General features: G+C 70.8%; 60 protein-coding genes (2 of these 60 running past the window's edge). 26 read left to right on the top strand and 34 right to left on the bottom strand.

What is annotated here, in order from left to right; all coding sequences use genetic code 11:
• The 5 genes in view from pcaG to WJM96_RS12240 are tightly spaced (at most 9 nt apart) and all read right to left on the bottom strand, a layout consistent with a single transcriptional unit that may run on beyond the window.
• A protein-coding gene (pcaG, locus tag WJM96_RS12260; protein WP_424812775.1) for a protocatechuate 3,4-dioxygenase subunit alpha crosses the window boundary here: on the bottom strand, positions 1–64 show its 5' portion. The gene continues 470 nt to the left of window position 1, outside the view; 64 of the gene's 534 nt are visible here — the first part of the coding sequence; its start codon is at positions 62–64; its stop codon lies beyond the left edge, outside the window.
• The gene (pcaH, locus tag WJM96_RS12255; protein WP_424812774.1) at positions 61–774 is read right to left on the bottom strand and encodes a protocatechuate 3,4-dioxygenase subunit beta; all 714 of its coding nucleotides are present in this window, start codon (positions 772–774) and stop codon (positions 61–63) included. Before pcaH ends, pcaG begins: the two co-directional genes overlap by 4 nt.
• Before the next feature lie 9 nt (positions 775–783).
• Positions 784–2,106: a TRAP transporter large permease gene (locus tag WJM96_RS12250; RefSeq protein WP_424812773.1), complete on the bottom strand. Its 1,323-nt coding sequence runs from the start codon at positions 2,104–2,106 to the stop codon at positions 784–786.
• Positions 2,106–2,588: a TRAP transporter small permease gene (locus tag WJM96_RS12245; RefSeq protein ID WP_424812772.1), complete on the bottom strand. Its 483-nt coding sequence runs from the start codon at positions 2,586–2,588 to the stop codon at positions 2,106–2,108. Before WJM96_RS12245 ends, WJM96_RS12250 begins: the two co-directional genes overlap by 1 nt.
• 2 nt (positions 2,589–2,590) lie before the next feature.
• Positions 2,591–3,646 carry a TRAP transporter substrate-binding protein gene (locus WJM96_RS12240; RefSeq protein ID WP_424812771.1) on the bottom strand — a complete coding sequence of 352 codons (1,056 nt, stop codon included), beginning with the start codon at positions 3,644–3,646 and terminating at the stop codon, positions 2,591–2,593.
• A gap of 110 nt (positions 3,647–3,756) precedes the next feature.
• Between WJM96_RS12240 and WJM96_RS12235 the strand changes: the two genes are divergently transcribed.
• The 5 genes from WJM96_RS12235 (at position 3,757) to WJM96_RS12215 (ending at position 8,055) form a co-directional block, all read left to right on the top strand.
• Positions 3,757–4,071 carry a hypothetical protein gene (locus tag WJM96_RS12235; protein ID WP_424812770.1) on the top strand — a complete coding sequence of 105 codons (315 nt, stop codon included), beginning with the start codon at positions 3,757–3,759 and terminating at the stop codon, positions 4,069–4,071.
• 47 nt (positions 4,072–4,118) lie between these two features.
• Positions 4,119–4,619, top strand: coding sequence for a hypothetical protein (locus WJM96_RS12230; RefSeq protein WP_424812769.1), 501 nt, complete (start codon positions 4,119–4,121; stop codon positions 4,617–4,619).
• A 163-nt stretch (positions 4,620–4,782) separates the two neighbouring features.
• The gene (locus WJM96_RS12225) at positions 4,783–5,928 is read left to right on the top strand and encodes a lactonase family protein (RefSeq protein WP_424812768.1); all 1,146 of its coding nucleotides are present in this window, start codon (positions 4,783–4,785) and stop codon (positions 5,926–5,928) included.
• Positions 5,925–6,803, top strand: coding sequence for a DMT family transporter (locus tag WJM96_RS12220; protein ID WP_424812767.1), 879 nt, complete (start codon positions 5,925–5,927; stop codon positions 6,801–6,803). Before WJM96_RS12225 ends, WJM96_RS12220 begins: the two co-directional genes overlap by 4 nt.
• A 55-nt stretch (positions 6,804–6,858) precedes the next feature.
• Positions 6,859–8,055 (top strand): LLM class flavin-dependent oxidoreductase, encoded by a 1,197-nt coding sequence (locus WJM96_RS12215; RefSeq protein ID WP_424812766.1) that lies wholly within the window; start codon positions 6,859–6,861, stop codon positions 8,053–8,055.
• Between the two features lie 32 nt (positions 8,056–8,087).
• On the opposite strand, the gene hisD is transcribed toward WJM96_RS12215, so the two are convergent.
• From hisD to WJM96_RS12185, 6 genes are all read right to left on the bottom strand, one after another.
• Entirely contained in the window at positions 8,088–9,395 is a 1,308-nt protein-coding gene (gene hisD / locus WJM96_RS12210) for a histidinol dehydrogenase (RefSeq protein ID WP_424812765.1), read from the bottom strand.
• Positions 9,396–9,397: 2 nt separating this feature from the next.
• Entirely contained in the window at positions 9,398–10,084 is a 687-nt protein-coding gene (gene hisG, locus WJM96_RS12205) for an ATP phosphoribosyltransferase (RefSeq protein ID WP_424812764.1), read from the bottom strand.
• Positions 10,084–11,346, bottom strand: a complete 1,263-nt coding sequence (gene murA, locus WJM96_RS12200; protein ID WP_424812763.1) for a UDP-N-acetylglucosamine 1-carboxyvinyltransferase — start codon at positions 11,344–11,346, stop codon at positions 10,084–10,086. Before murA ends, hisG begins: the two co-directional genes overlap by 1 nt.
• A gap of 135 nt (positions 11,347–11,481) precedes the next feature.
• Positions 11,482–11,901: a hypothetical protein gene (locus tag WJM96_RS12195; protein WP_424812762.1), complete on the bottom strand. Its 420-nt coding sequence runs from the start codon at positions 11,899–11,901 to the stop codon at positions 11,482–11,484.
• 59 nt (positions 11,902–11,960) lie between these two features.
• Positions 11,961–12,515 (bottom strand): dCTP deaminase, encoded by a 555-nt coding sequence (gene dcd, locus WJM96_RS12190; RefSeq protein WP_424812761.1) that lies wholly within the window; start codon positions 12,513–12,515, stop codon positions 11,961–11,963.
• Positions 12,516–12,842, bottom strand: a complete 327-nt coding sequence (locus WJM96_RS12185) for a hypothetical protein (protein WP_424812760.1) — start codon at positions 12,840–12,842, stop codon at positions 12,516–12,518.
• Between the two features lie 59 nt (positions 12,843–12,901).
• On the opposite strand from WJM96_RS12185, the gene WJM96_RS12180 reads away from it, so the two are divergent.
• Positions 12,902–13,867, top strand: a complete 966-nt coding sequence (locus tag WJM96_RS12180) for a Bug family tripartite tricarboxylate transporter substrate binding protein (RefSeq protein WP_424812759.1) — start codon at positions 12,902–12,904, stop codon at positions 13,865–13,867.
• A 53-nt stretch (positions 13,868–13,920) separates the two neighbouring features.
• Positions 13,921–14,889: a Dyp-type peroxidase gene (locus tag WJM96_RS12175; protein WP_424812758.1), complete on the top strand. Its 969-nt coding sequence runs from the start codon at positions 13,921–13,923 to the stop codon at positions 14,887–14,889.
• 22 nt (positions 14,890–14,911) lie between these two features.
• Here WJM96_RS12175 and WJM96_RS12170 read toward each other — a convergent pair whose 3' ends face one another.
• Positions 14,912–15,685: a class II aldolase/adducin family protein gene (locus WJM96_RS12170; protein WP_424812757.1), complete on the bottom strand. Its 774-nt coding sequence runs from the start codon at positions 15,683–15,685 to the stop codon at positions 14,912–14,914.
• A gap of 217 nt (positions 15,686–15,902) precedes the next feature.
• Between WJM96_RS12170 and WJM96_RS12165 the strand changes: the two genes are divergently transcribed.
• Positions 15,903–16,895, top strand: a complete 993-nt coding sequence (locus WJM96_RS12165) for an MBL fold metallo-hydrolase (RefSeq protein WP_424812756.1) — start codon at positions 15,903–15,905, stop codon at positions 16,893–16,895.
• Between the two features lie 60 nt (positions 16,896–16,955).
• On the opposite strand, the gene WJM96_RS12160 is transcribed toward WJM96_RS12165, so the two are convergent.
• From WJM96_RS12160 to WJM96_RS12125, 8 genes are read right to left on the bottom strand one after another with little or no spacing between them, the layout of a single operon-like run.
• Complete coding sequence (locus tag WJM96_RS12160; RefSeq protein ID WP_424812755.1) at positions 16,956–17,828, bottom strand: class I SAM-dependent methyltransferase; 873 nt, start codon at positions 17,826–17,828, stop codon at positions 16,956–16,958.
• Positions 17,821–18,855 carry a glycosyltransferase family 4 protein gene (locus WJM96_RS12155; protein WP_424812754.1) on the bottom strand — a complete coding sequence of 345 codons (1,035 nt, stop codon included), beginning with the start codon at positions 18,853–18,855 and terminating at the stop codon, positions 17,821–17,823. The genes WJM96_RS12160 and WJM96_RS12155 overlap by 8 nt, the downstream gene beginning before the upstream one ends.
• Positions 18,852–19,253, bottom strand: a complete 402-nt coding sequence (locus WJM96_RS12150; RefSeq protein ID WP_424812753.1) for a 6-pyruvoyl trahydropterin synthase family protein — start codon at positions 19,251–19,253, stop codon at positions 18,852–18,854. The genes WJM96_RS12155 and WJM96_RS12150 overlap by 4 nt, the downstream gene beginning before the upstream one ends.
• A gap of 21 nt (positions 19,254–19,274) precedes the next feature.
• A complete protein-coding gene (locus tag WJM96_RS12145; RefSeq protein WP_424812752.1) occupies positions 19,275–20,261 on the bottom strand; it encodes a zinc-dependent alcohol dehydrogenase in 987 nt (328 codons plus the stop codon).
• Positions 20,258–21,010, bottom strand: coding sequence for a RibD family protein (locus WJM96_RS12140; protein WP_424812751.1), 753 nt, complete (start codon positions 21,008–21,010; stop codon positions 20,258–20,260). The genes WJM96_RS12145 and WJM96_RS12140 overlap by 4 nt, the downstream gene beginning before the upstream one ends.
• Positions 21,011–21,031: 21 nt before the next feature.
• Positions 21,032–21,433 (bottom strand): hypothetical protein, encoded by a 402-nt coding sequence (locus WJM96_RS12135; protein ID WP_424812750.1) that lies wholly within the window; start codon positions 21,431–21,433, stop codon positions 21,032–21,034.
• Positions 21,430–21,720: a rod-binding protein gene (locus tag WJM96_RS12130; RefSeq protein ID WP_424812749.1), complete on the bottom strand. Its 291-nt coding sequence runs from the start codon at positions 21,718–21,720 to the stop codon at positions 21,430–21,432. The genes WJM96_RS12135 and WJM96_RS12130 overlap by 4 nt, the downstream gene beginning before the upstream one ends.
• Positions 21,720–22,814, bottom strand: coding sequence for a flagellar basal body P-ring protein FlgI (locus WJM96_RS12125; RefSeq protein ID WP_424812748.1), 1,095 nt, complete (start codon positions 22,812–22,814; stop codon positions 21,720–21,722). The genes WJM96_RS12130 and WJM96_RS12125 overlap by 1 nt, the downstream gene beginning before the upstream one ends.
• 168 nt (positions 22,815–22,982) lie before the next feature.
• Here WJM96_RS12125 and WJM96_RS12120 point away from each other — a divergent pair, with 168 nt between their 5' ends.
• A complete protein-coding gene (locus tag WJM96_RS12120; RefSeq protein WP_424812747.1) occupies positions 22,983–23,384 on the top strand; it encodes a flagellar assembly protein FliX in 402 nt (133 codons plus the stop codon).
• A gap of 153 nt (positions 23,385–23,537) precedes the next feature.
• Positions 23,538–23,954 carry an RNA polymerase-binding protein DksA gene (gene dksA, locus WJM96_RS12115; RefSeq protein ID WP_424813098.1) on the top strand — a complete coding sequence of 139 codons (417 nt, stop codon included), beginning with the start codon at positions 23,538–23,540 and terminating at the stop codon, positions 23,952–23,954.
• Between the two features lie 83 nt (positions 23,955–24,037).
• Here the strand turns inward: dksA and WJM96_RS12110 are convergent, their stop codons facing one another.
• Entirely contained in the window at positions 24,038–24,343 is a 306-nt protein-coding gene (locus WJM96_RS12110) for a hypothetical protein (protein ID WP_424812746.1), read from the bottom strand.
• Positions 24,344–24,548: 205 nt separating this feature from the next.
• Positions 24,549–24,797, bottom strand: coding sequence for a hypothetical protein (locus tag WJM96_RS12105; RefSeq protein WP_424812745.1), 249 nt, complete (start codon positions 24,795–24,797; stop codon positions 24,549–24,551).
• 133 nt (positions 24,798–24,930) lie between these two features.
• On the opposite strand from WJM96_RS12105, the gene WJM96_RS12100 reads away from it, so the two are divergent.
• Positions 24,931–26,253: a hemolysin family protein gene (locus WJM96_RS12100; protein WP_424812744.1), complete on the top strand. Its 1,323-nt coding sequence runs from the start codon at positions 24,931–24,933 to the stop codon at positions 26,251–26,253.
• An 18-nt stretch (positions 26,254–26,271) separates the two neighbouring features.
• On the opposite strand, the gene WJM96_RS12095 is transcribed toward WJM96_RS12100, so the two are convergent.
• From WJM96_RS12095 to WJM96_RS12085, 3 genes are all read right to left on the bottom strand, one after another.
• Entirely contained in the window at positions 26,272–26,712 is a 441-nt protein-coding gene (locus WJM96_RS12095) for a DoxX family protein (protein WP_424812743.1), read from the bottom strand.
• A 156-nt stretch (positions 26,713–26,868) separates the two neighbouring features.
• A complete protein-coding gene (gene gpt, locus WJM96_RS12090) occupies positions 26,869–27,354 on the bottom strand; it encodes a xanthine phosphoribosyltransferase (RefSeq protein WP_424812742.1) in 486 nt (161 codons plus the stop codon).
• Positions 27,354–27,695, bottom strand: a complete 342-nt coding sequence (locus tag WJM96_RS12085) for a tRNA-binding protein (protein ID WP_424812741.1) — start codon at positions 27,693–27,695, stop codon at positions 27,354–27,356. The genes gpt and WJM96_RS12085 overlap by 1 nt, the downstream gene beginning before the upstream one ends.
• Positions 27,696–27,833: 138 nt before the next feature.
• Between WJM96_RS12085 and WJM96_RS12080 the strand changes: the two genes are divergently transcribed.
• Both WJM96_RS12080 and WJM96_RS12075 read left to right on the top strand, forming a co-directional pair.
• Positions 27,834–29,486 carry a gamma-glutamyltransferase family protein gene (locus WJM96_RS12080; RefSeq protein ID WP_424812740.1) on the top strand — a complete coding sequence of 551 codons (1,653 nt, stop codon included), beginning with the start codon at positions 27,834–27,836 and terminating at the stop codon, positions 29,484–29,486.
• A 54-nt stretch (positions 29,487–29,540) separates the two neighbouring features.
• Entirely contained in the window at positions 29,541–30,512 is a 972-nt protein-coding gene (locus tag WJM96_RS12075) for a Bug family tripartite tricarboxylate transporter substrate binding protein (protein WP_424812739.1), read from the top strand.
• Positions 30,513–30,522: 10 nt separating this feature from the next.
• Here the strand turns inward: WJM96_RS12075 and WJM96_RS12070 are convergent, their stop codons facing one another.
• From WJM96_RS12070 to WJM96_RS12055, 4 genes are read right to left on the bottom strand one after another with little or no spacing between them, the layout of a single operon-like run.
• Complete coding sequence (locus WJM96_RS12070) at positions 30,523–31,578, bottom strand: LLM class flavin-dependent oxidoreductase (RefSeq protein ID WP_424812738.1); 1,056 nt, start codon at positions 31,576–31,578, stop codon at positions 30,523–30,525.
• Between the two features lie 13 nt (positions 31,579–31,591).
• Positions 31,592–32,065 (bottom strand): DUF3237 domain-containing protein, encoded by a 474-nt coding sequence (locus WJM96_RS12065; RefSeq protein ID WP_424812737.1) that lies wholly within the window; start codon positions 32,063–32,065, stop codon positions 31,592–31,594.
• Positions 32,066–32,116: 51 nt separating this feature from the next.
• Positions 32,117–32,932 (bottom strand): RMD1 family protein, encoded by an 816-nt coding sequence (locus WJM96_RS12060; RefSeq protein ID WP_424812736.1) that lies wholly within the window; start codon positions 32,930–32,932, stop codon positions 32,117–32,119.
• Complete coding sequence (locus WJM96_RS12055; RefSeq protein ID WP_424812735.1) at positions 32,896–33,309, bottom strand: rhodanese-like domain-containing protein; 414 nt, start codon at positions 33,307–33,309, stop codon at positions 32,896–32,898. Before WJM96_RS12055 ends, WJM96_RS12060 begins: the two co-directional genes overlap by 37 nt.
• Before the next feature lie 75 nt (positions 33,310–33,384).
• Between WJM96_RS12055 and WJM96_RS12050 the strand changes: the two genes are divergently transcribed.
• The 3 genes from WJM96_RS12050 (at position 33,385) to WJM96_RS12040 (ending at position 37,225) form a co-directional block, all read left to right on the top strand.
• A complete protein-coding gene (locus WJM96_RS12050) occupies positions 33,385–34,128 on the top strand; it encodes a maleate cis-trans isomerase family protein (protein ID WP_424812734.1) in 744 nt (247 codons plus the stop codon).
• A 31-nt stretch (positions 34,129–34,159) separates the two neighbouring features.
• Entirely contained in the window at positions 34,160–35,077 is a 918-nt protein-coding gene (locus WJM96_RS12045; RefSeq protein WP_424812733.1) for a hypothetical protein, read from the top strand.
• 66 nt (positions 35,078–35,143) lie between these two features.
• Entirely contained in the window at positions 35,144–37,225 is a 2,082-nt protein-coding gene (locus WJM96_RS12040) for a TonB-dependent receptor (RefSeq protein ID WP_424812732.1), read from the top strand.
• Between the two features lie 3 nt (positions 37,226–37,228).
• Here WJM96_RS12040 and WJM96_RS12035 read toward each other — a convergent pair whose 3' ends face one another.
• Positions 37,229–38,467 carry a Zn-dependent hydrolase gene (locus WJM96_RS12035; protein ID WP_424812731.1) on the bottom strand — a complete coding sequence of 413 codons (1,239 nt, stop codon included), beginning with the start codon at positions 38,465–38,467 and terminating at the stop codon, positions 37,229–37,231.
• Positions 38,468–38,622: 155 nt separating this feature from the next.
• On the opposite strand from WJM96_RS12035, the gene ggt reads away from it, so the two are divergent.
• The 6 genes from ggt to ppdK are packed head-to-tail and all read left to right on the top strand — an operon-like array spanning position 38,623 to position 46,677.
• A complete protein-coding gene (gene ggt, locus WJM96_RS12030; protein WP_424812730.1) occupies positions 38,623–40,278 on the top strand; it encodes a gamma-glutamyltransferase in 1,656 nt (551 codons plus the stop codon).
• A 55-nt stretch (positions 40,279–40,333) separates the two neighbouring features.
• Positions 40,334–41,194 (top strand): glycine--tRNA ligase subunit alpha, encoded by an 861-nt coding sequence (locus WJM96_RS12025; RefSeq protein ID WP_424812729.1) that lies wholly within the window; start codon positions 40,334–40,336, stop codon positions 41,192–41,194.
• A gap of 26 nt (positions 41,195–41,220) precedes the next feature.
• Positions 41,221–41,469, top strand: a complete 249-nt coding sequence (locus WJM96_RS12020) for a type II toxin-antitoxin system VapB family antitoxin (RefSeq protein WP_424812728.1) — start codon at positions 41,221–41,223, stop codon at positions 41,467–41,469.
• Positions 41,466–41,855, top strand: a complete 390-nt coding sequence (locus WJM96_RS12015; protein ID WP_424812727.1) for a type II toxin-antitoxin system VapC family toxin — start codon at positions 41,466–41,468, stop codon at positions 41,853–41,855. Before WJM96_RS12020 ends, WJM96_RS12015 begins: the two co-directional genes overlap by 4 nt.
• The gene (gene glyS / locus WJM96_RS12010; protein WP_424812726.1) at positions 41,855–43,993 is read left to right on the top strand and encodes a glycine--tRNA ligase subunit beta; all 2,139 of its coding nucleotides are present in this window, start codon (positions 41,855–41,857) and stop codon (positions 43,991–43,993) included. Before WJM96_RS12015 ends, glyS begins: the two co-directional genes overlap by 1 nt.
• A gap of 11 nt (positions 43,994–44,004) precedes the next feature.
• Entirely contained in the window at positions 44,005–46,677 is a 2,673-nt protein-coding gene (gene ppdK / locus WJM96_RS12005; RefSeq protein WP_424812725.1) for a pyruvate, phosphate dikinase, read from the top strand.
• A gap of 85 nt (positions 46,678–46,762) precedes the next feature.
• Here the strand turns inward: ppdK and WJM96_RS12000 are convergent, their stop codons facing one another.
• The 3 genes from WJM96_RS12000 to WJM96_RS11990 all read right to left on the bottom strand — a co-directional run bounded on the left by WJM96_RS12000 (position 46,763) and on the right by WJM96_RS11990 (position 49,338).
• A complete protein-coding gene (locus WJM96_RS12000; protein ID WP_424812724.1) occupies positions 46,763–47,917 on the bottom strand; it encodes a cupin domain-containing protein in 1,155 nt (384 codons plus the stop codon).
• A 52-nt stretch (positions 47,918–47,969) separates the two neighbouring features.
• Positions 47,970–48,752, bottom strand: a complete 783-nt coding sequence (locus tag WJM96_RS11995) for a hypothetical protein (RefSeq protein ID WP_424812723.1) — start codon at positions 48,750–48,752, stop codon at positions 47,970–47,972.
• Between the two features lie 94 nt (positions 48,753–48,846).
• Entirely contained in the window at positions 48,847–49,338 is a 492-nt protein-coding gene (locus WJM96_RS11990) for a hypothetical protein (protein WP_424812722.1), read from the bottom strand.
• Between the two features lie 184 nt (positions 49,339–49,522).
• Between WJM96_RS11990 and WJM96_RS11985 the strand changes: the two genes are divergently transcribed.
• Complete coding sequence (locus tag WJM96_RS11985; protein WP_424812721.1) at positions 49,523–50,485, top strand: Bug family tripartite tricarboxylate transporter substrate binding protein; 963 nt, start codon at positions 49,523–49,525, stop codon at positions 50,483–50,485.
• On the opposite strand, the gene WJM96_RS11980 is transcribed toward WJM96_RS11985, so the two are convergent.
• Positions 50,482–51,087 (bottom strand): class I SAM-dependent DNA methyltransferase, encoded by a 606-nt coding sequence (locus WJM96_RS11980; RefSeq protein WP_424812720.1) that lies wholly within the window; start codon positions 51,085–51,087, stop codon positions 50,482–50,484. The two genes, WJM96_RS11985 and WJM96_RS11980, sit on opposite strands and share 4 nt — an antisense overlap.
• A 77-nt stretch (positions 51,088–51,164) precedes the next feature.
• Here WJM96_RS11980 and WJM96_RS11975 point away from each other — a divergent pair, with 77 nt between their 5' ends.
• The 3 genes in view from WJM96_RS11975 to WJM96_RS11965 are tightly spaced (at most 30 nt apart) and all read left to right on the top strand, a layout consistent with a single transcriptional unit that may run on beyond the window.
• Positions 51,165–51,674, top strand: coding sequence for a tripartite tricarboxylate transporter TctB family protein (locus WJM96_RS11975; RefSeq protein ID WP_424812719.1), 510 nt, complete (start codon positions 51,165–51,167; stop codon positions 51,672–51,674).
• Positions 51,674–53,176 carry a tripartite tricarboxylate transporter permease gene (locus WJM96_RS11970; protein WP_424812718.1) on the top strand — a complete coding sequence of 501 codons (1,503 nt, stop codon included), beginning with the start codon at positions 51,674–51,676 and terminating at the stop codon, positions 53,174–53,176. The genes WJM96_RS11975 and WJM96_RS11970 overlap by 1 nt, the downstream gene beginning before the upstream one ends.
• Positions 53,177–53,206: 30 nt before the next feature.
• Positions 53,207–53,668, top strand: the 5' end (the start) of a protein-coding gene (locus WJM96_RS11965) for a stimulus-sensing domain-containing protein (protein ID WP_424812717.1). Its footprint extends 1,206 nt past the window's final position; only the first 462 of its 1,668 coding nucleotides appear in the window; the start codon lies at positions 53,207–53,209; the stop codon falls past the right edge of the window.

Raw genomic sequence — 53,668 nt, 5'->3', positions numbered from 1 at the left:
CAGCCCATTCGGGGAAGTCGATGAGGTGCCAGTACGGGCCGGCTGTCTGATGGGCCGTGCTCATGCGTGGTGATCGTCCTCGAAGGGCGTGGCGGCATGGCCGCGCAGCGTGATGTCGAAGCGGTAGCCGAGGGCGAATTCGGGCTTCGTGATGTCCAGGTCGAACTTGGAGACCAGGCGCTCGCGCGCCTTCTCGTCGGCCGTGGAGAGGAAGATGGGGTCGAGCGCCAGCAGCGGGTCGCCGGGGAAGTACATCTGCGTGATCAGCCGCTGCGCGAAGCCCTGGCCGAAGAGGCTGAAATGGATATGCACCGGCCGCCACGCATTGTGGTGGTTGCGCCAGGGATAGGCGCCGGGGCGGATGGTGGTGAAGCGGTACCAGCCGTCCTCGTCCGTGAAGAGGCGCGCCTGGCCCGAGAAATGCGGATCGAGCGGCGCGTCATGCTGGTCGCGCTCATGGTGGTAGCGGCCGGCGGCATTGGCCTGCCAGACCTCGACCATGCTGCCGCGCAGCGGGCGACCGTCCTCGTCCAGCACGCGGCCGGCGACGATGATGCGCTCCCCCATCGCCGCATGCCCGTCCACCACCGACATGTCGGCATGCACGGGCATGAAGCTGGGCGAGAGGCGAGGGGAGCTTGCCTCCGTCAGCGTGAAGGGCGCGCGGACCGCCTCCTGCCTCGGGGCCCGCTTGTGGGTGCTCCCATAGGCCGGGCTGTCGAGGGGCGGCTGGGTGCCTGGGAGCGCCCGCGCGTAAGGGGTGGGGTCGGACATGGGGCGATCCTACGTCAACAGTCGCACGAGCCAAAGGCTCAGCGCGGGGAAGGTCACGCAGAGGGCGAGGCGGATGAGGTCCGTGGCCAGGAAGGGCAGCACGCCCCGGTAGGTCTGGGCGATGGGAATGTTCCGCGCGATGGCGGAGATCACGAAGACATTCAGCCCGATGGGCGGCGCGGTGAGCCCGATGCCGACGACGATCAGCACCAGCATGCCGAACCAGATGGCCGTCTCCTCGCCCGTCATGCCGAAGTCGAGCGCGGTGACGACGGGGAAGAAGACGGGCAGCGTCAGCAGGATCATCGCCAGCTCGTCCATCACGGCGCCGAGGATGATGTAGGTGACCAGCAGCGCGACCAGCACGCCATAGGGCGGGAAGTCCTGCTCGGTGACCCAGAGGGCCAGCAGGTCCGGCGCCTGGGACAGCGCAAGGAAGGCGTTGAAGACCTCGGCACCCAGCAGGATGGCGAAGATCATCGCCGTGGTCTCGGCGGTGGCGAGCAGCGCGGCGCGGATCTCGGCGAAGTCCAGCGTCCGGCGCGCGAGGCCCAGCGCCAGCACGGCGATGCAGCCGACGCCGGCGGATTCGGTCGGCGTGAAGATGCCGCCATAGATGCCACCCACCACCACCACCGCGATGGCCAGCACCGGCAGCACCTGCCGGAAGGCGCGGCGGCGCTCGCCCGGCGCCAGCGGCGGCGCGGGCGGGCCGAGCTCCGGCCGCCGCCGCATCCAGAGCCAGATGGCGCCGAGGTAGAAACCCGTCGCCATCAGCCCCGGCAGGAAGGCGGCCATGAAGAGCTTGGCGACGTTCTGCTCGGTGCTGATGGCGTAGACCACCAGGATGACCGAGGGCGGGATGAGGATGCCGAGCGTCCCGCCCGCCGCGATGGTCCCGGTCGCGAAGCCCGGCGCGTAGCCGAAGCGCAGCAGCTCGGGCAGGGCCGCGCGGCCGAAGGTGGCGGTGGTGGCGACCGAGCTGCCGCAGACCGCGCCGAAGGCGGCGCAGGCGCCGATCACGCTCATGGCCAAGCCGCCGGGCCGCCGCCCCAGCACGGCATTGGCGGCGGCGAAGAGATCCCGCGCCAGGCCGCCGCGCTCGGCCAGGGCGCCCATCAATATAAAGAGTGGGATGACGCTGAGCGTGTAGCTGGCGAAGAGGTGGTAGGGCGTGGTCTTGAGGTAGTTGAACAGCGCCGCCGCATCGAGGATGTGGACATAGCCCGCCGCCCCCACCAGCAGCATGGCGAGCGCGATGGGCGCGCGCAGCGCGATCAGCAGCAGCAGCCCCGCGAAGCCGAGCGCGGCCAGCTGGAACTCAGGCGCCATCAGCCCTCGCCCCGCGCCAGGCGCGGAATCCAGGCCAGCGCCGCCAGCCCCGCCAGCGCGAAGCACAGCGCGCCGATCGCGACCGCCCACCAATAGGGCAGGGAGAGCAAGCCCATGGTCCGCATGCCGTTGGCGAAGCTGTCCACCGCGCCGCGCGCCATGCGCTCGGCGATCAGCAGCGTCGTCGCGGCCCAGGCGAGGCTCCAGAAGGCGTCCAGCACGCCGTTGGCCCGCGCGGACAGGCGCGTGGTGAAGCTGTCCACCAGGATGTTGGAGCGCATGCGGCTGCCCCAGGGCAGGAAGGCCAGCACCGCGAGGCCGGAGCCCAGCGAGACCAGCTCGAAATCGCCGCGGATGGGCTGGTTGGTCAGCCAGCGCATCAGCACGGAAAGCGTGGTGAGCAGCGCGGTCGCGAGCAGCACCAGCCCGCCCGCCACGGCGAGCGCGGCGGCAAGCCGCCCGAGGGGACCGCGCGACGGCACGCTCAGGTCACGCCCTGGCCGTACTGGGCAATCAGGGCGCGCGTCTCCTCCAGCAGCGCGCCCGCCTGGATGTTGCGCTCGGTCATGGCGCGGACCCAGTTGTCGATGACGGGCTGGGTGGTGCGGGCCCAGCGGGCGCGCTCCTCCTCCGGCAGCTCGTAGATGGCGTTGCCGCGGCGGCGCACCATGGCCTCGACCTGCGGTCCCTGCACGTCCCAGACGGGGGCGGCCATGGCGGCGGCCACCTGGCCGCTGTTCGCGTCCAGCACGGCGCGCAGGTCGGCCGGCAGGCCCTCGTACTTCGCCTTGTTCATCGCGAGCACGAAGCTCGCGGTGTAGAAGGTCGGGCTGCCGGCGATCTCGGTGTGGTTGCGCAGCGTCTCGTGCAGGCGGATGGAGGGCACGACCTCCCAAGGCACCACGGCGCCGTCGATGGCGCCCTGGGCCAGCGCCTCGGGCACCTGCGGAATGGGCAGGCCGATGGGGGCCGCGCCCAGCGCGCGCAGCGCCTCGCCCGCCTGGCGCGAGGGGAAGCGCAGCTTGAGCCCGGCCAGGTCCTCCTGCCGCTTCACCTCGCGGCGGGAATGGATCACGCCCGCATCATGCGCCCAGGCGCAGATGAGGTGCGTGTCGGCGAATTCCTGCCGGAAGCGCGTCTCGTAGAGCTGCTGCACCACGCGCGCGTTCACGCTGGCCCGCTTGTGCGCGACGAAGGGCAGCTCGATCACCTCGATGGAGGGGAAGCGGCCCGGCGTGTTGCCCGGCAGCGTCCAGATGATGTCCACCACGCCGTCGCGCGCCTGGTCGTAGAGCTGCGGCGGCGCGCCGCCGAGCTGCATGGCCGGGAAGATCTGGATGCGGATGCGCCCGCCGCTCTCGGTGCCGACCTTCTGCGCCCAGGGCTGCAGGAAGTGGCGGTGCACATTGGCGACGGCGGGCAGGAAATGGTGCAGGCGCAACGTCACTTCCTGCGCCTGGGCGCGGCGGGCGAGCCCGGGGATGGCCAGGATGGCGGGGGTGGCGAGCGCGCCCGCCAGCACCGTGCGGCGTGTGGTCATGGCTGGAAGTCTCCCGTCGATTCTTATGGCTTCCTTCTGCCCGGACGCGGCGGTTTTTGCCAGTTCTCAGCGCACGAAATCGACGATCGGGATCTCGGGGCCGCGCTCCGGTGCGAGCCCTGGAGACGGAGCTCGAAGCGCAGGCCGTCGAGCCGCCGCACACCGGCCCCGCAGAAGCCGGCGAGCGAGGGGTTTCCCTCGCCGGCCATCGACCTTCTGCCGTCACGTTCCTTTACGCCGAAGCCGCCGCGGTCCATATGGATCGCGTCGAAAATGGCAGGCCGGTATCTGGTGAGCCCCGGCCACCGTTCTTCGGAACGGTTCTTCCAGCCCTGAACGGGGCCGCGGACCTCGACGGAAGCGAGCGTATCAGCCCGCCCGTCGTTGCTGCGCCTTTTCGCCTGAAGCATCGCCGGATCGGCTGAGCGCCTCTGTCAATCACGTGCTGAGGCACGCGGACGAGGAACGTGCGATGTTCACCGACTACATTAAGTATCTTCCCCTGCTATCGATGTGCGGGTGGATCGCGATGTTCGCATCCAAGCACAGAAGCCTGTTTCTGGGCGACTGCATGGGCCTTCTTTACCACCTGGCGCTGGTGCCGGTGGTCGCGCTTCTTCCCGGCGGCTCCGAAATCAGGTTTGCCGGATACCTCTGGCTGTTCTGCGACGCGATGGTGGACTTGGCCTCGATCAACGGTGTCGGTCACCAGGGCACTTGGGCGGCGCGTATGTGCGTGCACCTGCCGGCATCTGTCTGGATCGCCGGTGCTTCCTTCGGGATGGCAGGCGCGGCTCGCTTCATCGGCGTTCCCCTGGGCGCCGGCCTCTTCCTGCACGCCCTGCTCGGGCCACGTATCAAGCACACCAAGCAAGTCCTGGGCGTGTTCGTCTTCCCCGGCATGATCGCCTGGCTGCTTTCGGTTGCCTGCGGGCTCGGAGCTTTCCCAACGACTCTCGCCATCGGTCATTGACCGGCCTGTCACGGCTCCGCGGGTGGCGGTGGCCGCTCGCGAGGCCTGTCGGACAAGCCGGACATCGGGTCGATGCCGGGTTCCATCGTCGTGCGGTTCTCCTATGCCTTGCCATGCTCTACGCTCGCCGCACCGGGCGACAGACCCGGATGAGGGAGATGCCATGCACAGGACCATCCTCGCCGCCGCGGCGCTGCTCTGGGCGGCGCCCGTCCCATGTCCGGCCCAGGCGCAGATCGCGCTCTCGGCCAACGACAACAAGCAGGTCTGGGAGAATGGCGTGGTCCGCACGCTGCCCAACCCGCCGGCCGATACGGTCAACATCCTCGACCTCGGCGCCACGCCGCCGCGCATCGTGGCGACGGTGCAGGCGCCGCATTCCATCGTGGGCCCGCCGAGCTCGGTGGCGCTGACGCCGGATGGCGGCCTCGGGCTCGTCGCCTCCTCCAACAGGGTGGACCCCGCCAATCCCACGCGCGTGGTGCCGGACAACCGCGTCTCCGTCATCGACCTGCGCGCCAGCCCGCCGGCGGTGGTGCAGACGGTGGAGGCGGGGCTCGGCCCCTCGGGCGTCTCGGTGAACCGGGCAGGCAATCTCGCGCTGGTGGCGAACCGGAACGCGGGGACCGTGTCGGTCTTCCGCATCGCGAACGGGCGGCTCGAGCCCGTCTCGACACTCACGGTCGGGCCGCCGGCCTCGGGCGTCAGCCATGTGCAGTTCACGCCGGATGGCCGCTTCGCCCTCGTCACCCGCGACGCCGATTTCATGGTGAGCGTGCTGAAGGTGGAGGGCGAGCAGGTGACGGCCGCGGGGCGCGACATCACGGTCGGCATCCGCCCCTATTCCTTCGGCATCACGCCGGATGGCCGCTGGGCGGTGGTGGGGAATGTCGGCCGGCTCTCGGGCGATTCCGACACGGCCTCGCTGATCTCGCTGACGTCGGAGCCCTTCCGAGCGGTGGATACGATCACCGTGGGCGCGACGCCGGAGGGCGTGCAGGTCAGCCCGGACAACCGCCACGTCGCCGTCACGCTCATCAACGGCTCCACGCGGCCCGAGGGGCACCCGTTGCGCGGTCGCGGGCAGGTGGTCATGCTGCGGATCGAGGATGGACGCCTCCAGCGCGTCGCCCAGGCCGATATCGGCACCTGGGCGCAGGGGGTGGCGTTCAGCAGCGATGGCAGCCGGGTCTTCGTGCAGAACATGGTGGAACGTGAGATCCAGGTGCTGAGCTTCGACGGGCAGCGCCTCGCCACCATCGACCGGCTCCGCGTGGATGGCGGCCCGACCGCGATCCGCACGCCTTGAGCGCAAACGCGCGGCCGGCCTGGCTGACGGCCGCGCCCTTCCTCTTCGTCTCGCTCTGGTCGGGCGGCTTCACGGCCATCCTGCTCTGCCTGCCGCATGCGGGGCCCATGACCATCCAGGTCGTGCGCTACGCCATCGTGGCCGCGCTGCTGGGCCCGGCCTGGCTGATCCGACGGCCGGCGAGGCCCAGCCGGGCCACCTTCTGGCACCTGGTCCGCATGGGGCTGCTGGTGCAGTTCGCCTATTTCGCCGCGATGAACATGGCCATGTCGCACGGCATGGGCGCGAATACGATCGCGCTCATCGTCGGGCTGCAGCCGGTGCTGGTCGCTCTGCTGGCGCCCCGCGTGGTGGGCGACCCCCCGGTGGGCCCGAAGGGCTGGCTGGGCTTGGGCCTCGGGCTGCTCGGGGCGGTGCTGGTGCTGACCTCGCGCGCCGGGCTGAGCGCCAGCGGCTGGACGGGGCTGTTCTTCGCGCTCATCGCCCTCGGCACCATGACGGGCGGCGCGCTGATGGAGCGCAAGGCCCGGCGCTCGGCGGACCTCATCACGGCGAACCTCGTCATGTGCTCGGTGGCGCTGGCGGCGACGCTGCCGCTGGCGCTCGCGACCGAGACGCTGAGCGTGGACTGGGCGCCGGGCTTCTTCGTGGGCATGGCCTATCTGGTCTTCGTGAACTCGCTCATTTCGCTCTCGCTGCTCTTCGCCATGCTGCGCCATGGCGAGGCGGCGCGGGCCTCCTCCGTCTTCTTCCTGGTGCCGCCGCTGGCGGGGCTGATCGCCTGGGCCGTGCTGGGGGATGCGATGCCCATGCAGGCCATCGCGGGCACCGCCGTCGCGGCCTTGGGCGTCGCCCTTGTCGTGTGGAAGCGTTGACCTGAACCGACCGAGCGGTCAGCCTGCCTCCAAACAGTCACGGAGCACGGCCGCCATGGCGCATGCGGGCCTGAAATTCGGCATCTTCCTCGCCCCCTTCCACCGCCTGGGCGACAACCCGACACTGGCTCTGGGCCGCGACCTGGACCTGATCGTGGCGCTGGACTCGCTCGGCTACGACGAGGCCTGGATCGGCGAGCACCACTCCGCCGGCTGGGAGACGATCGCGAGCCCCGAGTTGATCATCGCGGCCTCGGCGGAGCGCACCAAGCACATCAAGCTCGGCTCCGGCGTCACGAGCCTGCCCTACCATCATCCGTTCCTGGTGGCGCAGCGCTTCGTCCAGCTCGACCACATGACGCGCGGCCGCGCCATGATGGGCTGCGGCCCGGGCGCGCTCATCTCCGACGCCTACATGCTGGGGCTGGAAGCCAAGAACCAGCGCCCTCGCATGGAGGAGGCGCTCGCGGCCATCATGAAGCTCCTCGCCTGCGAGGAGCCGGTCACGATGAAGACCGACTGGTTCGAGCTGCGCGACGCGCGGCTGCATCTCGCGCCCTATTCGGACCCGTGCTTCGACATCAAGGTCGCCTCCTCCACCACGCCCTCGGGCGCGCTGGCGGCGGCCAAGCATGGACTCGGGCTCATCTCGCTCGGCGCGGGCCTGCCGGGCGGGCCGCAGAAGCTGGCCGAGCAGTGGCGCCTCGCGGAATCCGAGGCCGCGAAGCACGGCAAGAAGATGAACCGCAAGGACTGGCGCCTGGTCGTGAACCTGCACTGCGCCGAGGATGACGAGCTCGCGATCCGCCAGGTGAAGGCCGGCGAGCGGCTGGAGACCGAGGACTATTTCGGCGAGGTGCTGGGCCGCCCGCCCACGCGCTCGGAGGAGCCGCTGCGCGACGGACTCAAGGCCGGCACCACGCTGGTCGGCAGCCCCGACACGGTGGCCAAGGGCATCGAGCGGCTGATCGAGTTCACCGATGGCGGCGCCGGCGGCATTCTCTTCCGCAGCCACGAATGGGCCGACCGCGAGCAGACGCTGCGCAGCTACGAGCTCTTCGCGCGCTGGGTCATGCCGCGCTTCCAGGGCAGCCTGCGCATGCAGACCGAGAGCCGCGAATGGTGCGTGGCGAACCGCGAGGGGATCTTCGCGCCCAACCTCGAGGCGCTGAAGAAGGCCTTCGTGGATGCGGGCCAGGACGTGCCGGAGATGGAGCGCCTGAAGCTGCGCGAGCGGAAGGCGGGCGATTAGGACCCAGCGGCCCGAGGCTCAGCCTCGGGCCGTTACACGCCCGGCGCGTTCCGCCGCAGGCGCAGCGCGATGCTGGCCGCATGCGCGCCCAGGCCCTCGGCCTCCGCGAGCTGCACCGCGGCGGGGCCGATTGCCCTCAGCCCGTCCTCCGTCGCCTCGACCCAGGTCGTGCGCTTGAGGAAATCGAAGATCGATAGCCCCGAGGAGAAGCGGCTGCTGCGCCCCGTGGGCAGCACGTGGTTCGGCCCGGCCACGTAGTCGCCCAGCGCCTCGGGCGTGTGGCGGCCGAGGAAGGCCGCGCCCGCATGCCGCACCTTGGCGAAGATCGCGCGCGGATTCTCGACCATGATCTGCAGGTGCTCGGCGGCCAGGCGGTTGGCGAGCGCCGCCGCCTCGTCCCAGTCGCGCACCAGGATCACGGCGCCGTGGCGCTTCCAGCTCTCGCCCGCGATGTCGCGGCGGGGCAGGGTGGCCAGCACGCGCTCCACCTCGCGCGCCACGGCGGCGCCGAAGGCTTCGTCATCGGTGATGAGGATGGATTGCGCGGCCTCGTCATGCTCGGCCTGGGCCATGAGGTCCATCGCCACATGCGCGGGGTCGTTCGCGGCATCGGCCAGCACCAGCACCTCGGAGGGCCCCGCGATGCTGTCGATGCCGACGCGGCCGAAGACCTGGCGCTTGGCCTCGGCCACATAGGCATTGCCGGGACCGACGATGCGGTCCACCGGCGCCACGCTCTCGGTGCCCCAGGCCAGCGCGGCCACCGCCTGCGCGCCGCCCACGCGCCAGATCTCGGAAACGCCCGCGCGGCGGGCCGCGGCCAGCACCAGCGGGTTCAGCTCGCCGCCCGGCGTCGGCACGGCCATGGCCACGCGCGGCACGCCCGCGACGCGCGCGGGAATGGCATTCATCAGCACCGAGGAGGGATAGGCCGCCTTGCCGCCCGGCACATAGAGCCCGACCGCATCCAGCGCGCCCCAGCGCATGCCGAGCGCCACGCCATCCGTGCCCGGAAGCTCGATGTCGGGGGGCAGCTGCGCGCGGTGGAAGGCCTCGATGCGCGCCGCGGCGGTGTCGAGCGCGGCGGCGAGGCCGGGCTCGATGCCGGCCACGGCCGCGTCGATCTCGGCCTCGGTCACGCGCAGCGCCGCGGCATCGGCGGGCGCCCAGCCGTCGAAGCGGGTCGTCAGGCGCAGCAGGGCGGCGTCGCCCTCCTGCCGGATCTCGCCGATGATGCCGGCGACCACGCCGTCCACGCGCGCCGTCGTCTCGCGCGCCGTGTCGAGCAGCGCGGTGAAGCGCGCCTCGAAATCGGGCTGCGCCGTCGAAAGCTTTTCCACGCTCAGCCCTCGAGGGCGGCGCGGAAGCGCGCGATCCAGCTCGTGATCTCCTCGGGCCGGGTCTTGAGCGCCGTGCGGTTCACGATGAGGCGCGAGGTGACGTTGGCGATCACCTCCGTCTCCACCAGCCCGTTGGCCTTCAGCGTCGAGCCGGTCTGCACCAGGTCCACGATCACGCGGGAGAGCCCGAGCGAGGGCGCCAGCTCCATCGCGCCATTGAGGTGCACGACCTCCGCCTGCACGCCGCGCGCGGCGAAGTGGCGGCGCGCGATGTTGGGATATTTCGTGGCCACCGCGAGGCGCGACCAGCGCGTGGGGTCGTCCAGCCCGGCCGTCGCCGCCTGCTCCGCCACCGAGACGCGGCAACGCCCGATGCCGAGGTCGAGCGGCGCGTAGATCTGGTCGGTGTCGTATTCCATCAGCACGTCGGCGCCGCAGACGCCGATATGCGCCGCGCCGTGCGCCACGAAGGTCGCGACGTCGAAGGGCCGCACGCGCACGACGTCGAGCGCGGGGTCGTTCGTCTCGAAGCGCAGGCGGCGGCTGTCCTCGTCCACGAAGTCGGCGGCGGGGACGATGCCGGCGCGCGCCAGCACGGGCTTGAGCTCGGAGAGAATGCGGCCTTTCGGCAGGGCCAGGATCAGCCCCGTCTCGACATCGGCCAGGTTGGCGAAGAGCGGCAGGTCCATCAGGAAGGAAGTCTTTCGATCTCGGCTCCCACGGCGGCCAGCTTCTGCTCGACATGCTCGTAGCCGCGATCCAGGTGATAGACGCGGTTCACGATGGTCTCGCCCTCGGCGGCGAGGCCGGCGAGGATGAGGCTGACCGAGGCGCGCAGGTCCGTCGCCATGACGGGCGCGCCCGAGAGCCTGGGCACGCCGCGCACGATCGCGGAGGTGCCGTGGAAGTTGATGCGCGCGCCCATGCGCATGAGCTCGGGCACGTGCATGAAGCGGTTCTCGAAGATCGTCTCGGTGATCATCGAGGCACCTTCGGCCACCGTCATCAGCGCCATGAACTGGGCCTGCATGTCGGTGGCGAAGCCGGGGAAGGGCTCGGTCATCACGTCGGCGCCGCGCAACCCGTTGAGGCGGCTGACGGTGAGCCCCGAATTGGTCTCGGCGACATCGACGCCGCTGTCGCGCAGCACGCGCGCAACGGAGCCGAGGTGTTCCAGCCGCGCGCCTTCCAGGTGCAGCGTGCCCCCGGTGATGGCGGCGGCGCAGGCATAGGTGCCGGCCTCAATGCGGTCGGGCACGATGGGGTGCGTGGCCGAGAGCAGCGTCGCGCCGCCTTCCACCCGCAGCCGGTCCGTGCCGATACCCTCGATGCGCGCGCCCATGCGCATGAGGCACATGGCGAGGTCGCTGATCTCGGGCTCGCGGGCCGCGTTCACCAGCTCCGTCTCGCCCTCGGCGAGGCAGGCGGCCATGAGCAGGTTCTCGGTGGCGCCGACGGAGACCTGGGGGAAGATGATGCGCGCGCCGGTCAGCTTGCCCTTCGGCGCGCGGGCCTCGATGTAGCCCGCCGTGATCTCGACCTCGGCGCCGAGCTGTTCCAGCCCCTTGAGGTGCAGGTCCACCGGGCGGGTGCCGATGGCGCAACCGCCGGGCAGCGAGACGCGCGCCTGGCCGAAGCGGGCGAGCAGGGGGCCGAGCACCAGGACCGAGGCGCGCATCTTGCGCACGATGTCGTAGGGCGCCTCGAAGTTGGTGGCGGCGCCCTTCATGGTGAGGGTGCGGGCCTGCTTGTCGTGCACCACCTCCAGCCCATGCTGGCTCAGCAGCGCGCGCATGGTGGCGATGTCCGCGAGGTCCGGCGCGTTGGTCAGCGTCAGGGGGCCATCGGCCAGCAGGGCGGCTGCCATCAGCGGCAGGGCGGCGTTCTTGGCGCCGGAGATGGGAACGGTGCCCTTGAGGGGCACGCCGCCGCGGATGCGGATGCGATCCATGCTGATCTGGGTCCAATCCTGAAAGGCGAAGTTAGGGGCCCACTTGGGGCGGCCGGATCATTTGCCACCCCCCCGGAGCCAAGACAACCGCGCGGGCCGCATGGGTGGGTCTGGGCGGTTCGGGAGGGGCGCCCCTCAGGGGCTGGAGCCTCCGGCGCCGCCCCGGCCGCCAACCCCGCCCGATCCGGTGGCCCCGCCCGAGCCGCCGGTTCCGCCCGACCCGCCGGTTCCGCCCGACCCGCCAAAGCTGCCCGTGCCGCCGACGCCGCCCGACCCGAAGAAGACCCCCGCGCCGCCGCTTCCGCCGCTCCCGCCGGCGGCCCCGGTCTGCTGGCAGCTGGCCGTTCCGGTGCCGCCGCTCGCCCGGACCTGCAGGGCCAGCGCGCGGTCCGCGCCCTCGCGTTCCGTGCCGCAGATGATCTGAACGCTGTCCGCCCGTCCGAGAAACACCGCCTGGCCGCCCCAGCCGATGACCGGCGCGGCCCAGCTCGCCCCCACCGCGCCGAGGACCATTCCGGCCATCAGCATGGCCGGTCCACCCACAAGCTTGCGCATCGCATCCCCCCTCGGATCTTTCCGCGAGCCTAGCAGCCCGCGGGGCGGGGGGAACGGCCCTAAAGCTTCGGCAGCGCGACCCCGCGCTGGCCCATGTACTTGCCCGCGCGGTCCGCGTAGCTCACCTCGGGCGCGCTTTCGCCCTGGAGGAACAGGAACTGGCAGATCCCCTCATTGGCGTAGACCTTGGCGGGCAGCGGGGTGGTGTTGCTGATCTCGATCGTCACCTGGCCCTCCCATTCCGGCTCCAGCGGCGTGACGTTCACGATCAGCCCGCAGCGGGCATAGGTGGACTTGCCCAGGCAGATCACCAGCACGTCGCGCGGGATCCGGAAGACCTCGACGGTGTGGGTCAGGATGAAGGAGTTGGGCGGGATGATGCAGACCGGCCCCTTGCGGGTGACGAAGCCCGTGTCCGAGAAGGCCTTGGGGTCCACCACCGCGTTGTCGACATTGGTGAAGACCTTGAACTCGTCGGCCGCCCGCGCGTCGTAGCCGTAGGAGGAGAGACCGAAGGAAATCACGCCCTCGCGCTTCTGCGCCTCCACGAAGGGCGAGATCATGCCCTGTTCCGTCGCCATACGGCGGATCCAGTGGTCGGGCATGATCGGCATTCAGCGGTCTTTCCGGTTTCCGGCATCCTCGGGGGAGGCTGGTCTAGCTTCTTCGGGGGCGGGTCGTCCATCGGACGGGCCGCCGGGCTGCTCCGCCGCGCGCGCATCCTCGCGGCCCCGCGCCTGCGCCTTGCGGCGGCGGAGGTTGGCGCGGAGGGCGGCGGCGAGGCGCGCCTCGCGATCGGCGGGGGTGTTCACGGCCGCATTGGTAGCGCCGAGCGCCCCGAGCCGGAAGCCGCGGGACAGCCCTGATATCGGGCAGTCTGGCGCATCGGCGGGCGCGTCGGTGCAGGATTCCGGAATCCGCCAGGTCAATGAGCGATTCATTGTTGCGGTGCGGCATGGGGCGCCTAACCTCCCAGTTTCCCGGAGCCGGGAGATGCCGCATGCGCCTTCGCCGCCTGGTCCTTGCCCTCGTCGCACTCTCGCTGGCCGGGCCGGCCTGGGCCGAGACGGTGACCCGCGATGTCCGCATCATCGTGCCTTTCGCCCCCGGCGGCACCGTGGACCTCTTGGGCCGCATGCTGGCCGAGGCGCTGGCGCCGCGGCTGAACGGCCGCAACGCCGTGGTGGAGAACCGCAGCGGCGGCGGCACCTTCATCGCCATGCAGGCGGCAGCCGCCGCGCCGGACGGCCACACGCTGGCGCTCTCGGCCACCGCGATCCTGGCCACCGCGCCCGTCCTGCCCGGCTTCACCATGCCGATGGACACGGACCGCGACCTCGTGCCCGTCACGAGCCTGATCCGCGTGCCCATGGTGCTGGTGGGCCGGCCGGACGCGCCCTACCGCACGCTGCCCGAGCTCATCGCCTATGGCCGGGCCCATCCGGGCAAGCTCAACATCGGCAATTCGGGCCTGGGCGGGCAGACGCACCTGCTGGCGGCGCGGCTGGGCCACGAGGGCGGCTTCGCCATGGAGCAGATCCAGTACCGGGGCGGCACGCCCGCGCTGCTGGACATCCTGGCAGGCAATGCGGACCTCTATTTCTCGCTGCTGCCGGAATCGCTGCCCTTCATCCGCGACGGGCGGCTGCGTCCCATTGTCTTCGTCTCGACGGAGCGCAACCCGACCCTGCCGGACGTGCCGCTGGCGCGCGAGATCCTGCCGGGCTTCACGGGGGATGTCGGTTATGGGCTGGTCATGGCGGCCGCCACGCCGCCGGGCTGGATCGGCTTCTGGAATGCCGAGATCAATCGCGTCATGAACGACCAGGCCTTCCGGCGGCGGCTGGAGGACCGGCAGGTGCTGCCGATGAACGGTACCGCCGCCGCCTATCGCGAGGAAATCGCCCATGACCGGCGGGTCTGGGGCGAGGTGATCCGCGCTGCTTCGATCCGCGCCGGGAGCTAGAAACCCCCGCGCGACCTTGCCATGATGGGCGGGTGACAGGAGCGGGGTGGGATATGGCTGGCCAGGCTTGGGATCGCGTGCCTATCGACGCCCAGAGCATCGAGGCACCGCTGTCGCGCGCCGCCATCTTCCTGGTCCTCGAAGTGGCTGCCGGGGACGAGGCCACGGCCAGCGTCCGCTCCGCGCTCGGTGGGCTCGACGACCTTCTGAAGACCGTGGGCTTCCGCGACCTGGAGGGCAAGCTGTCCTGCATCGCGGCGATCGGCTCGGCGCTATGGGACCGGCTCGACCCGTCCGGCCGGCCGGCGGAGCTCAGGCCCTTCGCCGCGATCGAAGGCGCGGCGCACCGGGCGCCCTCGACGCCCGGAGACCTTCTCTTTCATATCCGGGCGGAGCGTTTCGATTTCTGCTTCGAGCTGGAGAAGCTGCTGCTCGACGCGCTCGGCGACTCGGTGCGCCTCGTCGATGAGACCTCGGGCTTCCGCTACTTCGATGCGAGGGACCTGCTGGGCTTCGTCGACGGGACCGCGAACCCGGTCGGGCAGGACATCCCGGAGGCGGCGCTGGTGGGCGAGGAGGATCCGCGCTTCGCCGGCGGCAGCTATGTCGTCACGCAGAAGTACCTGCACGACCTTGCCGCGTGGAAGGCACTTCGCGCCGAGGAGCAGGAGCGGATCATCGGCCGCACCAAGGTCGACAACATCGAGATCGACGACGACAAGGCCGAGCGCAAGTCGCACAAGAGCCTCGCCACCATCGAGGACGAGCACGGCGTCGAGCATGACATCCTGCGCGACAACATGCCCTTCGGCAGCGCCGGGCGAGGCGAGTTCGGAACCTATTTCATCGGCTATTCGCGCCGCCTCTGGGTGATCGAGAAAATGCTCCGGCGCATGTTCGTCGGCGAGCCGCCGGGGGCCTACGACCGGCTTCTCGATTTCTCCACGGCGCAGACCGGCGCGACCTTCTTCGCGCCGTCGCGGTCCGTGCTGGCACGGCTGGCGGCCGCGGGCGACGCCTGAACGGGCGCCCGCCGATCCCGCCTCAGTCGGCGTAGTCGGGCTGGCTCTTGTCGAGCAGGCGCTTCAGCGCCGCGAAGTGGTACTCGGCCCCGCTCATTTTCATGGTCGGGTCCTTCCAGGTGGCCTGCTCCTGGATCTTGGCGAGGATCTCCGGCTTCACAAAGCGGCGGCGCTGGCCGGTCCACATGGTGAAGAGCTGCGTGCGGCAGGCGCGCTCGATGAAGTAGAGGCGGTGATAGGCCTGGGCCACCGTCTTGCCGGTGACGACCACGCCGTGGTTGGCCAGCATCAGGATGGGCTTGCCATCCATCAGCCTCGCCATGCGCTCGCCCTCCTCGTGCTCGTGCGCGAAGCCGTTGTAGTCGTAGTCGTAGGCGACGCGGTCGTTGAACTGCAGCGCGCCCTGGCCCGTCATCTCGATGGTCATGTCCTCGAGCTGCGACAGCGCGGTGACATAGGGCATGTGGGTGTGCAGCACGCATTCGACATTCGCGATCTCGTGGATCGGCGTGTGGATGCAGATGGCGCTGCGGTCGGCCGGGCCTTCGCCCTCCACGACATTGCCGTCGTAGTCGATCTCGATGAGGTTGCTCGCCGTCACCTCGGACCAGTGCAGGCCGAAGCGGTTCAGGTAGTAGCGGTTCGGGCGGCCCGGCACGCGCAGGGTGAAGTGGTTGTCCACGGCCTCGTGGAAGTCGTGCACCACGGCGATGCGGTGGGCGGCCGCCATGTCGATGCGCGCCTGGCGGCGCTGCTCGGCGTAGACTTCGGCTGGGGCGTCGGTGACGCTGTCCATGGGGCTCTCCATGCGTGAGGGGTGCGGGCCTGGCCCGAATGAACCCATGCCTTGGCCCCGAAGGCAATCCGCTTTCCGGGCTTGATGCCGCTGCTTTTTCCTGGCGGCCGCGCAACCCCCGAAAGATATGCCAAAGTTTCTGCATCTCCTGGTTGCAAAGTGGTATCGTTTTTCCGCGGCTGCCGGAGAGCGGCCGCGCGAAGGAGGATCCAAGAACATGCTTTTCCCTCGTCGTGCCCTGCTCGGCGCGGGCGGCGGCCTTGCGGCCGCCACCCTGTTGCCGTCCCTGTCCGAGGCCGCCGCGCCCTTCCGAAACGACCTGCCGCCCGCCTGGTACCGCTTCAGGATCGGCCAGTTCGAGGCCACCGTCGTTTCCGACGGGCGCCTGCCGCTCGGCCAGCCCGCGCCGGCCTTTCCGGCCTCTCCGCCCCAGGAGATCGCGGACCTGATGCGGTCCAACTTCCTGCCGGTGAACGAGGCCAACCTCGAGCAGAATGCGCTGATCGTGAACACGGGACGCCAGCTGGTGCTGTTCGACACCGGCATGGGCGAGAGCATGGGCGCGGCCAGCCAGATGTTCGGGCCCACCACGGGACGCCTGCTGCGGAACATGCGCGCGGCGGGCATCGAGCCCTCGCAGATCGACATGGTCATCCTGACCCACGCCCATTGCGACCATTGCTGGGCGCTGGTCGATGCCCAGGGCAACCGCAACTTCCCCAATGCCCAGGTGGCGGTGACGGAGGCCGACCTGCGCTTCTGGACCGACCCCGCCAACAAGCGCGGGCCGGAGTTCATGACGGCCTTCATCGACGGCGCCACCAAGAACCTCAACGCCTATCGCGACCGGCTGGTCATGGTGCGAGACGGGCAGGAGGTCGTTCCGGGCATCCAGGCCATGGCTGCGCCCGGCCATACGGTCGGCCACACGATCTACGCGGTCACCTCGGGCAACCAGACGGTGGTCAATACCGGCGACCTGGCGCACCACCAGGTGCTGCTGCTGCAGCGGCCGCTCTGGGAATTCTCCTTCGACACCGATCCCAAGCAATCGGCCCAGACGCGGTCGCGCGCGCTGGAGCGCTTCGCAACGGACCGCACGCAGATCCTCTCCTACCACTTCCCCTGGCCGGGGCTGGGGCACGTGGTGAAGGCGGGCGAGGGCTACACCTGGCTGCCGTCGCCGATGGAGGTGACGTCGCTGGGTTGAGGGCATCCGGCTCTCGACGGACGCTCGCGGCCCGAGGCTTGGCCTCGGGCCGTTAGGATGTCACCCCGGCAGGCAGAGCACGTCCTGGTGGTCGACGCGCACGGAGAGCGCGCCGGCCTCCGCCTGCTCCGCCCGGACTTCCGCCCAGTGCTCGATCTTCCAGGCCTCGCGCTTCTCATGCGCGAGCGCCGCCTCGGCGTGGCCGAGCGCCAGCTCGCGCGCCATCTCGTCCTCCTGGCGCGGGACGATCCAGGGGCTGGGGGCCTTCATCACGCGGTAGCCGTGCTCGCCGAAGATGCGGGCGATGGCCTCAGGCGCGGCCGGGCCGAGCGCCATGCCGCCGAAGCCCTTGTCCCGCCGCTGGTCGCGCGCGAAGCCGCGGGCCACCAGGGCGTCGCCGGGAAGCGGTGGCGTGAAGCGCTCGCGGCCCGTGACGTTGAGCGTTGCGTAGAAGGGCAGCTTCCGCCGCGCCAGCAGCTTCGCGAGCTCCAGCAGCCAGCGCTCCGAGACGAGGTCGCACAGCGCGCTGCACACCACCGCGTCCACGCTGTCCAGCGGCAGGGTCGCAGGCGTGGCGACGTTCGCCAGGATCCCCTCGATCCGCCACGCGCCCTGCGGGGAATGGACCAGCAGTGCCTTCTTCTGCGGCCAGGTCGCCTTCCAGCCGATCTCGTAGGCTGCGTCCATCATCGTGTCGAAGGCGCGGGACATCAGCTCCGCATCCGCATCCGCCAGCACCCAGGAATGCGGCCGCGCCACGAAATGGCCGAGCCAGCGGGTCAGGCTGCCCGTCCCGGCGCCGAGGTCGAGGAAGCGCGGGCGCGCCTTCTCGTCCAGGAAGGCCATCAGCTCCTCGGCGAGGCCCGGGTTGCGGGCGGCGGCGTCGAAGGGCTCGCGCAGGTCGAGCCAGTCGCCGGAGAATTCCTCAGCCATGCCCGGCCACCTCCAGCTCGGCGGCGAGCTTGGCCGCGCGGTCGTCCCAGCGGGGCAGGGCCTGGCCGGCCTTCCAGCTCGCTTCCGCCATCTCGGCCCGCAGCGCCGTGTCGAAGAGCGGCCGGCGCATCCCGCGCGAGAGGCTGTTGAAGTCGCCCGGCGCGGCCAGAATCGCCGCCCCCTTGCCCACGAGGTCCGCCACCGCGCCGCCGGTGCAGAGGGCGAGCGGGAGGCCGCGCGCCTGCGCCTCGGCCGCCACCATGCCGTAGCCCTCGAAATGCGTGGCCAGCGCGAAGAGATCGGCCTCCGTATACTCGGCCTCCAGCTCCGCCTGGCCGAGCGAGCCGAGGAAGCTGACCCGCGCGGTGAGGCCGAGCTCCTCCGCCAGCGCGGCGAGGCCCTGGGCATGCACCGGGTCCGCCGGCGGGCCCGCGATCCGCAGCTCCCAGTCGAGGTCGGTCAGCCTCGCCAGCGCGCGCAGCAGCACGTCATGCCCCTTGCGGGGAATGAGCGAGCCCACCGAGAGGATGCGCGCCCCCGGCCCGGCCGAGCCGCGGGCGCGGGGGGCAGGGTCCGTCCCGGGCTCGATCACGCCGATGCGCAGCCGGTCGGCGCCCAGCGCCGGCATGGCGCGGGCCGTATAGACGGAGGTGGTGATGAAGCGCCCGCAGGCGGCGAAGAGCGTGCGCTCGCGCTCGGCCAGCGCGGCCTGGTCGGGGCCGGGCTCGAGCGAGGTCGGGTGGTGGATGAGCGCGACGGCCATCCGCGCCGCCAGCTCCGGCGCCAGGGGGGCGAAGGCGGGCAGGCCGAGCCCGTCGATCAGCGGCACCTCATTGGCCGCGAGGCCGGCGAAGGCCTCCCTCGCCGAGGCCTCGGCGGCCGCGTCCGGCATCGGGTGGCGGCCGGCGAGCTCCACCACGCGGACCTCGTGGCCGAGGCCCCGCAGCCCCTCCACCATGCGCCGGTCGTAGATGTAGCCGCCCGAGACGGTGTCGAAGGGCGCTGGGACGAGAAGGGCGATCTTCATGCGAGGGGGCCTTCGAAGGCGGCCCAGGCGATGTGGCTCTCGCGCAGCAGGACCTTGATGGAGCACACGCCGTCGCCGCCCGGCCCCATGCGCCCGTCGCGGCAGGCGGCGGCGAGCAGGCCGTGGATATGCAGGCAGAGGAATTCCGTCGTCGTGTTCTTCGCCGCGAATTGCGGTTCCTCGTCCAGGTTGCGGTAGTCGAGCGCGCTCAGGATCCTGCGCAGCTCGTCTTTCGCCAGGCCGATGTCGATGAGCAGGTTCAGGGGGTCGAGCTTCTCCGCGCGGAACTCCGCCTCCACCACGAAGGTCGCGCCGTGCAGCCGCTGGGCCGGGCCGAACTCGGCGCCGCGGAAGGAATGCGCGACCATGATGTGGTCGACGACGGTCAGGCTGAACATGGTGGGAATCCTTGGCGCGGGTCAGTCGTAGAGGATGATGGGGCAGAGCGGCTGCGGCACGCCAGCCGGTGGGTGGAGCAGGCCGGGCATGGCCGATGGCAGCTCCGCGAATGGCACGAAGGGCCCGGCGAGCGCATCGAGCCGCGCATCATCCAGCAGGGAGAGGGCCAGGGCCATGCGCTGGCCATGGCTGCGGCGGCCGCGCATGGCTTCCGCGACGCTGCCCACCTGGGTCGAGAGCAGGCGCAGCCGCTTCTGGTGGAAGGCGGCGCCGAGGGGAAGCGAAGGTTCCGTGTCACCGAACCAGCTCGCTTCCAGGATGCGCGCCTCGAAGCCCGCGCATTCGAGCGCGAGGCGCAGCCCCGCCTCGCTGCCGCTGGCGTGGATGATCAGCTCCTGCTCGATCGGCGCATCCGCCGGGGAGGCGAAGCGCGCGCCGAAATCCGCGGCGATCTTCGCGCGGGAGGCATCGCGGTCCACCACCGTGACCTCGGCGCCCGGCAGGCGCGCGAGGAGATAGGCCGTCAGCAGCCCCACCACGCCGGCGCCGATCACCATCACGCGCTCGCCCAGGCGCGGCCCGGCATCCCAGAGGATGTTGAGCGCCGTCTCCATATTGGCGCCGAGCGTGGCGCGGGCGTTGGGCAGGTTCTCGGGCACCTTCGTGCAGAGAGAGACCGGCGCCACGAAGCGCGTCTGGTGCGGATGCAGGACGAAGACGCGCGCGCCGAGCCACTCCTCCGGCCCTTGCTCGACCTCGCCCACCATCGCGTAGCCGTATTTCACGGGGAAGGAGAACTCGCCCTCCTGCAGGGGGCAGCGCATGGCGGCGTGCTGGCTCTCGGGCACGCGCCCGCCCTGCACCAGCCGCTCCGTCCCGCGTGAGATGCCGGAGGCCAGCGCGCGCACCAGCACCTCGTTCGCGCCGGCCGCGCGCAGCTCTCCCTCGCGCAGCTCGGAGGCGCCGGGGGCGGTGTGCCACAGCGCGGAGGCCCATTGGCGGCTCATGGCGTCCGGCGCTTCAGCGCGATGTCGAAGAGGAAGTCGGGCGGGATGGCGTGGCAGGTCCAGCAGAAGCGCAGCCCCTCGTCGATGGATTGCACGCAGCGCAGGTCGAAGGCCGGGCGGCCGGAGCCCAGGATCATGGGGGCGACCGTGACATGCAGCCGGTCCAGGCAGCCGGCGGCCAGGAAGCGCGAGACGGTCTGTCCGCCGCCCTCGACGAAGAGGCGGCGCATCCCGCGGCTGGCGAGGGTGCGCAGCAGGGCGGGAAGGTCCAGCCCGCCATCGGGGCCGCGGCCCAGGCGCAGCACCTCCGCCGTGCCGTGGCGCGCGGGCCCGTCGCTCGCGGTGACCAGCAGGCTGGGGAGCCCGTCGCGGAAGAGCTGATACTGCGCGCCCAGGCGGCGGCTGGGGTCCAGCACGACGCGCAGCGGCGAGGGGCCGGCCACATGGCGCGTCGTCAGAAGGGGGTCATCCTCGACCACCGTGCCCGCGCCGACGATCACCGCGTCGCAAAGCGCGCGCAGCCGATGGGTGTGGCGGATATCGCCCGGCCCGCCGATCCATTTGCTGTGGCCGCTGGCCGTCGCGATGCGCCCATCCAGGGTCTGCGCCAGCCTTCCCACGACGAGACAGCCATCGGGCGCGCCGGGTGCCGCCAGCACGGGCGCGAAGAGCGCCGCCAGCGAACCGGCATGCTCCGGCCTGCCCGCGAGGAGCGCCTGCCATTCGGGATCGTCCTGCGCGCCATCCATGCGCGCCGGTTATGCCCGATCTCAGGCGCGGGTGGCCAGGGTCAGCGGTACGGCTTGCGCCGGGGCGCGGCTGCGGCCGCCGCGACCATAGCCGGGGGCGGCCGTCAGCGGCCGCGCCACGCCCGCGATCGTCTCGATCACGCGGGACTGCAGGGCGATGGCGGTCTCCAGCAGGCGCCGGTTCTCCTGGCCCAGATCCGCCAGCGAGGCCGCGAGGCTTTCCGCCGCCGCGCGCGTCACGCCCGGCGTGGGGGTGGGGTTGCGCGCGGCGGCGGCGGTCGCGGCGGCGAAGGCGTCGCTCGCCTGCATCTTGCGCGTCGCCATGGCCGCGGCGCGCGTGAGGTCGAGCGCGGCGAGCGCATCGTTCTCGGCCCGCAGCGCCTCGGCCAGCCGCTCCCCGGCGGCGATCACGGCATCCATCATCTGCTTCTCTCTCCTTGTTCCTGCAGGCGGATCATCTGGCCCAGCACCATCTCCTGGAGGCCGATGCCGTTGCCGGAGCGCGCGGCCCCGGCCGCGAAGGCTTCGACCAGCATCGGGCGCCACTGCGCCTCGGCCGCGCCGCCGCCGAAGGCGGATTTCTCGCCGGCGACGGAGTCGAAGGCGGGCTGGAGCAGCTGGGCCAGCACCTGCGCCTCGAATCTCTGCGCCACCTCGCGCATGCGGGCGGGGCTTTGCGCCGTGGCGGCGCCCGCGACGGGCGAGAGCATCAGCGCACCTCCAGCTCGGCCTGGAGCGCGCCCGCGGCCTTCACGCTCTGCAGGATCGTGATGAGGTCGCGCGGGCCGACGCCCAGGCTGTTCAGGCCCCGCACGAGCTGGTCGAGCGTGACGCCGCCCTGCAGCACGCCCATGCGCCGCTCCGACTGGTCGTCCACCTCGATCTGCGTGCGCGGCACGGTGGTGGTCGTGCCGCCCGCGAAGGCGTTGGGCTGGCTGACCTGCGGCGTCTCGGTGATGCGGATGGTGAGGTTGCCCTGCGCGATGGCGACGGTGGAGACGCGCACGCTGGAGCCCATGACGATGGTGCCCGAGGCTTCCTCGATGATGACGCGCGCCACCTGGTCCGGCTCCACGCGCAGGCGCTCGACGCCCGTCACGAAGCCCATCGGGTCGCGTCCCCGCAGCGCCAGCAGGACGGTGCGCGGATCCGTCGCGCGCGCCGTGCCGCCGCCATGGGCGCGGTTGATGGCCTGGGCGATGCGCTCGGCCGTGGTGAAGTCCGGGTTGCGGAGCGAGAGGCGCAAATAGTCCCGGCCCGCGAGGTTGTAGGGGATCGCGCGCTCCACGATGGCCCCCGAGGAGATGCGCGCGGCCGTCGGAACGCCCCGCGCGACCGAGGCGCCCGCGCCGCGCGCCGCGATGGCGCCCGTGGCCACCGCGCCCTGCGCCACGGCATAGACCGCGCCATCCGCGCCCAGCAGCGGCGTGACGAGTAGCGTGCCGCCGGTCAGGGAAGTCGCGTCGCCCATGGAGGAGACGGCGACGTCGATGCGGCTGCCCGATTGCGCGAAGGCCGGCAGGTTCGCCGTCACCATCACGGCGGCGACGTTGCGCGTGTCGAGCCGCGCCTCGTTGTCGCGGGTGTTGACGCCGAGGCGCTCCAGCATGCCGATCAGCGACTGGCGGGTGAAGATCGCGTTGCGGAGCCGGTCGCCCGTGCCGGGCAGGCCGACGACGAGGCCGTAGCCCACGAGCTGGTTGTCCCGCACGCCCTCGACGTCGGCGATGTCCTTGATGCGGACGGACTGCGCCGGCGCTTCCTGCGCCAGCAGAAGCCCCGCGAGCAGGGCGAGGGTTTTCATCGCCCGGTAAGATGTGAGGCCCCATGTCATGCGGGAGGAATGGCAACAGGCGTGCCAGCGCAGGGGCCAGGAATCCCGGCAGGAATTGCCGGAAGCCGGGCGGGCTTGCCGCCTCACCGGCGCCGGGGCGGCAGAATGCGCCGCGGCGCCATCGACGGAAGGGCGAGGATGCTGACACCCATCAAGCCGGGCGCGCTGGGCTCACCGGCCGGCGGCGCGCGGCGGGCCGCGGGTGCGACGGGCTTCCGCCTCCCGACGGGGCAGGGCGAGGGCCGCGCCGAGTCGGCCGGCGCCGCGGAGGCGGCTGGCCTTTCCGGCGCCTTGCTGGGATTGCAATCCGGCTGGACCGATGCCGAGCGCGACGATGCGGCCCGGCGCCGGGGAAATGCAGCGCTGGAGGAGCTTTCGGCGCTGCAACTGGCCCTCCTGTCCGGCAGGGCGGATCCCGCGCGGCTGCGGCGCCTGGCGCAGCTGGCGGAGGGCGAGGCAGGGGCGGATCCATCCCTGCGCGAGGTGCTTCAGGCCATCTCGCTGCGCGCCCGCATAGAGCTGATGCGGAGGCGCGCATAATCTCTGTGCAACGGTCGCGAAATTCGTTTGGTAGCCATGTATTTGCCGCGAAATCGCCTCTTGGCGGCCGATGGGCGTTTAACTATGGTCCGGCCCGCCCCGGGATCGCGGCCGGCGCCGGGCCGGCCGCCCTGGTGGCGAGGGTAAATGCTCATGGTCGTTACTCTTCCGCCGGATTACCGTCCTTCGGACGACGAAGAGTTCATGAATGCACTGCAACAAGAATATTTCCGCCAGAAGCTGCTCCGCTGGCGGCACGAGTTGCTCCGGGAAGCCGGCGTCACCCTTCACTCCCTCTCGGCAGGCGGCATCAGCGAGCCGGATCTGACGGACCGGGCCAGCGTCGAGACGGACCGGGCGCTGGAGCTTCGAACGCGGGACCGGGCCCGTAAGCTGATCAGCAAGATCGATCAGGCACTGGAGCGGATTGCGCAGGGAACCTACGGCTTCTGCGAGGAAACCTTCGAGCCGATCGGCCTTAGGCGGCTGGAGGCCCGGCCGATCGCCACGCTGTCGATCGAGGCGCAGGAGCGCCACGAGAAGATGGAAAAGGTCCACCGGGACGATTGAAGCCACGCCGCCCCTTCAGGGCGGCTTTTTTGTGCCCGACGCCGCGAGCTCCGTGCCGCGGCGGCTGGGGCACGCGCGCCGGCTCAGCCCGAGCCGAAGCACTGTCCCAGCTGCACGGTCGCGCCGCTGCCGGCGTTGGTGCCGTTGGCCACAACGACCGGGATGGAACTCGCGGTCCCCTGGCCGAGGCGGATGAGGGTCTCGCCGCCCACGCGCACCGAACCTGTCTGATTGGACGACACCAGAGTCACCGTAGACGGGAAGCCCGAGACCGTGACTACGAAGGCGATGCCCCACCGGCTCGTGTTCCGCACCCGCAGGAAGTAGGCATGGCCCCCGCTGATCGGCTGGGTCTCGAAGCCGGCGGTGACGGCATTGGCGCAATTCATCCATCCGCCGCCATTGCCGTTGGAGGAACCGGTAGTAGGGGGCCTTCCCTGTGCCGATGGGAGCCAGCCTAAAAGAGCTACCAAAATCAGAAGCTTCAGTCGCATACCATTCCTCCGCGCGTGACCCTTTCGCGATAGCCCGGGCTTCGTGACTCGGAAATCCAAGAAATCGCGATCGATGCCATAGGCGAGGGCGATGGGCTCCTCAGAGCGCCGCGGTCTTGGCCGAGATGTCGCGCGCGGCCTCGGCTTGGATCGAGGCTTGGCCGAGATGGCTCTGGAACACCGTCAGCCGGCTCTCGACGGAGGCCATGGCGCCACCCAGCCCAGCCAGGCTGTCCCGGAATTCGCCGATGGCCTCCTGCTGCTCCCGCATCGCGGCCTCCAGGCTGCGGAGGGCGGCGCGGAGGCGGTCTTCCGGTTTCTGCGGGAAGGTCAGGATCGTGGCGGCCACGGGTCGGCTCCTCTGCGTCGTCCCATATTCTTAAGGCGGTCTAAATTTTAAGGCAATATTAAACATCGGAGTCGCGCCCGGGCCGCGCCCTCCGGCGTTTCATAATCCAGCGGCTTTCCGCTAGAGGATGGACATGGGTGTCAGCGTACAAATCCTTTTCGTTCTGCTGCTCACGCTGCTGAACGGCGTCTTCGCCATGAGCGAGCTGGCCGTCGTTTCCTCCCGCAAGGGGCGGCTCCTGGCGCTGGAGCGGCAAGGCAGCCGGGGGGCCGCGGCCGCCCTGGCCTTGCAGGAGCACCCGGATCGCTTCCTGCCGACGGTGCAGGTGGGAATTACGCTGGTCGGCATCCTTGCCGGCGTCTTCGGCGGCGCGGCCATCGCTGGGCCGCTCGGGGACCTGCTGGCCCGGATCCCCTCCATCGCCCGCTTCGCGCACGAGCTCGCCTTCACCTTCGTCGTGCTGGCCATCACCTATGTGAACCTGATCCTGGGCGAGCTGGTGCCCAAGCAGCTGGCGTTGCGCCACCCGGAAAAGGTGGCCTCGACCCTCGCGCTGCCGCTGACGGCGCTGGCGCGTTTCACCTCGCCCTTCATCTGGTTCCTCTCGAAATCCTCCTCGCTGATCCTGCGCCTCTTCGGCCGCTACTCGCCGCCGGACCAGAGCGTGACCGAGGAGGAGGTGAAGGCCGTGGTGGCCGAGGGCGCCCAGGCCGGAGCGCTCGAGCACAACGAGCGCCAGATGATCGAGCGCGTGCTGCGCCTGGCCGACCGCCCCGTCCGCGCCCTCATGACGCCGCGCACCGAGGTCGCCTGGCTCGACCGCAATTCCTCGTCCGAGGACATCGCGGCCGAGTTGCGCTCCGAGGCGGTCACGCGCTTCGTCGTGGCCGATGGGCGCGTGGACAATGTGCTGGGCGTGGTCGCGGCGAAGGACCTGCTGGACCAGATGCTCGAGGGCGCGCCGCTGGACCTCGGCCGCGCCATTCGCCAGCCCCTGGTGCTGCCGGACAGCCTCTCCGCCCTCGACGCGCTGGAACGGCTGCGCGCCGACGCGCTGGGCCTGGCGCTGGTGCTCGACGAATACGGCAGCTTCGAGGGCGTAGTGACGGCCTCGGACGTGCTGGAGGCGATCGTGGGCGAGCTCGGCCCCGCTCCCATCTCGGGCAGGCCCGAGGCGGTGGAGCGGCATGACGGCTCCATCCTGCTCGACGGCATGATGGCGATGGACGAGCTGCGGGAGCGGCTGAAGGGTTTCGAGCCGCCGCCGCGCTCGGGCGGCTATCACACGGTCGCCGGGCTGATGCTGGCCCTGCTGGAGCGCATCCCGAAGGAGGGCGACCGCGTCGTCCATTCCGGCTGGCGCTTCGAGATCATGGACATGGACGGCCGCCGCGTCGACAAGGTGCTGGCCAGCCTGGATGACACGGCCGACCCGCCGGTGGACCTGGTGGGCTGAGCCGGCCGGGAGAGGCGCCTACTTTCGGTGGTCGAGGATGGCGGCGAGCATCAGCCCGCCGATCACGGCCATGTGCTCGATGGCGAAGAACATCTCCAGCATCGCCATCTCGCCCTCCAGTTCCCAGAAGCGGTGCGCGATGGGGATGGTGAGCAGGGTGAAGATGCCCATGGCGCCGGCGCCGAGCCAGGCCATTCGGCCCGAGATCACCAGTGCCGAGCCGCCGAGCTGGGTGACGATGGTGGCGACGGCGAAAAGGGCGGGCGGATGCAGGCCGAAATGCGCCATCTCCCCCACCGCGGCGCTGAAGCCGAACAGCTTCACGAGGCCGCTCAGCCAGAAGGGCAGAGTCAGCAGGACGCGGGCGAAGAGGCGGAAGGCACCGGATTCCAGGATCGCGGCGATGGGGGCGGGCGTACCTGCCCGCGGCGCGGGCAGGCTGGGCGAGGTGGCGCTCATGCAAAGCTCCGGAGGTTTCGTGCTGCGGCGCGATAGGCCGGGGCGCCACGATGCGGCAATCCGGAGTTTTGTCGCGTGTGTCGCCGTGCCGGCCCGACTTTCGGCCGGAGGCCTGGCCTCGGGCCGGGGCGCGCGCCCGGCGCCTGGGGGCAAAAATCAGCGCGCCGCGGGCGCCGATTTGGCGATCGGCGCGATGAACTGCGCTTCCGTGTCCCAGGGGAAGAGGATCCAGGTGTCCTGGCTCACCTCGGTCACGAAGGTGTCCACCAGCGGCTTGCCGGCGGGCTTGGCGTAGATGGTCGCGAAATGGGCGCGGGGCAGCAGGGCGCGGACCACCCTGGCGGTCGTGCCCGTGTCCACCAGGTCGTCGATGATGAGCCACCCGGTGCCGTCGCCGGCGGCGGATGGGGGCTTGGCCAGCACCGGCTCGCCGCGCTTCTCCTCGTCGTAGGTGACGATGCTGACCGTCTCGATCACGCGGCATTCCAGCTCGCGCGCGATAATGGCGGCCGGGATCAGTCCGCCGCGCGTGATCGCCACGACGCCCGACCAGGGCCCGAGCTCCAGCAGCCGCCAGGCCAGCGCCTTGCTGTCGCGGTGCAGCTGGTCCCAGGTGACGGTGAAGTAGCGGGGCGCCGCCATCAGAACATCCGCCCGCCATCGGGCACGGCGATGTCGGGCTTCAGCAGCACCACGGCGCCATTCTCGTCCGGGACGCCCAGGACCAGGACCTCGCTCCTGAACTTGCCGATCTGGCGCGGGGGGAAGTTGACCACGGCCAGCACCTGGCGGCCGATCAGCCGGTCCGGCGCGTAGTGGACGGTGAGCTGGGCTGAGCTCTTGCGCGTCCCGATGGGCTCGCCGAAGTCGATCCAGAGCTGGATCGCGGGCTTGCGCGCCTCCGGGAAGGGCTTCGCGTCGACGACGGTGCCGGTGCGGATCTCGACCTGCTCGAAATCCTCGTAGGTGATGGTGGTGGCCATGTCCTGGGATTAGCGAAGGGGCGAGGCGGCGCCAAGCGGGAAGCGTGCCGGAGGATGTAAACAGGGCCCTGATTGTCGGCCGGGGCCATGCGGCTGTAATCTCGTTCCAAGCGAAGCTTCTGCCGGGAGTATCCCCTCATGAACGTCATCAACGCCCCGGCCCTGCGGCCCAGCTTCCTCAGGGATGCGCCCTACCGGGATTTCCACGCCCCCGGCCGCAGCCCGACCGTCTCCATGCACGGCATGGCCGCGACCTCGATGCCCGCCGCCACCCTCGCGGCCCTGGACGTCATGAAGGCCGGCGGCAATGCGCTGGACGCGGCCATCGCGGCCGTCGCCGTGCTTTGCGTGATCGAGCCGCAGAGCACCGGCATCGGCGGCGACTGCTTCTGCCTCTACACGCCCGCCGGCAGCGGCAAGGTCTATGCGATGAACGGCTCCGGCCGCGCCGCCGCGGCCTCCACGCCGGAGAAGCTGCGCAGCCTCGGCGTCAACCAGCTCGTGGACACGAGCGCGCATGTCGTCACCATCCCCGGCGCCGTCTCGGCCTGGGAGGCGCTGAATGCGGCGCATGGCCGCAAGGGCCTGGACGCGCTGCTGCAGCCCGCCATCAAGTTCGCCGAGGAAGGCTTCGCCGTGGCGCCGCGCGTGGCCGCCGACTGGGCCGATGCGCGAAGCAAGCTCGCGGCCAATGAGGCGGCAGCGCGCCACTACCTGAAGGACGGCCAGGCGCCCCGCGTCGGCGACATCATGCGCTTCCCCGCGCTCGGCGCCACGCTGCGCAAGATCGCGGCCCAGGGTGCGCGCGGCTTCTACGAGGGCGAGGTGGCGGCCGATATCGTCGCCTCGCTGCGCGCCCTCGGCGGCGTGCATACCGAGGAGGATTTCGCGAACGCCCTGCGCGGCGCCGAGTTCGTGGAGCCGATCAAGCGCGCCTGGAAGGACATGGAGATCTACGAATGCCCGCCGAACGGCTCGGGTATCGTGACGCTCATGATCCTCGGCATGCTGGAGACCTTCACGCCGCCGGGCGAACCCATCTCGGCCGAGCGCTTCCATCGTCACATCGAGGCCGCGCGCCTCGCCTATCGCGATCGCGACGCCTTCATCGCCGACCCGGCGCATGTGGACGTGCCGACCGAGACGCTGCTCTCGGACGCCTATCTCCACGACATGGCGCGCAACATCCAGGACGGCCACGCCATGGCCGTGCCGCCGCCGCCCGACACGCTGCTGCCCAAGCACCGCGACACCGTCTACCTCTGCGTGGTGGACAGCGAGGGCAACGCCTGCTCCTTCATCAACTCGCTGTTCAAGAGCTACGGCTCGGGCATCCTGGCCGAGAAGTCGGGCGTCATGCTGCAGAACCGGGGCTTCGGCTTCCGCCTGCAGGAAGGCCATCCGAACTGCATCGCGCCCGGCAAGCGGCCGATGCACACCATCATCCCCGCCATGGCGATGAAGGACGGCAAGGCCGTCATGCCCTTCGGCGTGATGGGCGGCCACTTCCAGCCGATGGGCCAGTCGCTGCTGCTGTCGAACATGTTCGACTACGGCATGGATCCGCAGGCCGCGCTGGACGCGCCGCGCCTCTTCCCCGAGGACGGCAAGGTGCAGGTCGAAAGCGGCATCCCGGAGGAGGTCGTGTCCAAGCTCAACGCGCTCGGCCACAGCTGCGTGCCCATCGCGAAGCCGCATGGCGGCGGCCAGGCGATCTACATCGACCATGACCGCGGGGTGCTGGTCGGCGGCAGCGATCCCCGCAAGGACGGCTGCGCGCTGGGCTACTGACGCCTTCGCCGCTCAGGCGCTATCCTCCGGCCATCAACCGGAGGAAGTGTCTGAATGTCCCGTGTTTCACGCGTGCCGCGCCGTGCCCTCCTGGCCGGCGCGCTCGCCATGCCTTCCGTGGTCCAGGCCCAGTCGCAGGCCTTCCCGAACAAGCCCATCAGCCTGATCGTTCCCTTCCCGCCGGGCGGCACGACCGACATCTCGATGCGCGCGCTGGCCGAGGCCGCGTCGAAGCAGCTCGGCCAGCCGATCATCATCGACAACAAGCCGGGTGCGGCGAACACGCTGGGCGCCGCGCAGGTGGCCCGCGCGCGGCCCGACGGCTACACGCTGACGCAGTTTCCCGCCTCCGCCATCCGCGTGCAGCTTCTCCAGAACCTCGCCTACGACACGCTGCGCGACTTCACGCCCGTCGCCTGCATCGTGGGCTACCCCTTCGTGGTCGCCGCGAAGAAGGGCCGCTTCCCGGGCGGCTGGCGCGGCTTCATCGAGGAGGCGCGCGCCCAGCGCGGCAAGCTCACCTTCGGCAGCACGGGCGCCAACGGCACCCCGCATGTCTACATGGCGCAGCTGATGCAGCGCGAGGGGCTGGAGCTGGAGCACGTTCCCTTCCGCGGCGATGCCGACGGCTCCCAGGCGATGATCGGCGGGCATATCGACGTCATGGCGTGCTCGACCAGCGTGCAGGGCCTCGTCGAGGGCGGCCAGGCGGAATTCCTCTGCTGCTGGACGCCGCAGCGCCTGCGCCGCTTCCCCGAGGTGCCGACGCTGATCGACCTCGGCTACGACCAGACGGTGACGACGCCCTTCGGCGTGATGGCGCCTGCCGGCCTGCCGCCTGCCGTGACGCGCGCGCTGCACGATGCCTTCGCCGCCGCGACGCGCGACCCCTCCTTCATCGAGATGCGCGACCGCTACGACATGCTGCCCGAGTACCGGAACAGCGAGGACTACGCGAAACTGCTGCGGGACATGGTGGCGCAGGAGACGGCGCTCATTCAGCGGCTCGGCCTGCGGGCGAACTGAGGGCGCGCCGCTACGCCGCCCGGGCCCGCGCCACGCGCGGCATCACCTCGGCGGCGAAGCGGCGCATCTCGGCCTCGAAGGGCTGGAACTGCAGCATGAAGGTCTCGATGCCCGCCTCGTGGAAGCGCTTCAGCCGCTCGGCCACCTGCTCGTAGGTGCCGACGAGGCCGGCGGCCGTGCCGCCATTGGTGCCGAGGCGCACGGACTTCGCTTCTGTCTGCTTCATGACGACGGCCTTGTCCGTGTGCTCCGCCATCTTGGCGAGCAGGGGCTTGTCGAGCTCGGCCAGCGCAGCCAGGCGGTCGTATTCCGCCTGCGCCTCGGCTTCCGTCCGCCGCGCGATGACGAAGGCGGACAGGCCGTAGCGCAGCGGCGCGTCCCGGCGCGGGCGCCGCGCGACATCGGCAATCAGCGCCTTCACATCCTCGATCGGCTGGCCGTTGATGAACCAGACGTCCCCCTGCGCGGCGGCAAGCGCGCGCGCGGGCTCGGACTCGCCGCCGATATAGATGCGCGGGCGCGCACGGGTCGCGGGTGCCGGCACGATCTGCGCGCCCTGCACCTCGAAATGCGTGCCCTTGTGGTCGACCCGCGCGCCGCGCATCAGCGGCTCGACGATGGAGAGCCATTCCTCGCCCAGCGTGTAGCGTGCGTCGTGCTCGGGGAAGGGGAGGCCCGCCTTGTCCATCTCCGCCTTGTTCCAGGCGTTGACGAGGTTGATGGCGAAGCGTCCGCCGCTGATCTCCTCGATCTGGCAGGCCATCTTGGCGAGCGCCACGGGGTTGTAGAGCAGCGGCTTGATCGCCGCGATGATCTCGATCCGGCTCGTCAGGGCGGCCAGCGCGGCCGAGCCGGTCCAGGCCTCGAGCTGCCCCAGCGCCGGATTATGCGGGTTGAAGGTGTGCTGGGCGACGAGCGTGCTGGCGAAGCCCAGCGCCTCCGCCTCCAAGACGAGCTTGCGGTTCCGCTCCCAGGAGGCGTCGAAGGGCTCCAGCGGATCCTGCCGCGCGGCGCGGCTGCCGTGGACCAGGGCCCAGATGCCGAAGCGGGGCGGGACATGGTCCATGGCGCGGCTTGCCTCAGCGGATCGCGTGCACGTCGTAGCGCGGGCCGCTCGGCGGCCGCTGGCCGACGCCGATCGCCACCACCCGGTTCAGCCAGGCGAGGTCGGCCGCACCCGTCGTGAAGCGTATCGCCACGCGGAAGTAGTAGTCGGAGGGCGGGACGGCCTCGCCGGCGCCGAGCCGCGCCAGCACCTCGGGCGAGCCGGTGCGGACGCCGGTGTACTGCGCGTAGACCAAGCTGCCGGAGGCCGCCTTGATGGTCAGGCGCACGTCCATGTGCGCGGTGCCGTCCGCCTCCACGCGCAGCCAGTCGGCCGCCGTGCCGCCGAGGACCTCGCCCTGCAGCTTCGGGCCCGTCACCTTGCCGCCGGTGACGTTGATGATGCGGAGGTCGAAGCCGTCCGGTCCCTTGCCCACCATCTGCGGCGAGCCGACCGTGAGGTCCATGGTGAAGATGTGCTCGCTGTTGAGCGGCAGAAGATCGGGCATGACGTCTCCTCTCGTTATGGAGCGCAGCATGCCCGGCGTTCTGCGTCAGGGCTAGCCGCCGCGGAACAATCCGAAGACGGTCGCCACCACCTCGATGCCGATGAAGAGCGCGACCGCGATCTCCAGCACCTGCGAGCGCTGCCCCTGGATGAGCGAGAGCAGCGTCTGCATCGTCTCCCCGATCACGACCAGCTTCGCATCCAGCGCGGCGGAGCGGTCCGCGAGCTCGAATTCCTCGGCGAGGCGCAGGTGCAGGCGCTCCAGCTCCGGATGTTCCCAGATGGTCTCGGGCCGGTCGGCGGCGCGGATGCGGGCGGTGGCGTGGCTGCGCGCCGCGAGCCCGCCGCCGATGGCGCGCAGCAGCCCGCGCGAGAGAATGCCGAGGCGGCCGCGCCGCCGCAGCGTCTCCACGATGGGCTCGATGCCGTCGAGCGTGAGCGTCAGCCCGGCTTCCTGATGGGAAAGCGCCGCGCTCTTGGCCAGTGCCTCGGCCAGCAGCGCGAGGCGCGGGGCGGAGAGGGCGACGAGATGCACCTCGCCATCCTCGCTCACCTCGTCGCGCGGCGCGCCGTCCGAGACCCAGGCGCTCTCCTCGACGGGGCTTTCCAGCGGCGAGGCGATGCGCGTGGCGAGGCCCGCGAGGAAGCCGGCCTGCTCGGCCTCCGTGCCGCCGAAGAACACGACCGCGCCCCAGCGGAAGGCGAAGGCGGCCTCGCCCGGCGCGTCGCGCAGATGCACGGGGTCGGCCGCGCTGCCGCCGGCGCGGGCCAGGCCGCGCAGGTCGATCCTCTCGCCGAGCAGGACGGCCCGGGCGCGGAGGCGCGCTGGGCTCAGCGCTGCCGCCAGGGCAGGGCGCTGGCCTTCCATCCGGCGATCTGGCCGCGATGGCCCTCGCTATCCACCGGGCCTTCGAAGCCGTCGGCCACGTTGTACGCATGCGGGAAGCCCGCCGCCTGCGCCGCCTGGCCGGCGGCGAGGCTGCGCGCGCCGGAGCGGCAGAGGTAGTAGACGTGGCTGTCGGCCGTCACGCCCGCCTTGCGCAGATGCTCGGTGAAGTGGCTGTTGAGTTGCATGCCGGGGAAGACCTGCCAGGGGATGAGCACCACCTGCTTGCCGAGCGCGCTGAGGTCGGGGACGCCCACGAAATTCCATTCGGCATCGGTGCGCACGTCGATCAACACGGCATCCGGGTTGGCTTGCAGCGCGGCCCAGGTGTCCTGAGGGGAAATGTCGGGGACGGGCATGGTGATTCTCCTGGCTTTGCCTTCCAGAATGGGGTGGGGCCCCGGATGGGGCAATGCATGCGCGCGGAGGTCTGTTTGCGTCTCGGTTTTCTCACGCCTTCCTCGAATACGGTGCTGGAGCCCGCGATCGCGGGCCTGCTGCGCGATACGCCGGAGGTGACGGCGCATTTCGCGCGCTTCCGCGTCGTGGCGATCAACCTCGGCGCGGCGTCGAGCGGGCAGTTCGACACCAGCCCCATCCTCGCGGCGGCCGAGCTGCTGGCCGATGCCAAGGTGGATGCGATCTGCTGGGCCGGAACCTCGGGCAGCTGGCTCGGCTTCGGGCAGGACGAGGCGCTGTGCCGCGCCATCCGGGAGAGCACCGGCATCCCCGCGACCACGGCGACGCTGGCGATGCGCGAGGCGCTGCGGGCGGCCGGGGCCCGGAAGCTCGCGCTGGTCACGCCCTATCTGGCTGAGGTGCAGCGCGCGATCCTGGCGAACCTGACCACCGAGGGTTTCGAGGTGACGGCCGAGCGGCATCTGGAGGACCCGGGCAATTTCAGCTTTGCCCAGCATCCGGCCGCCAAGGTCGATCAGCTGGTGGAGGCGGCGGTGGCCGAGCGGCCGACCGAGGCGGTGGTGATCCACTGCACCAATTTCCGCGGCCTGGACGGCGCCGCCCGGCTGGAGGCGAAGCTCGGCCCGCTCCTCCTGGATTCGGTCGCCGTCTCGCTTTGGGGCGCGCTGGAGGTGGCGGGCGGGCCCGAACTGGCGGCGCCAGGCCGCATCTTCCGGTTGCATTCACCGCATTTTAAGGCATGTCTCAAAAATGATTGACAGTTAACAGCTCCTTACCGAAGCTGCGGGCATGCTTAAGCCAGCGACTGGTTTCATGTCCTCGCCCGCGATTTGGAGCTGGGAGGCCGTCTGGGACCGCCAGGTCTTCACCGCCGCGCTGCCCGCAACCGAGGGTTTCCATCGCCGGGGTGACGCCGGCTGGGGTGACATGATCCTGCCCGCCGCCGGCGCGCCGCCCGAGTTCAGCATCGACGCGGCGCCGCTTCCGGTGCCCGGCCCGGAACCGCTCGTCCGGGCCGAGCCCCTCCCAATGCTGGCCGCCGCCGAGACGCCGCCGCCGCCCTCCGCCCCCGTGCCCGAGACCGTCCGCTACGAGGCCATCGGGCCCGCCGCCTTCCGCATCACGGGCACCTCGGGCCCGGATGTCCTGGTGGGGGGCGCGGGCGACGACCGGCTGGATGGCGGGGCGGGGAACGACATCCTCGTTGGCGGCGGGGGCCGCAACCTGCTGTACGGCGGGCCGGGCTGGGACACGGCGCGCTACGACCTGCTCAGCACGGAGGCCCGGGTCGATTTCCTCCACCAGCGCATCGCCACCCGCATGGGCCAGGATGTGTTCGACGGGGTCGAGGTGCTGGATTTCCGCGACGGCGACTGGATCCTCGCCCCGGGCGCCGAGCCGCAATGGGTGGCGGATCCCGACGCCACGCTGCTCGCCCGCCTCTACATTCTGGGCCTCGACCGGCTGCCGGACCGCACGGGCTTCATCCTCTGGCTCAACGCGATGGAGGCGGGGTTGCCGGCCGAGATCGTGGCCAGGGTGATGCTGCAACTCCCGGAAGGGCGCGCGCATGGCGCCGAATATGCCGATGGCGCCGCGCTGCTGGCGGCCGCGCAGAGCCCCGAGGCGATCGCCGCCACGGCGGCGTGGACCGAGCACGGCGTCGTGACGCTGGAGAGCAGCCTGCTGAATGGGTGGATGTTATAGCGTCCGGCTTGCGCTGAGAAAATGTTATAGTATTACGTAACCCCTGAACGCCTCAGGGGTCATGTCATGCGTCTTCGCCCAATCTGGATTTGCGCCGGCCTGCTGCCGGCCGCCGCTTTCGCCCAGGATGCGGAGACCATCGTACTGCCGCCCATGGCGGTGACGGCCAGCCCGATCGCTGGCGACCAGCCGGGCAGCTTCCTTCCCGTCACCGAGATCGACCGTGCCCCGATCAGTGCGAGCCCCGCGCGCTCGCTCGGCGACGTGATGCGCGACGAGCCGGGCCTGGCCGCCAGCACCTTCGCCCCGGGCGCGAGCCGGCCGATCATCCGCGGCCTCGACAACTTCCGGGTCCGCATCCAGGAGAACGGCTTCGGCGCCGGCGATGCCTCGGCCTTCGGCGAGGACCACGCCGTGCCGCTCGACCCCATGGCGGCGGAGCGGATCGAGGTGATCCGCGGGCCGGCCTCGCTGCGCTGGGGGTCGCAGGCCATCGGCGGCGTGGTGAACGTCATCAACAACCGCATCCCGGACCGCCTGCCGGATCGCGCGGTGAAGGGCCAGGTCTCGGGCGCCTGGAACAGCGGCAGCCGGGGCTGGGACGGCTCGGCCGTCGGCGAGATGCGCGCGGGCAATGTCGTCGTGCATGGCGACATCTTCGGGCGCCACGATGCCGACTACTCCATCCCGGGCGGACGGCGGCAGGCCAATACCGGCGTGCGGACCGATGGTGGCGCGCTGGGCGTGAGCTGGATCGGCGACCAGGGCTATGTCGGCACCTCCGTCTCGCGCTTCACGAGCCTCTACGGCATCCCGGGCGGCGAGGCCGCCGTGCTCGGCACCCAGATCCGCATGGAGCAGACGCGCTGGGCCAGCCGCGGCGAGTACCGCCCCGGCTCCGGCCCCATCCGCAGCGTCAACTACTGGCTGGGCTACACCACCTATCGCCACGAGGAGATGGGCGGCGAGTTCCTCGAGGATGGCAGCGTCGGCAACCGCCACACCCATGGGGGCTTCCGCAACCAGTCGTGGGATGGGCGCGTCGAGGCCCAGCACATGCCCTTCGCGACGCGCTTCGGCGAGTTGAACGGCAGCTTCGGCCTGTCCTACGAGCAGGAGAACATCCGCACGACCGGCGAGTTCTTCGAGTTCCTGCCGCCCAACCGCACGCAGCGCTATGCCGGCTATGTCTTCGAGGAGCTGAAGCTCTCGCCCGTCTGGCGCCTGCAGGCGGCGGCGCGGCTGGAATTCGTGAACATCGCGGGCTCCACCGCCGCCTTCCCGGCGGGCAACCTGCCGACCGATCCCGACCAGGAGCTGGAGAATGCCTCGCGCCGCCGCAGCTACACGCCGGCGAGCTTCAGCCTCGGCCTGCTGCGGGACCTGCCCTGGGCGATGCAGGCGCGCGCGACGGCGCAATACGTGCAGCGCGCGCCGAGCGCGGCCGAGCTCTTCTCGCGCGGCGCACACGACGCCTCGGGCACTTTCGACATCGGCAATCCGAACCTGCGGAAGGAGGCGGCGACGAGCTTCGAGCTCGGCCTCTCGCGCCGCGACGGCGAGTTCCGCTTCGACGCCAGCGCCTTCTACGCGCGCTATGACGGCTTCATCTACCGCGCGCTCACCGGCAACAGCTGCGGCGAGGAATTCTCCTCCTGCGCCCCGGGCTCGGGCGGCGAGTTCCGCCAGGTGGCCTATGGCCAGCGCGATGCGAGTTTCTACGGCCTGGACGCGAAGGCCGAGCAGGATGTGATGCAGATCGGCTCCGGCACCGCGGGCGTCTCGGGCCGCTACGACTTCGTACGCGCGGAATTCGCGAATGGCGCGGGCAATGTGCCGCGCATCCCGCCGCACCGTCTGGGCGCGGGCATCTGGTGGCGCAGCGCGAGCTGGAACGCGAGCCTCGACTACCTGCACGCCTTCGACCAGACGCGCACGGCGGCGAACGAGACGCGCACGAACGGCTACGACCTGCTCGGCCTGCGCGTCGGCTACACCGCGCAATTGGGCGGCGGGCGGACGGCGAACTTCGCCGTCATCGGCAGCAACCTGCTGGACTCCGACGTGCGCAACTCGGCCTCCTTCAAGAAGGACGAGGTGTTGTTGCCGGGGAGGGCGGTGCGGCTCCTCGCCACCTTCACCTTCTGAAGGCTACGCCACCCCGCCCGCCGCCTCGATGACGGCGGGCCCCATGGCCGCCAGCCCCGCCGCGCACCACTCGCGGGAAATGCTCTCGGCCGGGTGGTGGCTCACGCCGCCATGGCAGGGGATGAACATCAGCGCCGAAGGCACCACGATGCCCACATGCAGCGCGTCCTGCGGGATGGGCCCCGGCATGTCGCGATGCCGGAGCTGCGCGGCGCTGGCCGCGTTCCGCAGGGAGTCGAGCAGCTTCGGCGCGAAGGGCACGCGCGGATAGCCGCCGATGCGCTGGATCTCCACCCGCACGCCGCGGCGCGCCGTCATCTCCGCCGCCGCCTCGCGGAAGGCGGCTTCCATGCGCGCGTTCCCGTCTGCGTCCGGATGGCGGATATTTGCCGCGAAGCGCACGAGCGAGGGGATGTTCCCGCGCGCATCGGGCTCCAGCTCGAGCAGGCGGGTCGCCGTCGCCATGCCGCCGGTCGCATGCGCCACGCGCTCCAGCGCCAGCACCAGCTCCGCCGCCCCGGCCAGCGCATCGTGCCGCCCCTCCATGGGCGAGCCGACATGCCCGTCGCGGCCGGTCACCACCACCGTCCACTGCTCCACGCCGATGCAATGGGTGACGATGCCGATGGGAATCCCCTCGCGCTCCAGGATCGGGCCCTGCTCGATATGCGCCTCGTAATAGGCGGCGAAGCCGCGCGCCCTGGCCGGGTCCGCGTCGCCCGCCCAGCCGGTGGCCTTGAGCGCGTCGCCATAGGTGATCGAAGGGTCGAAATTGTCGGGCGAGGCGAGCACCGTGGCCTCGTCGATCAGGCCCATCGCGCCGCCGCTCGCCGACATGGATGGCGTGAAGCGCGAGCCTTCCTCGTTGGTCCAGTTCACGACGGTGATGGGCGCCCTGGTGCGCTTTCCGGCCTCATGCAGCGCCCGCACGATCTCGAGCCCCAGCAGCACGCCGTAGGGGCCGTCGTACTTGCCGCCGGTCGGCACGCTGTCCAGGTGGCTGCCCACGGCGACCGGCGCGGCCGCCGGGTCGGTGCCCGCATAGGTGAGGTACATGCTGCCGAGCCGGTCCACCGTGACCTCGCACCCGGCGGCCAGGCCCCAGTCGCGCAGCAGCGCGCGGGCCTCGGAATCCTCGGCGGAGAGGGCGAGGCGGCGGACGCCGCCATCCGGTGTCGCGCCGATCCGCGCCATCTCTTCAAGGCTCTGCCAGAAGCGGTCCGGCGAGAAAGGAAGGCTCATGGGCTATCTCCTTGCCGCGCCATCATGGAGCCCTGGCGGGGGAGGTGAACCCCGCGCGGCAAGCCCGCAAGTCGGGCCGGGAACAACCCTGGCGCGAAAAGCGGCCCCATGCTCCCCCTTGCGGCATCCCGCCCATCGCGCGAGCCTTCCTTCCCATGACGACATGGCGCGCCCGCGCGGGCACCACCTTCACCCCCCAGAAGCAGTCCGCGCTCGGCGCGCGGGGCATGGTGGTCACGAACCACCCCGCCGCCAGCGCCGCCGGCGGCCAGATGCTGGCCGAGGGCGGCAATGCGGTGGATGCCGCCGTCGCCGCCATCCTGGCGCTCACGGTCTGCGAGCCGATGATGGTGGGCATGTTCGGCGGCGGCCTCATGCACATCGCGCAGCCGGACGGGAAGCACGAGGTGCTGGACGGCATGGCCTCCTGCCCGCTGAACGCGCGGCCGGAGATGTATGAGGGGCGCGACCCCCGCAAGCAGACGCTGGGCGCGCTCTCCGTCGCGGCGCCCGCCAACCTCCTGGCCTGGGAGGCGGGGCTGAAGCGCCATGGCCGCTTCTCCATGGCCGATGTCATCGCCCCCGCCATCCGCCTCGCCGAGCGGGGATTCGAGGCCAGCACCTACCTGCGCGAATGCACGCGCGAGGTCGCGGCCGACCTGGCGCTGGACCCCACCATCTCGCGCATCTTCCTGCCGGGCGGCGAGCCCATGGCGGTCGGCGCGCGCATCGTGAACGCGGCGCTCGGCGAGAGCCTGCGCGCGGTGGCGGCGCAAGGCGCGGCCGCGCTGCATGAGGGCGACCTCGGCACCTCCGCCTCCATCGACCTCGCGCGGAAGGGCGGCATCATCACGACGGACGACCTCGCGGCCGTGCGCATGATCCGGCGCGAGGCCGTGCGCGGCACCTATCGCGGGGTCGAGGTCTATGGCCCCCCGCCGCCATCCGCCGGCGGCGTGCACGTGCTGCAGATGCTGAACCTGCTGGAGGCCTACGACATCGCGGCCAGCGGCTTCGGCACGCCCGCCACGCTGCACCTCATCGCGGAGGCGCTGAAGATGGCCTTCGCCGACCGCGCGGTGGCCACCGCCGACCCGGCCTTCCTGGACGTGCCGGTCGAGAAGCTCATCAGCAAGGAATACGCGGCCGAGCGCCGCGCCTTCCTCGACGCCGCGCGCGCCCAGGCCTGGTCGCCCGGCATCCGCGCGATGGAGAGCGCCAACACCACCCACATCACGGTCGCGGACCATGAGGGGCGGATCGCCTGCTGCACGCACACGATCAACAGCCTCTTCGGCGCCAAGATCATGCTGCCGGAGAGCGGCCTCATCCCGAACAACTACATGGCGCTGTTCGACCCGAAGCCGGGCACGGCGCAGTCGGTGGAGCCGGGCAAGCGCGTCACGACCTCGATGTCGCCGCTGATCCTGCGCAAGGAGGGCAAGCCCTATGCGGCGCTGGGCCTGCCGGGGGGCTTGCGGATCTTCGCCTCGACCTTCCAGGCGGTGATGAACCTCGTGGACCACGGCATGTCGCTGCAGGAGGCCGTGGAGGCCCCGCGCCTCTGGACCATGGGCGGGCCCGTCGAGATGGAGGGCGGCTTCTCCGAGGAGACCCGCGGCGCGATGGAGGCGATGGGCCACCAGACCGTCTCCATGCCGCATGTCGCCGGCGGCATGGGCGCCATCCTCTGGCACGAGGACGGCCGGATGGAGGGGGCCTCCTGCTGGCGGGCGGACGGCACGCCGGTCGCGATCGGCGGCGGGCCGGCGCAGGAAGGTGTGCGCTTCTGGCCGGACATCCGGAACTAGCCAGCTCGCTCCCTAGCTACCCACCTCGGTCCGGGACCGCTATGAAGCGCCCGCGATGACCCAGAAGCCGCTCTCCTTCCAGGACATGATCCTGACCCTGCACGACTATTGGTCGAAGCAGGGCTGCCTCATCCTCCAGCCCTACGACATGGAGATGGGCGCGGGCACCTTCCACCCGGCGACGACGCTGCGCGCCCTCGGCCCCGCCCCCTGGGCGGCGGCCTATGTGCAGCCCTCCCGCCGGCCCTCGGACGGGCGCTATGGCGAGAACCCAAACCGGCTGCAGCACTACTACCAGTACCAGGTGATCATGAAGCCGAGCCCGCGGGACCCGCAGGCCATGCTCATGGAGAGCTACCGGGCGCTCGGCCTGGATCCCGCGCTGCACGACATCCGCTTCGTCGAGGACGACTGGGAGAGCCCGACGCTCGGCGCCTGGGGCCTGGGCTGGGAGGTCTGGTGCGACGGGATGGAGGTGACGCAGTTCACCTATTTCCAGCAGGTCGGCGGCATTCCCTGCGAGGTTCCGAGCTGCGAGCTCACCTACGGGCTCGAGCGGCTGGCCATGTACATCCAGGGCGTGGAGAACGTGTACGACCTGGACTTCAACGGCCGGGGCGTGACCTATGGCGACGTCTTCCTGCGCGCCGAGAAGGAATACAGCGCCCACAACTTCGAATTCGCCGATGTCGCGCTGCTGAAGCGCCATTTCGAGGACGCGGAGCAGGAATGCCACGCCCTGGTGTCCAAGGGCCTCGCCATGCCCGCCTATGACCAGTGCATCAAGGCCAGCCACCGCTTCAACCTGCTGGACGCGCGCGGCGCCATCAGCGTGACGGAGCGCGCCTCCTACATCGGGCGCGTGCGCGCGCTGGCGAAGGCCTGCTGCGAGAGTTGGCTCGCGGGGGCGGCATAGGGTAGAATACCGCCGGAGGTTCTACCATGGGCCAGCTGAACATCAAGGACGAGGAGCTGATCGCGAAGCTGAAGCGGCTTGCCGAGCGGCGCAGCAGCTCGGTCGTCGAGGTCCTTCGCCGCATGGTCGAGCAGGAAGTGCTCCGGGACGAGGAGGAAATCGCCCGCCGCCTGGAGGCCATCCGTGAGATCACGCGGGAATCCGCGAAGCTCGTCCCTCCCGGCGTCACCAGCGACCCTTCGTATCTCTATGACGAGAACGGCCTGCCGAAGTGATCCTGGATACCTCGGCCCTGATCGCCATGCTCTGGGGCGAACCCGAAGCGGCGGCCCTGGAGGCGGCGGTTTCCGCGTCGCAATCCCTCCTGATTTCGGCGCCGACGCTGCTGGAGGCGGCGACCGTGGCGGAAGGCCGGATCGGCCGGGAAATGGGAAACCGGCTGGATGATCTGCTTGCGCGGATAGGCGTCGAGATCGTCCCCTTCACCGCCGAGCATGCCGCCCTGGCCCGCGAGGGCTGGCGCCGCTACGGCAAGGGCCGCCACCCGGCCGGACTCAACTTCGGCGATTGTTTCGCCTATGCGCTCGCCAAGAGCCGCAACGAACCCCTCCTGTTCAAGGGCGATCACTTCGCCCAGACCGATGTGAAGGCTGCGATCTAGTGCCCGAACTGCTCATCGAATTCCTGACCGAGGAAATCCCCGCGCGCATGCAGGCCCGCGCGGCCGACGATCTGTGCCGGCTGGCCAAGGCGGGCCTGGCGCCGCTGATGCAGGGCGAGCCGCGCGGCTTCTACGGCCCCCGCCGCATCGGCTTCGTGGCCGAGATGGCGCTTTCCGCCCAGACCCCGGCCAAGGAGGAGCGTGGCCCGCGCATCGGCGCGCCCGAGCAGGCGCTGGCCGGCTTCCTCAAGAAGCACAATGCGACGCGCGAGATGCTGGTCGAGCAGAACGGCTCGCTCGTCCTCGTGAAGCCGGGCGAGACCATCACGGCCGAGGCCCTGCTGCACCGGGCGCTGCCCGAGCTCGTCTGGAGCTTCCCCTGGCCGAAGAGCATGCGCTGGGCCAATTCGGCACTGATGTGGGTGCGGCCGCTGCAGCGCGTGCTCTGCCTCATGGACGGCAAGCCGGTGCCGGTCGCCTTCGCGCGCGGCCACGATGCGGCACATGGCCTCGTGGCGGCGGAGCTGACCGAGGGCCATCGCGTCCACGCGCCGGGCGCCTTCGCCGTGACGGGCTTCGCCGACTACGTGGAGAAGCTGCGCGGCCATTTCGTCGTGCCGGAGGCGGAGGAGCGGATGGCCCTCATCCGCGGCCGCGTGGCCGAACTGGCCTCGGCCGAGGGCGTCGAGGTCGTGCCCGACGAGGGCCTGCTGGCCGAGGTCGCGGGGCTGGTCGAATGGCCGGTGCCGCTGCTGGGCCGCATCGACGACGCCTTCATGGACCTGCCGGCCGAGGTGATGCGCACCTCCATGCGCGTGAACCAGCGCTACTTCGCCCTGCGCAAGCCGGATGGGACGGCCGCGCCCTACTTCGCGCTGGTCGCGAACATCGCGGCGACGGATGGCGGAAAAGCGCTGGTCGCGGGCAATGAGCGCGTGCTGCGCGCGCGCCTCTCCGACGCGCGCTTCTTCTGGGACCAGGACCGCAAGCAGAAGCTGGAAGACTTCCTGCCGAAGCTGGACGGCGCGGTGTTCCACGCGAAGCTCGGCACCCAGGGCCAGCGCGTGCTGCGCCTCGTGCGTCTGGCTGGCGTGCTGGCGCCGCTGGTGGGCGCCGAGGTCGCGCTGGCCGAGCGAGCGGCGCTGCTGGCCAAGGCGGACCTCGCCTCCGGCATGGTGGGCGAGTTCCCGGAGCTCCAGGGGATCATGGGCGGCTATTACGCCCGCCTGCAGGGCGAGGATGCGCGCGTGGCCGATGCCATCGCGCAGCATTACCGGCCCTTGGGCCCGACCGACGCCGTCCCGACGGAGCCGGTGGCGATCGCCGTCTCGCTGGCGGACAAGCTGGATCAGCTGGCGGGGTTCTTCGCGGCGGACGAGCGGCCGACGGGCAGCGGCGATCCCTTCGCGCTGCGCCGCGCTGCGCTCGGCGTGATCCGCATGCTGCGCGAGAACGGGCTGCGCCTGAGCCTGCGCGATATCCTGGGCGAGGTCTTCTTCGGCTTCCCGCAAGCCACCGGGACCACCGCCCAGCCGGAATTCGGCATGGCCGTCGCGACCGAGCGCATGAAGGCAGGTGCGCCGCCCGACAGCCGTCATCCGCCCATGGTCGCCGCCTTCGCGGCGGGCGTGGTGGACTTCCTCACCGACCGCCTCCGCGTCCAGCTCCGCGCCGAGGGCGCGCGGCATGACCTCGTCGCCGCCAGCATCGGCGAGGACGACGACATCCTGCGCATCCTTTCGCGCGCCGAGGCGTTGGGCTCGCTTGTGGAATCCGAGGACGGGAAGAACCTGCTCGCCGCCTACAAGCGCGCCCAGAATATCCTGCGCATCGAGGAGAAGAAGGACGGCCCGCATTCCGGCGCCGTCGATGAATCGCTCCTCGCCCTGCCGCAGGAGAAGGCCCTGAACGCCGCGCTGGCGGAGGCCGAGGCGAAGGTGCACGGCCTGCTGGCGGCCGAGAGCTTCGGCCCGGCCATGTCCGCGCTGGCTGCGTTGCGGGCCCCGGTGGACGCCTTCTTCGATGGCATCCTCGTGAACGACCCCGAGCCTTTGTTGCGCCGCAATCGTCTGCGGTTACTCTCGCGCCTGCGGCTTGCGATGGATGCCGTCGGCGATCTCTCCAAGATTGAAGCTTGAAGGAAACGCGCATGACTCAGTGGGTGTACAGCTTCGGAGCCGGCCACAACGAGGGCAGCGCCGATATGCGGAACCTGCTCGGCGGCAAGGGAGCGAATCTCGCGGAGATGGCCTCCATCGGCCTTCCGGTGCCGCCGGGCTTCACCATCACCACCGAGGTCTGCACCTACTTCTACGACCACGGGAAGCAGTATCCCGCTGAGCTCAACGGCGCCGTGAAGGCCGCGCTCGGCCGCATCGAAGCCGCGGTCGGCCTCAAGTTCGGCGATACCGACAAGCCGCTGCTCGTCTCCGTCCGCTCCGGCGCGCGCGTCTCCATGCCCGGCATGATGGACACGGTGCTGAACCTCGGCCTTAACGACCAGACGGTCGAGGGCCTGGCCAAGGCCAGCGGCGACGCCCGCTTCGCCTGGGACAGCTATCGCCGCTTTATCCAGATGTACGGCTCGGTCGTGCTCGACGTGGATCACCACCGCTTCGAGGAGATCATCGAGGATGTGAAGCTCGACCGCGGCGTGGCGGAGGACACCGCGCTCACAGCCGAGGATTGGCGCGAGGTCGCTTCCGGCTTCAAGACCGTGGTCGCCGACGCCACCGGCGCCCCCTTCCCGCAGGACCCCGAGGCCCAGCTCTGGGGCGCCATCGGCGCCGTCTTCGGCTCCTGGATGAACGCCCGCGCCAACACCTATCGCCGCCTGAACGACATCCCCGCGAGCTGGGGCACGGCCGTCAACGTGCAGGCGATGGTCTTCGGCAATATGGGCGACGATTGCGCCACGGGCGTCTGCTTCACGCGCGACCCCTCCACGGGCGATGACGTCTTCTACGGCGAGTACCTCATCAACGCCCAGGGCGAGGATGTGGTGGCCGGCATCCGCACGCCGCAGCCCATGAGCAAGGAGCGCGCCAAGCCCGGCGAGAAGCCGATGGAAGAGGTGATGCCGGCCGCCTACCAGGAGCTCGTCCGCGTCCGCTCGGTGCTGGAGAAGCACTACAAGGACATGCAGGACATCGAGTTCACGGTGCAGCAGAACAAGCTCTACATGCTGCAGACGCGCAACGGGAAGCGCACGGCCGCCGCCTCGCTCAAGATCGCGGTGGACATGTGCCGCGAGGGGCTGATCGGCGAGACCGAGGCCGTGACGCGCGTGGCCCCAGGATCGCTCGACCAGCTGCTGCACCCGACGCTCGACCCCAAGGCGCCGCGCAAGCTGCTGAGCAAGGGCCTTCCGGCCTCGCCGGGCGCCGCCTGCGGCGTCGTCGTCTTCAGCTCTGACGAGGCCGAGATGCGCGCCCAGAAGGGCGAGAGCGTCATCCTCGTCCGCATCGAGACGAGCCCCGAGGACATCCACGGCATGCACGCCGCCCGCGGCATCCTGACCACGCGCGGCGGCATGACGAGCCACGCCGCCGTGGTCGCGCGCGGCATGGGCCGGCCCTGCGTGGCGGGCGCCGGCGGCATCGCGGTGGATTATGCGGCGCAGGCGCTTTCCGCCGGCGGCCAGATCATCCGCGCGGGCGACACGATCACCCTGGACGGTGCGACGGGCGAGGTCTTCATCGGTTCCGTCGCGATGATCGAGCCGCAGCTCTCCGGCGATTTCGCGACGCTGATGGAGTGGGCCGACAAGGTGCGCCGCATGAAGGTGCGCGCCAATGCCGAGACGCCGCTCGACGCCGACACGGCGCGCAAGTTCGGCGCCGAGGGCATCGGCCTCTGCCGCACCGAGCACATGTTCTTCGACCCCGCGCGCATCGGCGCGGTGCGCCAGATGATCATGTCCGAGCACGAGGAGGGGCGTCGCGGGGCGCTGGCCAAGCTGCTGCCCTTCCAGCGCAGCGACTTCACCGAGCTCTTCCGCATCATGGCGGGCCTGCCGGTGACGATCCGCCTGCTCGACCCGCCACTGCACGAATTCCTGCCGCACACGGAGGAGGAGATCGCCGAGGTCGCGAACGGCCTGGGCGTGGATGCCAGCGCCATGCAGCGTCGCGCGGCGGAGCTGTCGGAAGCCAACCCGATGCTCGGCCATCGCGGCTGCCGCCTCGGCATCAGCTTCCCCGAGATCTACGAGATGCAAGCCCGCGCCATCTTCGAGGCGGCGATCGCGGTCGCCAAGGAGACCGGCAAGGCGCCGGTGCCCGAGATCATGATCCCGCTGGTGATGACGAAGCGCGAGCTCGACATCACGCGTGCCCAGGTGGACGGCATCGCGGCCAAGGTCTTCGCGGAAACGGGCACCACCATCGAATACATGGTGGGCACGATGATCGAGCTGCCGCGCGCCTGCCTGATCGCCGACAGCATCGCCGAGAGCGCGGATTTCTTCAGCTTCGGCACGAACGACCTGACGCAGACGACCTTCGGCCTCTCGCGTGACGACGCGGGCAAGTTCCTGCCGACCTATGTGGAGAAGAACATCCTGCCGAAGGACCCGTTCGTCTCCATCGATCCGGACGGCGTGGGCGCGCTCATGTCCATCGGCGCGCAGAAGGGGCGGAGCGTGAAGAACGACCTCAAGCTCGGCATCTGCGGCGAGCATGGCGGCGATCCGTCCTCGGTGCAGTTCTGCGAGACGGTCGGGCTCGACTACGTGTCCTGCTCGCCCTACCGCGTGCCGGTCGCGCGGCTGGCGGCGGCGCAGGCCGCGCTGCAGTCCGGCGGCATCGACCGCACGGCTTAGTATTTGATGTCCTCAGACGCCGGGCGCGCGCTTCGCGCGCTTGGCTTCGCGCTCCTGGCCCGAGGCTAGGCCTCGGGCGGCGGGATCAAGCCCGTTCCAGCAGGCCCATGCGCCAGAGGCGCTGCGCGAAGTCGCTGCCGCCCGGCTCCGCGCCTTCGCTGAAGGCCGCCAGGATCTCCGCCTCCTCGGGCGAGAGGTTCATGGCGCCGCCGCTCCAGAACAACGTGGCCGATCCGTCGTCGCCCTGGATCAGGTGGGTGTGCATACCCTCCGTCAGGCGCAGCGGGCTCTGCGGCATGGGCGCGAAGAGGCCGCGCGCGGGGAGGGGCTGGCGGTCGCGCGCCAGCTGTTCCAGCAGCAGGCTGGTCAGGCGCCCGGCCTCGGAGGCGCCGCCCAGCCGGTCGAGCCGCCGGGCGAGTTCCGGCTGCAGGTCGGCCTCGCCGATGCGCCAGGTGGGCACGCTGTCGCGCAGGCGCGGGTCCCGCTGCTCCATTTCGTCGATCAGGTTGCGCAGCGCCTGGGCCCAGCTCGCCTCCATGAAGCCGACCGTGATGTGCAGCGAGGGCTCGCCGTGCTCGGTCGCGGCGTCATGCATGAGGCCGCGCGGGATATAGAGGGCGTCGCCGGGTTCCATGACGAATTCATGCGGCTCGCCCTCGGGCTTGAGCTTGCCGGGCCAGGGCGTGTTGCGCGTGGGGCGCTCCACCGGCTCGCCGTCCCAGACGCGCCAGCGCTTGCGGCCCTCGACCTGCATCACCAGCACGTCGTGCGTGTCGTAATGCGTGCGGAAGCCCTGCGCGCCGGGCGGCGTCAGGTAGATGTTCGCCTGCACCGGGTGCAGGAACAGCCGCTCCAGCCCCCGGCAGAAATCGGCCAGCGGCGGGTGCGATTCGTGGAACTGCGCCAGCACCAGCGAGGCGCCTTCGTCGAAGCGCATGAGCAGGTTGGGCAGGTCGATGCGGCCATCCGGCATGGTATATTCGTGCTCGGGCACCGCGGCGCTGCCGTTGCGCGAATCATCGGCCATGGAGATCCGCAGCGAGCGCGTGCCGTCCGTGCGCAGGTGGCGGTCGAGGACCGCCGTGCTCAGCAGCCGCTCATAGCGCGCACGGTCGGCTGAGCGGATCAGCTTCCAATGCGGAGTCTCGCGCAGGGCCAGCACCTCCTCGACCTCCATCCCTTCGAAGGCGAGGGCGAAGGCGGCCTCGGCAAGTCCGGTGCCTTTGCTGTGCTGATCCATGTCTGATCCTGGTCGAGGGGTCTGGCAGTCTAGCGCGGAGAGGGCGCGCGTTTCACCGGCGCCCGTAGCCTGCCGCGTCGTAGGGATCGGAATCGGTGCGGCTGCGCCGGTATCCGCCACGGCCATTACCGGGCGGGTCGTTGGGATCGCCGTCGGTGACGCCGGTGCCGCGCCGGTACCCACCGCCGCGCCCATTGCCGGGCGGGTCGTTCGGATCGCCGTCGGTGACGCCGGTGCCGCGCCGGTATCCGCCCCCGCGCCCATTGCCGGGCGGGTCGTTGGGATCGCCATCGGTGATGCCGGTACCGCGCCGGTAGCCACCGCCGCGCCCATTGCCGGGCGGGTCGTTCGGATCGCCGTCGGTGACGCCGGTGCCGCGCCGGTATCCGCCCCCGCGCCCATTGCCGGGCGGGTCGTTGGGATCGCCATCGGTGATGCCGGTACCGCGCCGGTAGCCACCGCCGCGCCCATTGCCGGGCGGGTCGTTCGGATCGCCGTCGGTGACGCCGGTGCCGCGCCGGTATCCGCCCCCGCGCCCATTGCCGGGCGGGTCGTTGGGATCGCCATCGGTGATGCCGGTACCGCGCCGGTAGCCACCGCCGCGCCCATTGCCGGGCGGGTCGTTCGGATCGCCGTCGGTGACGCCGGTGCCGCGCCGGTATCCGCCCCCGCGCCCATTGCCGGGCGGATCGTTCGGGTCGCCGTCGGTAAGGCCAGTCCGGGCGGGGTAGTAGCCGGGGCCGGGCGGCGCGACGCAGGCCGTGAGGCTGGCGGCGGAGCCGCCGAGCACGGCGGTACGCAAGATGAGGAGGCGTCGGCTCAGTCGGTTATTCATGGCGTTTCCTTGCGGCGTCGTGGGAGCGGCCGTGCGGTCCGGAAATTAGCGGGCAGGAATGAAGGACAAATGAGGATTCCGTCGGGCGACGGCGTCAGCGGCGCCCGCGTCCTGCCCCATCATACGGGTCGGCATCGGTGCGGCCCGTGTATCCGCCGCCGCCGCCGCGCCCCCGTCCGCGCCCGGGCCCATCCGAAGGATCATTGTCGGTGATGCCGGAGCGATACCCGCCACGTCCCCGGCCGGGCCCGTCACTCGGGTCGTTGTCGGTCACGCCGCTGCGCGGTGCCGCGCGATAGCCGCCCCGGCCACGGCCCGGACCGTCCGAGGGATCATTGTCGGTGATGCCCGTGCGCCCGCCGCCGCCGCTGCGCCCGCGGCCGGCCGCGTCATAGGGATCGTTGTCCGACCGGCCGGAGCGGCCGTAGCCCGCGCGGTCGTTCGGGTCGTTGTCGGACCGTCCGCTCTGTGCCTGCGCGTCCGGCGCGGCGGCAGCCATGCCGGCGATCGCTCCGGCGCTGCCAACCACGCGCGCCACCAGCAGCCTTCGGCCGAGGCGAGGATCTTTCTTGTTGTTCTCGGACATTGGGCCCGTGTGTTCTTGCTGAGGGGACAGGAAGCTTGCGACGGAACATTTCTTTCAGGCAAGAGATTCAACACCTTGTGGAGTTTAGTGGCGAATTTGTAATCCTCGGCCCAGCCCGGCCACTGTTGCGCGCGGCGGCGTCCGCGCCCAAGCATGCGGAACTCCAGGGAAGAAGATCCGCCGCATGAACCGCCGCCATTTGCTTGCCACCCCCATGCTCGGTCTCGCTCTCGCGGCGGGGGACGCCTCGGCCCAGCAGCGCTTCGCCAATCTCAGCATGTTCATTCCAGCTGGCCCCGGCGGCGGCTGGGACGGGCTCGGCCGTGCCATCGAGCAGGTGGCGCGCCAGGCCGGGCTCGTCGGCAATTTCCAGTTCGAGAATGTCGGCGGCGCCGGCGGCATTGTGGGCCTGCCGCGCTTCGTGGCGCAGCGGCGCGGGCGGGGCGATGCGCTGATGGTCTCGGGCTCCATCATGGTGGGCGCGGTGCTGACCAACCGCTCGCCGGTCGGGCTTTCCAACGTGACGCCCATCGCGCGCATGACGCAGGAAGTGGGCGTGGTGGTCGTGCCCGCGCAGTCCGACATCCGGGACATCGCGGGGCTGCTGAATGCCTTCCGCACCAATCCGGGCGGCACCTCGGTGGCGGGCGGCAGCGCCGGCGGGACGGATCACATCACGCTCGGCCTCGTCCTGCGCGCCCTGGGCCGCAATGCGCGCGAGGGCAGCTACGTCGCCTTCGCGGGCGGCGGCCCGGCCCAGGCAGCCATCCTCGGCGCGCAGGTGAAGGCCGGCATCTCCGGCTATTCGGAGTTCTCGGAGCAGATCAAGGCAGGCCGGATGCGCGCCCTGGCGACGACCGGCGAGACGCGGAGCGACCCGGCCATCCCCACGCTCAAGGAATCCGGCGTGGACGTGGCGATCGCTAACTGGCGGGGAGTCTTCGGCGCGCCCGGCATCAACCCGAACCAGAAGGCGGCGCTGACGACCTTCGTCACCGAGCTGGTGGCGCTGCCCGCCTGGCGCGACCTGATGGAGACGCGCGGCTGGGACAACGCCTTCCTCGCGGGCGCCGAGTTCGAGCGCTTCCTGGCCGCCGACATCGCCGCCACCGAGACGGTGCTGAAGGAGCTTGGGCTCGCCGGCTAGGACTGGCGCGCCAGCCAGACGGTGTGGCCGCCGCAATCGGGATCCTCGGCGAGGTGCGCTTCCACCTCGTAGCCCTGGGCGGCCAGCAGCGCCCGGTATTCGTCCGGGGCGAGGCTGGAATGGTAGAGTTCCTCGCCCTCGAAGCTGCCCAGCGCCTCGCCGTCGGACGGGCCGCTCGTGAACATCAGCGCCGAGCCCGCCGCCGCATGCCGGGCGAAGACGGGGAACATCGCGCGCTGATCCTCGCGCCTCAGGTGGAAGAAGCTGTCCCAGGCGAGGATGCCGTCGAAGCGGCGGCCGAGGTCCAGGCCCCGCATGTCGGCCACATGCCATTCGTGCGCGGGATGGCGTGCCTCGCACAGGGCGATCATCGCCGCCGAGGAGTCGACGCCCGTCACGCCGAAGCCCCGCGCGATCATCTCCGACGCGAGGGGGCGGCCTGACCCGCAGCCGAGATCGAGCACCGCGCCGCCCGGGGGAACCAGCCCGCAGAACCGGTCGAGCCATCCGCGCTCCATCAGCTTCCCGCCATGGTTGCGCTTCCGGTCCCACGCGCCCGCATGCCTTTCGTAGAGGCCGATGACGTTTTCCGCGGATGACAAGGATGCCATCTCCCCGACACGTGACTTGCGGGCATGATCCTGCGCATGAAGCCCGAATTGAGGAAGCGCGAGGCCGCATGACATCCCGTATTCCGCTGCCGGATCTCCTGGCCGGCCTCGCCGTGCTGGTCTTCGGCCTGGTCGGCATCTGGCAGGCCTGGGCTATTCCCGTCTCGCCGCTTTATGCCCAGGTCGGCCCCAAGCCGGTGCCCTATGTGGTCGCGACCTGCCTCGTGCTGCTCGGCGCCGCCTTGGTGGTGCAGGCGGTGCGCGGCGGCTGGTCGCATCATGTGCCCGAGGTCGTCGAGTCCGGCCCGCCCAACACGCGCTCGCTCGGCCTGCTCTTCGCGGGGCTGGCGGCGAACCTCCTGCTGATCGGGCCCGCCGGCTTCTCCATCGCGGCCACGGTGCAGTTCGTGCTGGTGGCCCGCGCCTTCGGCAGCCGCTCGATGGCGCGGGACCTGCTCATCGCCCTGCCGCTCACGCTGCTGGTCTGGTTCCTCTTCGTCGAGGGGCTCGGCGTGAATATCGGCGCGGGCATCCTGGAGGGGATCGTGCTGCGGCTGCTGGGCCAGGAGGTCGTCTGATGGAAGCGATCTCGGGCCTCGCCCTCGGCTTCTCGCATGCGCTCAGCCTCCCCAACCTGGCCTGGGCCATGCTCGGCTGCTTCCTCGGCACGGCGGTCGGCGTGCTGCCGGGCATCGGGCCCGCGCTCGCGATCGCGCTGCTGCTGCCCATCACTTTCCAGGTGAGCGCGACCGGCGCCTTCATCCTCTTCTGCGGCATTTTCTACGGCGCCATGTATGGCGGCAGCACCACCTCCATCCTGCTGAACGCGCCGGGCGAGTCCGGCTCCATCATCACGGCGCTGGAGGGCGCCAAGATGGCGCGCAACGGGCGCGCGGGCCCCGCCCTCGCGACCTCGGCCATCGGCAGCTTCGTCGCGGGCGTGGTGGGGACGCTCGGCATCGCCTTCCTGGGGCCGGTCGTGGTGGACCTCGGCCTCATGCTCGGCCCGGCCGAGTATTTCTCGCTGATGCTGCTCTGCTTCGTGACCGTCTCGGCGGTGCTGGGCGGCTCGGCGGTGCGCGGGCTGGTGAGCCTCTTCTTCGGCCTTTCGCTCGGCCTCGTGGGCATCGACCTGCAGACCGGCCAGCCGCGCATGACCTTCGGCCTGCCCGAGCTGCTGGACGGCGTGAACGTGGTGCTCGTCGCCGTCGCGCTCTTCGCGGTGGCCGAGGCGCTGCACATGGCCTGGCGCCATGTGGAGGGCGGCGGGCAGGTGCTGCCGGTGGGCAATCTCTGGCTCTCGAAGTCGGACCTCAGGCGCAGCTTCTGGCCCTGGATCCGCGGCGCGGGCCTCGGCTTTCCCTTCGGCGTGCTGCCGGCCGGCGGCACCGAGATGCCGACCATGCTGAGCTACTACGCCGAGAAGAAGCTGGTCGCCCCCGAGCACGCGCATGAGTTCGGCACCACCGGCGCCATCGAGGGCGTGGCGGGGCCGGAGGCGGCGAACAACGCGGCGGCCGCGGGCATCCTCGTGCCCATGCTCACCCTCGGCCTGCCGACCAGCGCGACGGCGGCCATCATGCTCTCGGCCTTCCAGAGCTATGGCATCCAGCCCGGGCCGCTCTTGTTCCAGACGCAGGGCGAGCTGGTCTGGACGCTGATCGCGAGCCTCTTCATCGCCAACGTCATGCTGGTGGTGCTGAACCTGCCGCTGATCGGCCTCTGGGTCCGCATCCTGAAGATCCCCGCGCCGCAGCTCTATGCCGGCATCCTGGTCTTCGCGACCATCGGCACCTACGGCATCAGCAACTCCATCACCGACCTGCTGCTGCTCTACGGCATCGGCATCATCGGGATGTTCATGCGCCGCTTCGACTTCCCCGTCGCGCCGGTCGTGATCGGCATGATCCTGGGCCCCATGGCCGAGCAGGCGTTGCGCCAGGCCCTGACCATCAGCGAGGGCAACTGGTCCACCTTCGTCACCCGCCCGGGCAGCCTCTGCCTGCTGATCCTGGCGGCGCTGGCGCTGGCGGGGCCGCGGCTCTACACCCGGCTCGCGCGGAAGGCCGAGGGCGGGTAAGCTCCCGGTCCATGCGGGACAAGCCTGTGAATGCCTGAAGCGCCTCTTCTGAAGCTCGAGGATGGGCAGGCCGAAGCGCCGCGCCGCCGGCGCTGGGTCTCGCCGCTGCTGCGGCGAATCCTGCTGGTGAACGCGCTGCCACCCGCGCTGCTTGCCGTGGCGCTGCTCTATCTCGACCAGTACCAGAACGGGCTGCTGGCCGCCGAGGTGGAGGCCATGCGCAACCAGGCGCGCATCTATGCCGGCGCCATCGGCGAGGCCGCCGTCCGCATCCAGGACGACCGCGCCGTGCTGGTGCCCGAGCAGGCGCGCCCGCTGCTGCGCCGCCTGGTCGAGCCTTCGCCCAACACGCAGGCGCGGCTCTTCGATACGGCGGGCCTCGTGGTCGCGGACAGCCGCGTGCGCGAGGGTTCCGGAAGCGCGGTGGTGACCGAGCCCTTGCCCGCGCCAGAGCCGCGCGGCGCGATCTCCAACTCCGTCTCGCGTATCTAC

The organism is Roseococcus sp. YIM B11640 (genome assembly GCF_049727625.1).
Lineage (GTDB): Bacteria > Pseudomonadota > Alphaproteobacteria > Acetobacterales > Acetobacteraceae > Roseococcus.
Note: the sequence above shows the minus strand (reverse complement) of the source record. Positions and strands in the feature narration are given on the sequence as shown.

Coding starts and splice junctions, on each gene's coding strand:
- WJM96_RS12150 (WP_424812753.1), bottom strand. CDS start 19,253: ATGTTCAGCCTGACCGTCGTCGACCACATCATGGTCGCGCATTCCTTC.
- WJM96_RS12035 (WP_424812731.1), bottom strand. CDS start 38,467: ATGAGCCTTCCTTTCTCGCCGGACCGCTTCTGGCAGAGCCTTGAAGAG.
- WJM96_RS12085 (WP_424812741.1), bottom strand. CDS start 27,695: ATGGCCACCACCATCACCTACGAGGATTTCGAGCAGGTCGAGATCCGC.
- WJM96_RS12225 (WP_424812768.1), top strand. CDS start 4,783: ATGCACAGGACCATCCTCGCCGCCGCGGCGCTGCTCTGGGCGGCGCCC.
- WJM96_RS11975 (WP_424812719.1), top strand. CDS start 51,165: ATGACATCCCGTATTCCGCTGCCGGATCTCCTGGCCGGCCTCGCCGTG.
- WJM96_RS12140 (WP_424812751.1), bottom strand. CDS start 21,010: ATGGATGGCGCGCAGGACGATCCCGAATGGCAGGCGCTCCTCGCGGGC.
- WJM96_RS12185 (WP_424812760.1), bottom strand. CDS start 12,842: ATGAATCGCTCATTGACCTGGCGGATTCCGGAATCCTGCACCGACGCG.
- WJM96_RS12075 (WP_424812739.1), top strand. CDS start 29,541: ATGTCCCGTGTTTCACGCGTGCCGCGCCGTGCCCTCCTGGCCGGCGCG.
- WJM96_RS12155 (WP_424812754.1), bottom strand. CDS start 18,855: ATGAAGATCGCCCTTCTCGTCCCAGCGCCCTTCGACACCGTCTCGGGC.
- WJM96_RS12110 (WP_424812746.1), bottom strand. CDS start 24,343: ATGAATTGCGCCAATGCCGTCACCGCCGGCTTCGAGACCCAGCCGATC.
- WJM96_RS12060 (WP_424812736.1), bottom strand. CDS start 32,932: ATGGAAGGCCAGCGCCCTGCCCTGGCGGCAGCGCTGAGCCCAGCGCGC.
- ggt (WP_424812730.1), top strand. CDS start 38,623: ATGACGACATGGCGCGCCCGCGCGGGCACCACCTTCACCCCCCAGAAG.
- WJM96_RS12230 (WP_424812769.1), top strand. CDS start 4,119: ATGTTCACCGACTACATTAAGTATCTTCCCCTGCTATCGATGTGCGGG.
- WJM96_RS11970 (WP_424812718.1), top strand. CDS start 51,674: ATGGAAGCGATCTCGGGCCTCGCCCTCGGCTTCTCGCATGCGCTCAGC.
- murA (WP_424812763.1), bottom strand. CDS start 11,346: ATGGATCGCATCCGCATCCGCGGCGGCGTGCCCCTCAAGGGCACCGTT.
- WJM96_RS12120 (WP_424812747.1), top strand. CDS start 22,983: ATGCTGACACCCATCAAGCCGGGCGCGCTGGGCTCACCGGCCGGCGGC.
- WJM96_RS12215 (WP_424812766.1), top strand. CDS start 6,859: ATGGCGCATGCGGGCCTGAAATTCGGCATCTTCCTCGCCCCCTTCCAC.
- WJM96_RS12065 (WP_424812737.1), bottom strand. CDS start 32,065: ATGCCCGATCTTCTGCCGCTCAACAGCGAGCACATCTTCACCATGGAC.
- WJM96_RS12250 (WP_424812773.1), bottom strand. CDS start 2,106: ATGGCGCCTGAGTTCCAGCTGGCCGCGCTCGGCTTCGCGGGGCTGCTG.
- WJM96_RS11990 (WP_424812722.1), bottom strand. CDS start 49,338: ATGTCCGAGAACAACAAGAAAGATCCTCGCCTCGGCCGAAGGCTGCTG.
- WJM96_RS12020 (WP_424812728.1), top strand. CDS start 41,221: ATGGGCCAGCTGAACATCAAGGACGAGGAGCTGATCGCGAAGCTGAAG.
- WJM96_RS11985 (WP_424812721.1), top strand. CDS start 49,523: ATGAACCGCCGCCATTTGCTTGCCACCCCCATGCTCGGTCTCGCTCTC.
- WJM96_RS12165 (WP_424812756.1), top strand. CDS start 15,903: ATGCTTTTCCCTCGTCGTGCCCTGCTCGGCGCGGGCGGCGGCCTTGCG.
- WJM96_RS12080 (WP_424812740.1), top strand. CDS start 27,834: ATGAACGTCATCAACGCCCCGGCCCTGCGGCCCAGCTTCCTCAGGGAT.
- WJM96_RS12045 (WP_424812733.1), top strand. CDS start 34,160: ATGCTTAAGCCAGCGACTGGTTTCATGTCCTCGCCCGCGATTTGGAGC.
- WJM96_RS12040 (WP_424812732.1), top strand. CDS start 35,144: ATGCGTCTTCGCCCAATCTGGATTTGCGCCGGCCTGCTGCCGGCCGCC.
- WJM96_RS12130 (WP_424812749.1), bottom strand. CDS start 21,720: ATGCTCTCGCCCGTCGCGGGCGCCGCCACGGCGCAAAGCCCCGCCCGC.
- WJM96_RS12070 (WP_424812738.1), bottom strand. CDS start 31,578: ATGGACCATGTCCCGCCCCGCTTCGGCATCTGGGCCCTGGTCCACGGC.
- hisG (WP_424812764.1), bottom strand. CDS start 10,084: ATGGACCTGCCGCTCTTCGCCAACCTGGCCGATGTCGAGACGGGGCTG.
- WJM96_RS12175 (WP_424812758.1), top strand. CDS start 13,921: ATGGCTGGCCAGGCTTGGGATCGCGTGCCTATCGACGCCCAGAGCATC.
- WJM96_RS11995 (WP_424812723.1), bottom strand. CDS start 48,752: ATGAATAACCGACTGAGCCGACGCCTCCTCATCTTGCGTACCGCCGTG.
- WJM96_RS12095 (WP_424812743.1), bottom strand. CDS start 26,712: ATGAGCGCCACCTCGCCCAGCCTGCCCGCGCCGCGGGCAGGTACGCCC.
- WJM96_RS12195 (WP_424812762.1), bottom strand. CDS start 11,901: ATGCGCAAGCTTGTGGGTGGACCGGCCATGCTGATGGCCGGAATGGTC.
- WJM96_RS12170 (WP_424812757.1), bottom strand. CDS start 15,685: ATGGACAGCGTCACCGACGCCCCAGCCGAAGTCTACGCCGAGCAGCGC.
- WJM96_RS12025 (WP_424812729.1), top strand. CDS start 40,334: ATGACCCAGAAGCCGCTCTCCTTCCAGGACATGATCCTGACCCTGCAC.
- WJM96_RS12125 (WP_424812748.1), bottom strand. CDS start 22,814: ATGAAAACCCTCGCCCTGCTCGCGGGGCTTCTGCTGGCGCAGGAAGCG.
- WJM96_RS12145 (WP_424812752.1), bottom strand. CDS start 20,261: ATGAGCCGCCAATGGGCCTCCGCGCTGTGGCACACCGCCCCCGGCGCC.
- WJM96_RS12000 (WP_424812724.1), bottom strand. CDS start 47,917: ATGGATCAGCACAGCAAAGGCACCGGACTTGCCGAGGCCGCCTTCGCC.
- WJM96_RS12100 (WP_424812744.1), top strand. CDS start 24,931: ATGGGTGTCAGCGTACAAATCCTTTTCGTTCTGCTGCTCACGCTGCTG.
- WJM96_RS12160 (WP_424812755.1), bottom strand. CDS start 17,828: ATGGCTGAGGAATTCTCCGGCGACTGGCTCGACCTGCGCGAGCCCTTC.
- ppdK (WP_424812725.1), top strand. CDS start 44,005: ATGACTCAGTGGGTGTACAGCTTCGGAGCCGGCCACAACGAGGGCAGC.
- dcd (WP_424812761.1), bottom strand. CDS start 12,515: ATGCCGATCATGCCCGACCACTGGATCCGCCGTATGGCGACGGAACAG.
- WJM96_RS12240 (WP_424812771.1), bottom strand. CDS start 3,646: ATGACCACACGCCGCACGGTGCTGGCGGGCGCGCTCGCCACCCCCGCC.
- WJM96_RS12135 (WP_424812750.1), bottom strand. CDS start 21,433: ATGATGGATGCCGTGATCGCCGCCGGGGAGCGGCTGGCCGAGGCGCTG.
- gpt (WP_424812742.1), bottom strand. CDS start 27,354: ATGGCGGCGCCCCGCTACTTCACCGTCACCTGGGACCAGCTGCACCGC.
- WJM96_RS12180 (WP_424812759.1), top strand. CDS start 12,902: ATGCGCCTTCGCCGCCTGGTCCTTGCCCTCGTCGCACTCTCGCTGGCC.
- WJM96_RS12055 (WP_424812735.1), bottom strand. CDS start 33,309: ATGCCCGTCCCCGACATTTCCCCTCAGGACACCTGGGCCGCGCTGCAA.
- pcaH (WP_424812774.1), bottom strand. CDS start 774: ATGTCCGACCCCACCCCTTACGCGCGGGCGCTCCCAGGCACCCAGCCG.
- dksA (WP_424813098.1), top strand. CDS start 23,538: ATGGTCGTTACTCTTCCGCCGGATTACCGTCCTTCGGACGACGAAGAG.